The sequence below is a fragment of the Sphingobium sp. TCM1 genome (assembly GCF_001650725.1).
GTDB lineage: Bacteria > Pseudomonadota > Alphaproteobacteria > Sphingomonadales > Sphingomonadaceae > Sphingobium.
On record NZ_LXVX01000023.1, the window covers coordinates 55838 to 111976 of the forward strand.

The following is a 56139-nucleotide window of genomic DNA, read 5'->3' on the forward strand; positions in this document are numbered from 1 at the left end:
GGATTGCACTGCCGGCGACGGCCGAGACGGTGGCCGACTATCTCGACTCGCGGGCAGGCAAGGGGAGCCGCCCAGCCTCGCTATCCCGCTACAAGGCGTCGATCGCCAAGATCCATCAGTTGCTCGAACTCAAGGACCCAACCCCCGCGCCGCTGGTGAAGCTGCGGCTGCAAGCGGTGCGCCGTGAGAAGGGCGCAGCGCAGAAGCAGGCAAGGCCGCTGCGGTTCAAGGGGCCGGTGCGCGACGTGGAACGCGACAAGGCGCGTGGTCTCAACGTCCGGGCGCTGCTCGAGAGCTGCGGAAACGATCTGCCGGGGCTGCGCGATCGCGCGCTGCTGTCTGCCGCCTATGACACCGGCCTGCGTGCGTCCGAGTTGGTAGCCGTGGCCATCGAGCATATCGAAGAGGCGATCGATCCCGAGGCGCGGCTGCTGCAGATCCTGCGCAGCAAGGGCGATCAAGACGGGGAGGGGGCAACCGCCTATCTCAGCCCGCGTACCGTGTCGGCGATCGCGGCCTGGACCGAAGCGGCCGGGATCACGGCGGGGCCGCTGTTCCGGCGGGTGCAGGTGCGGCGCTACAAGGCGCGCGCCGCCGTGCGCGGTCGGCCGATCGACAGCATCTCGGGGCGGGAGACCTGGGATCTGCGCAAGACGCTGCCCAGGCCTGCGGTGAAGGCGCGGGTCGAATATGACATCGGCACCGTCGCGCTGCACCCGGGTTCGATCGGGCCGATCTTCCGCTCGATCATCCAGCGCGCGTTCGATCGTGGCGCTCTGCCCGACCTCACAGCCGAGGATCTGGCGCGGCTGCTCAAGGGCATCAGCGCGCACTCGACGCGGATCGGGCTGAACCAGGATCTGTTTGCGAGCGGAGAGGATCTGGCTGGGATCATGGATGCATTGCGGTGGAAGTCACCGCGAATGCCACTCGCCTATAATCGCAACCTTGCTGCAGAGCAGGGCGCAGCGGGCAGGCTGATGGCGAAGATCGGCTGATGGGGTCGCTGGTCGACTCGATTGCAGGAGGGCGTCGCTCCCCAAGCAACCTCATCGGACCGGCATGAGCTTATGGAGCTGGCCGGTGGCCCTTGCCAGCAGCGGCACAATGGTCCGTGTTTCAGGGAAGGGGGCTTGAGATCGCCTTGATGGCCTTCAATCCCGTTCCAAAACGAGCGATCGCGTCCCTGTTTCTCTCCAGCTCGCCATAGGGCAGATAGGCGAAGTCGAGATCGGCAATACGGCTGAAAGCCGGGCGACGGAGTTGCGCGCGAACGTCCTGCTCGCGCGCATTCGGTGCGACCAGGAATAGCCCGGCGGCAGCGTGCAGATCGCTCCCCGACAGCGCCAGATCGAGCATGCGCACGATCCCCGAGTAGATCGAGGTCGAATGTTCAACCTCGAACGCGGCGGCGACGCCGTCGCCACCCTTCGCCAGCCACAACACGTCGATGAGGCGGATCGAGTCCGCTCCGGGAGAGGTCGCAATGGCGTCTGGAAGGCGCTCGAGGCATCCCTGTCCAAGCGGGCAGCCAGCGTGAAGTCGACCGCGGTCATTGGCGGCGATCCACACATCGTAACCGAGGGCATGGCCGAGGTCGCGCAGCCAGGCCTGGATTTCGGCGTGCGTGCGATCGGTTTCGCCCTGCGCGGCGGCTGTCTTGTCGAGCCGGCTTGCCTCCGCTCTGGCATGTTCCAATCTGCCGAGCCAGTCGTCGGCCGCCGTTGCGTCATCCTCCAGCGGTGGCGCGGGATAGCGGCCCGAGCCAATGTCGAACAACAGTCCGCCGATCGCGCCGAGATCGTTGGAGAGCAACTCGCGGTAACGGTCGTTGAGGTCGAGGATGCCGGCGCGCATGGCGAGAAAATGATCCCATGACCCGAGCTTCACCTTGGCGCCGGTGACGGCATTGTAGCCCTTGACGATCGCGGTATTGAAGGGCGGCACCAGCGTCGGGTGAAGGAAATAGAGCAGGTTGGCCGCCGCCGGCCCCAGCCCCTTGATCTTGAGCGCGTCTATGCTGCGGATGTGGCTGATGATCTCCTCGGCGGTATCGCAGCACGAGCAATTGTCGAGCAGGCGACCGAACGCCCGCTGGTTGTCCGGGCTTTCGTAGATGTCTGGAATGCGCAGCTTGGGCTTCCACAGCCAGGCATGGTCGGCGCCCTTGAAGATCTGCCGCTGTTCGGCGATCGAGTGGACAACCGTTTCCAGTGACGAGCCGCGATAGGCGACGCCGAACCGCCCACTTTCGATTTCTGCGACCACCTGCTGCAGCCCGCGACGGATGGAGCGGAAGTTTTTCAGCCGTTCGTCCCACAGAAACCAGGAGCGATAGGTGGCGCCGGGATCGTCTCGCCAACGACGGACAAGCTCGCTCACGAGATCATGATGTGTCGCGGGTAACAAGGTCATACTGGCTGGGTCATCTAAACTGGGCTCCTTGCCGTTCAGGCTATCGCGAGCAAGGGCGGCTTGCACGTTCAATGTGCGATCCGCGAAGCGTGCTCAAATTGTCGGTGATCGCGCAGGGAAACGCCGCTGGCATTGGGCGTTGCCGGTCGCAACCGTCGACCGGGCGCACAGCCAGGCAGACGGCCGGCACGGGCGTCGCCGCCCGGGAGCGGCGACGCAACCAGCTTTTTCCGGTCGAACTTAGCGGATCACTGCTTTGCGATCGCGGTGACCTCGCCATCGCTGCCCTTGAGCGAGAGGTCGAAATCGACCTTGTCGCCGACCTTGACCGCATCGGTGATCGACGGCGCGGCCTTGAACGCCATCGTCATCGCGGGCCACTTGGCCTCCGGGATCGGACCATGATCGAGCGTGATCGTGCCTGCCGCCTTGTCGATCGCGGTGACGGTGCCATGGCCCTTGGCCTTGATCGCGGCGTTCGCGTCAGGCGCCATCGACATGTTGCCCATGTCGCCGCTCATGGTCGCGGCGGGCGCCGCCTCGTTGGTCTCAGTCGCAACGGGGGCCTCCGCCTTCTTGCCGCACGCGGCAGTCAGGGCGGCGAGGCCGAGGGCAATGGTCAGTCGTGCATGGTTCATCGTCTTCTCCTTCATGATGAAACGGGTTGAGGGATGGGATCGGTCTTGGGCCGGCGCAACAGCAGGTAGGCGGCGGGCAGGACGAACATTGAGAGCAAGGGCGCGGTCAGCATGCCGCCGATCATCGGCGCGGCAATCCGGCTCATGACCTCCGAACCCGCGCCTGATCCCAGCAGGATCGGCAGCAGGCCGGCCAGGATCACCGCCACCGTCATCGCCTTGGGACGGACGCGCAGCAGCGCGCCTTCGCGCACGGCGGCCTCGACCTCGGCAGCGTCCGGATGTGCGCCGCGCTCGGCCAGCGCGTTCTTGAGATAGATCAGCATCACCACCCCGAACTCGGCGGAGACGCCGGCGAGCGCGATGAACCCGACCCCGGTGGCGATCGACTGGTTGAACCCCAGCAGATAAAGCGTCCAGATGCCGCCGGTCAGCGCAAACGGCAGCGTCCCCATGATCAGCGCCGCCTCGTCGAAGCGGCCGAAGATGAGGTAGAGCAGCACGAAGATGATCAGCAGCGTCGCGGGCACGACCAGCTTCAAGCGGTCGACCGCGCGCTCGAGATATTCGAACTGGCCAGAGTAAGCGATGCTGACCCCAGGCGAGAGCCTGACCTGTTTCGCCACCGCACGCTGCAGATCGCCGACCACCGAGGCAAGATCGCGCCCGCGCACATCGACGTAGACCCAGGTCGAAGGCCGGGCATTCTCGGTCTTGAGCATCGGCGGTCCCTCGGCGATCGAGACGTTTGCCACGGTGCCCAAGGTGATCTGCTGGCCCGCGGGCGTCAGGATCGGTAGCGCCCGCAGCCTTTCGAGGCTGTCGCGCAATTCGCGCGGATAGCGCACGCTGATCGGATAGCGGGCGAGGCCCTCGACCGTCTCGCCGATCGTCTCGCCGCCGATCGCGCCGGAGACGAGGGCCTGGACGTCGGCGATGTTGAGCCCGAACCGCGCGGCGGCGGCGCGGTCTATGTCGACATCGACATAGCGTCCGCCGGTCAGCCGCTCGGCGAGCGCCGAGCTGACGCCGGGCACGCTCCTGGCCACGGTCTCGACATCATGCGCGATGCGGTCGAGCTCGGCGAGGTCACTGCCCGACACCTTGACCCCGATCGGGCTCTTGATGCCCGTCGCGAGCATGTCGATGCGGTTGCGGATCGGCGGCACCCAGATATTGGCGAGACCCGGAAGCTTCACCCGGCGATCGAGCTCGTCGACAAGGCGTTCGGGCGTCATGCCCGACCGCCACTGGTCGCGGGGCTTGAATTGGATCGTCGTCTCGAACATTTCGAGCGGCGCGGGATCGGTCGCGGTCTCGGCGCGGCCGGCCTTGCCGAACACGCTTTCGACTTCGGGCACGGTCTTGATCAGGCGGTCGGTCTGCTGGAGCAGCTCACTCGCCTTGGCGGCCGAGAGGCCCGGCAGCGCCGAGGGCATGTAGAGCAGGTCGCCCTCGTCGAGATTGGGCATGAACTCGCCGCCGAGCCGGCTGAGCGGCCAGGCCGTGGTGGCGAACACCAGAGCCGCGATCAGCAGCACTGCCTTGGGCCGCTTCATCGTCCAGTCGATCGCGGGCCGGTAGATATTGGTGAGCCAGCGATTGACCGGATTGGCCTGCTCGGCCGGAATGCGGCCCCGGATCAGCCAGCCCATCAGGATCGGCACCAGGGTCACCGACAGGATCGCGGCCGCGCCCATCGCATAGGTCTTGGTGAAGGCGAGCGGCGCGAACAGCCGGCCTTCCTGCGCCTCCAGGGTGAAGACCGGAATGAACGACAGCGTGATGATCAGCAGGCTGAAGAACAGCGCCGGCCCGACCTCGGCCGCCGCCTCGGTGACGACGATCCAGCGCATCTCGCCATCGAGATGTCTGTCCGGGTGATCCTGCTCCCAGCGTTCGATCCTCTTGTGGGCGTTCTCGATCATGACGACCGCCGCATCCACCATCGCGCCGATGGCGATGGCGATGCCGCCCAGCGACATGATGTTGGCGTTCACCCCCTGGAACCGCATTACGACGAACGCGGCCAGCACACCGAGCGGCAAGGTCAGGATCGCGACCAGCGCCGAGCGGACGTGCCAGAGGAACAGGGCGCAGACCAATGCGACGACGATGAACTCCTCGACCAGCTTGCGGGTGAGGTTCTCGACCGCGCGATCGATCAGCTGCGAGCGGTCATAGACCGTGACCACCTCGACGCCCGGCGGCAGGCTTTTCCTGAGATCGGCGAGCTTGTCCTTGACCGCCGCGATGGTCTCACGGGCGTTCTTGCCTGACCGAAGAATAACGACGCCGCCGGCGACCTCGCCTTCGCCGTTCAGTTCGGCGATGCCGCGCCGCATCTCGGGGCCGACCTGGATCGTGGCGACATCGCCGAGCCGGACGGGCACGCCGCCCGCCGCAGTCTTGAGCGGGATTGCCCGGAAATCGTCGAGCGTTTTCAGATAGCCCGAGGCGCGGACCATATATTCGGCCTCGGCCATTTCCAGCACCGAGCCGCCGGCTTCCTGATTGGCTTGGCTGATCGCCTGCACTGCCTGGGCGTGGGTTACGCCGTAGGCCGCGAGCTTCACCGGATCGAGCAGCACCTGGTACTGCTTGACCATGCCGCCGATGCTGGCGACTTCGGCCACGCCGGTCACGGTCTTCAGCTCGTAGCGCAGGAACCAGTCCTGCAACCCGCGAAGCTGCGAGAGATCGTGCCGGCCGGTGCGGTCGACCAGCGCATATTCATAGACCCAGCCGACCCCGGTCGCGTCCGGCCCGAGCGCGCTGCGGGCGCTGGCCGGCAACCGACCCTGGACCTGGTTGAGATATTCGAGCACGCGGCTGCGCGCCCAGTAGAGATCGGTGCCGTCCTCGAAGATCACATAGACGAAGCTGTCGCCGAAGAAGCTATAGCCGCGCACCGTCTTGGCGCCGGGCACCGACAGCATGGTGGTGGTGAGCGGATAGGTGATCTGGTTCTCGACGATCTGCGGCGCCTGACCCGGATAGGAAGTGCGGATCACGACCTGCACGTCGGAAAGATCGGGCAGCGCGTCGATCGGGGTCGAGCGCACCGCCCACAGGCCCGCGCCGACCAGCGCGAGCATGCCGAGCACGACGAAGAAGCGGTTCCTCACCGACCAGCGGATGAGATGGGCGATCACTGGCCCGCCACCTTCGCCATATGCCGCAGCGTCGGTCCCGCCGGGGGCCGGTCGAACCCGAACCGGACCCGGTCACCCGCCTTGAAGCCGCGCGCGATGCCCGGATTGGCGAGCGCGAAGGTCATCGTCATCGCCGGCCAGTCGAGCGCGGGAACGGGCTCGTGGCTGAGCGTCACCGAATTGGCCGTGATCCGCTCGATCTTGCCGGTCGTCTCGTACAGCGTGGCTTTCGACGCCGGCGCGGCGATGGTCGCCGATGCCGCACCGCCGCCGATCGGCCGCGCCTCGATTCCCGACAGGCTCGCCTCGGAATCGATCAGGAACTGCCCCGAGACGACGACGTTCTCGCCGGGCGACAGGCCGGCAAGGATCTCGGTCTCGCCGCCTGCCTCGCGGCCGATGCGGACCTCGGCGGGATGATAGCGCCCGTCGCCTGCGGCCAGCATGACGAGCGTGCGCCTGCCCGTGCGGATCACCGCTTCGCTCGGCACCAGCAGCGCCGGCTTGGCATCGCCGCCAAGCGCGACGCTGGCGAACATGCCCGGCCGCAACCGGCCGTCCCGGTTGGGCAGCTCGATCCGCACGGTGAGCGTGCGGCTGTCGGCCTGCGTGGTCGGCAGGATCGCGATCACCCGGCCGGCGAAGCGCTCGCCGGGGAAGCCCGCCAGCGTGGTGCTGGCATTCTGGCCGACCCGGACATCGCCCGCGCGCGCTTCGGGCACCGCGGCATTGAGCCAGACGGTGCCGAGCCCGCTTACCTGGGCGAGCGTCTGGCCCATGGCGAGCGTCACGCCGGCACGGGCGTCGAGCGTCTGGATCGTGCCCGAGATCGGCGTCGTGATCGTCACCACGCCGTTCGGGCGTCCGCTCCGCTCGACGCTGGCGATGAGGCCGTCGGACATGCCCATCAGCCGCAGTCGCTGGCGCGCGGCCGCGGTGAGGTCGGGCTTGCCGAGCCGCCTGACGCTCAGATATTCGGTCTGCGCGCCGCCCCATTCGGGCAGGAGCAGGTCCGCGATCGGCGCGCCGGCGCGGACCACGTCCCCGGGCGCTCGCGCATAGACGCGGCTCACGAACCCGCCCGAACGCGCCTGGATGACGGCGACGTCGCGCTGGTTGAAGTCGATCGTGCCGGTGACCTCGAGGGCCGAGGCAAGGCTGCCCATCTTCGCCGCGACGACCCGCAATCCCAGGCTCTGCCGCGCGGCGGGATCGACGGCGACCGTGGGGGCCGCGCCGGCGCTTCCTCCGTCCGCGTATCGCGGCACGAGCTGCATATCCATGAAGGGCGACTTGCCGGGCTTGTCGAACTTCTGGTTGGGGAACATCGGATCGTACCAGTAAAGGACTTTGCCTGCCCCGGCGGGCGTGGTCGCCTCCGATTGCGGTGCCTGGCGATGGCCAGCCCAATAGCCTGTGCCGCCGGCCAGCAGCGCGACAGCCAGGATCGATGCGCCCCAGCGCAGCGCGGATTTATCGAGCGTCATGGCCGCTCCTCCCCATAGGTGATAGTGATGCGGACCGCGTCGCGCGCGACGTCGGCTTCGCGGTTGAGCGCCTCGACCTCGGCCTCCGCGAGCCGGAGCGTCGTGAGCAGCGCGGCGCCAAGGTCGAGCTTGCCGGCGCCATAGCTGTCGCGGTCGAGCTCGGCGCGGTGCCTGGCGAGTGGCACCAGCGTCTCGCGGGCATTGCGCAACCGGGAGAGATGCATGGCATGGTCTGCGAGATCGGCGTCGAGCTGCGCCACCAGCTCGCGGCGGATCGCCTCGCGGTCGAACCGACCCCCTTGCGCAAGGCTCTCGCTTGCAGCGATCCTGGGGTTCTGGCGCTTGCCGGCGAACAGCGGCAGGTCGATCGACACGCCGACCGAGGCCATGTCGCCGTACATGGGATCGCGCCGGCCATAGGTGACGCCGACCTTCCAGTCGGGGCGCTTGTCGGCGCGCGCGAGACGCACGTCCGCTTCGGCGACTGCGATCCGCGCGTCCTGCGCGCGCAGGGCGGGAAGCGCATCGATCCCGGCCCGCAGCCGGATCGGATCGACATCGAGCATCGGCGGGTCGCCCGTCGCCTGCGGGTCGGGGTCGCCGGTATAGCGCGCGAGCCGGGCCCGCGCCTGCGCCACCACCGCAGCCATCTCGGCGCGGCGATCGGCGATGGCGGCGCGGAGCTGGTCGGGCTCGAGCGCCTGGCTCGGGCGCGCGCTGCCCGACGCCAGGCGTGCGGTCACGGTCTTCTGCAGGTCGTCGAGGCTGGCATCGAGCAGGTCGAGCTGCCGGAGCCGGCGTTCTCCATAATAGAGATCGACCCAGGCGAGGGCGGTCTCGAGCCGCACGTTGCGGCCTTCGACCAGCTCGCCCGCCTCGGCGATACCGATATCGGCCGCGGCGCGCGCGGCGCGTGCATGGCGCTTGGCGAGATTGGGGAAGGTCTGGCTGAACCCGATCGTCGCCATAGTGAAATCGTCGCGCGTGAAGCTGCCGGCATTGGGGCCGCTCACCGGGAAGTTCTGCAGGCCCAGGTCGAGCGTCGGATCGGGCAGGCGATCGGCCGCGACCGCCGAAGAGCGGGCGCCGGCTGTCGCCGCCGCGCGCGCCTTGAGGCTTGGCGCGTTGGCGGCAGCGAGCCTCACTGCCTGCTCGTAGGTGAGCGGGCCGGCCGACACCGGCACGGCCCAGGCGCTCGCAAGCGTCGCACCGATAGAGAGCAACAGGCGTCGCACAGCGCGCCTCGGCATCATGATCATGGATATCATCCCCTCATGACAGAGGCGGCGCGCCAAGATGTGACGCGCCGCTCCGGAGCGGGTTTAGCCCTTGTCCGACCTGACTGCGCCGCGCATGCAGTCGGCGGCGCTTGCCTGCATCATCGCGCAATCGCAGCTGGCCATGTCCCGGCTGTCGGGCACCCATATGCGGACACGCGCAGGGCCAGTCGCCCGCGGACCATATTGCGGCGCCGACCGCCATTCCCAATGGCCTTGCGGCGTGCGGCTCGCGTCGGTTGCAAGCGCAGGCGCGGCGAGACTGAGGGCCGCCACAAGGGCGGCCGGAAGCAGTTTGATCATCACGAAAACCTTTGACTGAAAAGAAGGAAACCGGGCGCGCACGCATCGATCGATGCGCGCAGCCCGTGCTCGTTCAATCAGGCAAGGCTGGTGGGAGGATCCGGCTCGGGCGCAACCGCCTTGCCGGTCAATATCGTGTCGGTCGTCCAGAAGCTGGGCGCGTCGTAGAGACGCGCAGGCGCAACGCCGCCTGCCAGGTCCGCTGCGACCAGCGGGATCACGCACCCCATCGCGGCGATGCAATCGAGCGTCAGGCCCTTGCAGGGCTTTTCGCTGGGCGCAGGCTGCTGCTTGGCCATCATCGCCATGCAGTCCGCATCCATGCCCTTGGCCAGCGGCGCGCCTGCCGCCTGCGGCACGCTGTGCGCGGCCGCCATCTGGGCTCCGAAGAGACCGGACAGCGCTCCGATGACGAGCAGGAGGGCGAGCAGGCGTTTCACGGGCCTCGATATCTAGCGGGTTTCGCGGGCGCAGCCAACCAAAGTCTCGCGCCGCGCGGATTTTGAAGTGCTGACGGCTGATTCCGTCAACTCCGCGTCAATAAAGATCCGGCCCGGGGAAGAAGATCGGCTGCGGCCTCTACGTATATCGAGGCTGGACCCGGGACCGTAGTCCCAAGCCTGAAGAGACGCTCTTCCCCTCGGCAAAGTCCGGGCGGTGGCTTACCATCCAAGGAGGTGAATATGGTCAGAAAAACTCTCATGGTCGCGCTTGCCGGCATTTCGATGCTTGCTGCCGTCCCCGCTATGGCCCAGGGCATCGGGCACAGCCTGTTCATGCGCGGCTCGATCGTCGACACGGGCAGCAACGGCACGGTCGTCTGCATCGGCAAGGCCGATGGCGCCGAGGTCGGCCAGAAGCTCGAGGTCTATCGCGTCGTGACCCATCCGGGTCCGTCCAAGGGCGTGGCGCCGACCTATCACCGCCAGCTCGTCGGCCATGTGACGATCGACCATATCTTTGACGATCACTTCGCGCACGTGTCCGTCGCCGACGGCACGCCTGCCAGGCACGACATCGTCGAGCTTCGCAAGAACTGACAAGCCGGTGGCCCGGCGGCACGGGCTGCCCTGCGACGCGTCGGGGCAGCCCGTGCCGCCGGCGACGAGGAGACCGTTCGGGGTCAAAGCGAAACCGCTTGACCCTGGACCATGGTCCAACCGGCATGATCGAGCGGATGACATGGGCAATTTCAAGATCGGCGAACTGGCCGCGGCCGCAGGCGTGGGGCGGGATACGATCCGCTATTATGAGCGGATGGGCCTGCTGCGCGAGCCCGCGCGCACGGCAGCGGGCTACAGGCTCTACGACGCGACCGACCTCGAGCGCGTCAATTTCATCCGCTCGGCGCAGGAGCTTGGTTTCACACTCGAACAGGCCCGGCAGCTGCTGGCGCTCAGGGCGTCGGACACCGCGCATGCCCAGGCCGTGCTCGATATCACGCTTGCCAAGATCGCGGACGCCGAAGCCCGGCTCGAGCGCCTGTCGGATATCCGCGACATGCTGCGGATGCTCGCCGACGAATGCCCGGGCGAAGTGCCGGTCTCCGATTGCCCGATCCTCGCCTTCCTGACGGCGCGGCGGAAAGACCAGCAGCATAACAAGAAACATCAGGCAGCGCAGGACGAACGATCACCACGAGCGAAAGGGGTTTTGTCATGAAGAAAATGCGTTTGATCGCCGTCCTCACGCCGGCGCTGCTTCTAGGCGCCTGTGTGACCACGCGGCCGACCTCGGCGCAGGTCGAGAGTTGCCGGGCGATGGAGGGCAATATGGGTCTCCAGACGCCGCATGATCATGGCGAGATGAAGGGGCAGGGGCGCAACCCGATGAACCTCTCGCACGACCGGTGTCTCCGGATTCTGCGCAGCGCGCAATGAGCCGGTCCGGACGCCAGGGATGGCGCCCGGACACAGTTTTCAAGCCAAGGAGCAAAGCCATGATCGACCATGCGAAGAAAGCCCTTCCACTTGTCGGCGGAAGCCTGTTGCTGGCGCTCGCGCTTTCGGGCTGCGACCGCCAGGCCGACCAGACGGTGCCGCCCGCGGCGAACAGCGTCGCCGCCACCCCGGTCCTGACCGACAGCGGCAACGCTGCAGACGCGGCGCCGATGGACGCGATGAGCAACCAGGCCGAGATGGAGCGGCATCACCGTCAGGCGATGGACCATGACGCGATGCGCGCCGGGGCCGGCAACCAGACCGCGCCGGCACCCGATCCCGCGCCGGGCAATGCGGCGATGCCGATGAAGGATATGTAGGCTCGCACACTAAGGGGATGAGGATGTCCAGGCGGATCAGCCTTCGACGCTTGAGCCTCGGCTGCGCAATCGCTCTCAGCCTGTCCGCGAGCGCGGGCGCGCAGGAGGGCGAGGATCATGCCGCGCATCATGGCGCAGGCATGCCGGCCGGCGGGGGCATGTCCGCACCGGCAGAGCCGGGGTCGTCGGACATGGCGAAGATGATGAACCCCATGATGGATCGCATGATCAATGGGGAAGGGGAGAATGAGCACGGCCACGAATCGCGCCGGACCGGCTTCATCTCGCAGCTGCTCGCCTTTCCCGCGCTTGACGAAGCGGCAAGGCAGCGGGTCGCTGCGCAGGCCGGCGAACGGGTAAGCACGGGTCTGGCGATGATCAACGCCGCCTCGGCCGACGGCGCGCGTGCGACCACGGTCTCGGCCCGGCTCGATGCGGCGCGGCGCCTGCGCGAGGGAACCGACCTGTTCCGCTCCGGCACCGCCGCGCAGGGCGCGATCGGGGGCTTGCAGCCGCCCCGGGAGGTCGGGCTTGCCTGGCTGCGCGATCAGCTCGACATCGACCAGGCCGCGCCCGGCCATGCCGATCACTGGTTCGGCATCTCGCCCTCGCACCTCCTTCTCATGCTGTTCCTGGGGCTGGTGAGCGCCACGCTTATCGCGCTGCAGATCTTCCGCCTGCGGCGGATCGGGGCGATCGCCGGCGGTGTCGCCACCGCCAAGGTTCCAGCAAAGCCGGAGCCGAAGGCTGCCCCTCCCGCTACCAGGGTTGCGCCCGCGCCTGCACCCGTTGCCGACAGCGCCGGGCTCGCGCCGAGCAATGCGGCCGCACCCGCTGGGGCGTCGCTGCGCAAGCCCAAAAGCTGGGCGGGGCAGCTGCGCGTGGTCCAGATCGTGCGAGAGACGCCGAGCGTGCTGACCTTCCGGCTCGCGGACCCGACCGCCGACCGGCTGCCGTTCGACTTCCTGCCGGGCCAGTTCCTGCAGGTCGAGGTAGAGCCCGAAGCGGGCAAGACCGCGCGCCGTTCCTACACGATCGCCTCTTCGCCGACCCAGCGGGCCTATGTCGAACTGACGGTCAAGCGCGAGGAGCAGGGCGTGGTCTCGCGATACCTGCACGACAAGGTCGTCGCCGACGATCTGCTGAAGGTCAGCGGACCGTTCGGCGCCTTCACCTTCACGGGAACGGATGCCCAGAGCATCGTGCTGATCGCGGGCGGGGTCGGCATCACCCCGATGATGTCGGTGCTGCGCTATCTCACCGACACCGCGTGGAAGGGTGATATCTTCTTCTTCTACGGCGCACGGTCGACCGAGGAATTCGTGTTCCGCGACGAGCTCGAGCGGCTCGAACGCCGTTTTCCCAACCTCCATGTCGTCGCCGCGATGCAGCGCGCGCCCGGCACCGTCTGGATGGGCCCCGAAGGGCCGATCACGCGCGAGATGATCCTGGCCGCGGTGCCGGAGATCGCGAGCCGGCGCATCCATATGTGCGGCCCGCCGGCGATGATGGGCGCGATGCGCGGCGTGCTGGCGGAACTCGGCGTCCCCGAAGCGCAGCTGCACACCGAGGCGTTCGGTCCGGCCTCGCTGCCGGCCGACCACGAGGATCTCGAGGTCAAGCCCGCGCCCCCGCCAGCGGATAAGCCGGCCCCGAGCGCCGAGGTGGCGCCGAGCACGGTGACCTTCTCCGTGTCGGGGGTGTCGGCGGCCTTGCCCGCGGACGAGACCGTGCTGGAGGCGGCCGAGGGCGCGGGCGTCGAGATCCCCTATGCATGCCGTGCGGGCACATGCGGCGCCTGCGTGGTCAAGCTGCTGCAGGGCGAAGTGACGATGGAGGTCGAATCCGGCCTTGCGCCCGCCGACAAGGCGCAAGGCTATGTGCTCGCGTGCCAGGCGAAGGGGACGGGCACGCCGCTCGTGGTCGAAGCCTGATGCGCGAACGCAGCGACATTGCCGTGGGCCTGCTGGTCGCGTTCCTGCTGCTGTTCCCGTTCGGCTATCTCGTGCATGTGTCGCCCCGCTTTCCGGGTAGCCTGGCCGGCGGGATCATCGGGATCGCAGCGCTCGTGCTGATGCTGCTGACGCTTCCTTATGTCGCGGCCAAGCACATCGCCTGGGTCGACAAGGCGCTCTCCCGGGTCGTCAGCAAGCCAACCCTGCTCGCCATCCACATCTATGCCGGCGTGCTGGCGCCGATCCTGGGTCTGGTCCACGCCGCGCACAAGCTCGAAAGCCCGGTCGGCCTGCTTCTGACCGTCCTCCTGCTGATGACGGTCATCACCGGCTTCATCGGCCGCTACCTGCTTGCCCAGCTTGGTCGGGCGCTGCGCGGACGCAGGTCAGAACTGGCCTCGCTTCGCGCCGCCTTCCTCGAGGAGCCGGCGGCGCCGACGCAGGCCGATACCGCAGCCCCGCCGCTGTCGGGCTGGAAGCGCTATCTGTTCGTCGCCGGGGATGCGTCCGCGGGCCAGCGCCCCCAGGACAAGGCGGGGATCGCCGCAGCGCTGGCCGATACCGAATTCGCGATCCGTGCCGAAGAGGCAACCAACACCCTGTTCGCGCGGTGGCGGTTCCTGCACATCCTGCTGGGCTGTCTCATCTTCGCGCTGCTCGCGCTCCACGTCGGCGCGGCGATCTATTACGGGCTGCGCTGGCTATGAGCTGGCAGCGTCTTTCCTACGCCGTCTTCATCGCAGCCCTGCTGGTGATGGTCGCCGCGGTCGCGATCCGGATGCGATCGGACGCGCCGAGGGATGCCGGCCTGGTGGCGCAGCTCGTCTCGCCCGGCCCGCTCTCGAGCGCGCACCAGTCCTTTGCCGGCCAATGCACGGCCTGCCACACGCCGGGCAAGGGCGTCGAAACCCGGACCTGTCTCACCTGCCATGCGGGCACCGATTTCGGGACGAAGCAGTCGACGCAGTTCCACGCGAAAGCGACGCAGTGCACCTCCTGCCACGTCGAACATGAGGGAGAGCGCGGCATCATCCGCATGGATCACGCCGCGTTGCTCGACATGGCGAAGTGGCGGCAGCCTTTGGCGGGCATGTCGACAAACACTCGAAGCCTGACCCCCGAGACCGCGCTCAATTGCGCGAGCTGCCATGCGTTCCGCGATCCGCACCAGGGCCTGTTCGGCACCGACTGCGCGAGCTGCCACAAGACCGACAGCTGGAAGATCGCCAATTACCGCCATCCATCGGTCAATTCGACGCAGTGCGCCGAGTGCCACAAGGCGCCGCCGAGTCACTTCATGGAGCATTTCAGCATGGTCTCGCAGCGCGCAGCCGGATCGAAGGCGCGCGTCGACCAATGCTATGCCTGTCACGCCACCGACAGCTTCAACAATATCCGCAAGCGAGGCTGGTATGATCACCATTGAGGCCGACTGGCTGAGCGCCTTCTTCCGGCTCGCGGTGATCGGCCTGGAACTGGCGGGCACGCTGACCATCCTGGTCGGCGCGGGGCTCGCAACCTTTCTGTTTGCGCGGCGGGCGAGGGCGGGCGACCGAACCGAGGCCTATAGCGCGTTCCGCTCGGCGCTCGGCCGCAGCATCCTGCTCGGCCTGGAATTTCTGGTCGCCGGCGACATCGTCAAGTCGCTGGTGATCAACCCAACGCTCGACGATCTCATCGTTCTGGCCGGGCTGGTGCTGGTGCGGACCTTCCTGAGCATCTCGCTCGGGGTCGAGATCAACGGCCACTGGCCCTGGGAGGAAACCCGGATGGCGCGGGAGAAGGCGCGTGCGGCGTCGGATGGGTCGCCTGCGACGGCTGAGGCCGCCGGATGCGGCACAGCGCTCAAGGGATAGCAGATGGGAGGTGCATGATGATCGAGAGACGCGAATTGCTGATGGCCGGCGCCGGCCTTGCCGCCGCCGGAACGCTGGCTGTGCCGGCGGCGGCGCAGCAGCATCGAATGGAAGGGATGGCGATGTCGATGACGGACTGCATCGACGATTGCGTGGCTTCGCACCGCATGTGCCTGGAAACCGCCGCTTGGCTGACGAAGCAAGGCGGCGCGTCAGCTACGGCGTCGCTGATCGCCATGCTGAACGACTGTGCGGAACTGTGCCAGGCGACCGCCAACTCGATGCTGCGGGAATCTGCCCTGCACCGCATCGTCTGCCGCGCCTGCGCCGACGCTTGCGAGCGCTGCGCCGAGGAATGCGGACGCCATAGCGCGGACCAGCGGATCGCGCGTTGCTCGGCCACCTGCAAGAAATGCGCGGCGAGCTGCCGAACGATGGCGGACATGTCGAGCTGAGCGGCGCGCTTCGCACGTGCCCCACATAGTCACGTTCAGGCCAGAGCCCCCGGTCACAGCTTGTGTGTCCGACAACTACGCCAGGACAGCGATCATGGCACGTGGCACAAAGTCCGAGTATCCGGCAACGGCGGAAATCATCGCACCCGCCATCGCCGGAGCCTTCCGTGCCGCCACCCGATAGTCGGGTAATGCCGAGCACCATCTTTACGATTGCGTGAACGCTCCACGGTCGATCTGTATTGGAGAAGTCAGTGTCAACCGCCGAATTTGTCAACCGGCTACCCGAATTGCTCCGCCCCAATCCAGCAAGGGTAGTGATCAGACCCTATATGCCGTCGACGGAAACCTATAAATATGCGGTACCGGATCAGCCACGTGCGCAGCGCATCGCCGACCGCGTCCTGGCGCTCGACCCAGCATCGCTCCACGATGAGTTGCAACGCATTCTTGATGATTTCTCGGGAAGGCATCGTGAGGTTCCGTCCCTGTTTTTGCGGCGGTTCCACGAGGTTGATGGCATCATCGTCTGTGATTGCGAGGTCACCCATGAACAGGCGCTCTTGATCGGTGCCCATTTTTGCAACGAATATTCCTATGAGGCAGCAGCGCTTTTCAATCCGAGCATCGTCCTGCATCCTGATTAGTCTGCTGTACCTGAAAACTCTCTCCGATTCATTCTTTCCCTGCGAGGCGTGGGCGAGGGGCATATCTCCTCCGTCACCTTTCGCACCGGGTTTTGCGCCGCGGACGGAACCATAGCAATCAATCCTCCGAGCCCCATGCCGCTCGTGCTGGAGACTGAAAACATCTCCGGCGAGGACGGGCCGGACGCGGGCATTCGGATCAAGTGCGATGGCAGCCACGATCTCTCGGAGATCGTGATCTTTCCGACAACCCCCAGCCAGCGTGGTGGCATCGAAGACCTTCGCTTGGTCCGCTTCCTGGACGACGATGGCCGAGCCACCTATTTCGGTACATATACGGCATTTAGCGGCCAGTCCGTCCGGCAGGAGTTGTTGTCCACGCCGGACTTCCGGACATTCGAACTCAGACCGCTGCGTGGGGATGCCACCGGTAGCAAGGGCATGGCGCTTTTCCCCCGACGCATTGCCGGGCACTTTGCCATGCTTGGGCGCGAGGATAACGAAAATATCTGGTTCCTGACGTCCGCGGACATTCACGACTGGAGTGGCGGAGCGAAAGCCATCGAACCTCGCTGGCCTTGGGAGTTTGTCCAGATCGGTAATTGCGGATCGCCGATCGAGATCGACGAAGGCTGGCTGGTCGTAACTCATGGAGTCGGCGCCGTTCGGAACTATTGCATCGGGGCGTGCCTGCTGGACCGTGACGATCCCTCGAAGCTGCTGGCGCGGACGAAGCTACCGCTTTTGCGGTCGGACATGGATGAGCGCGAAGGTTATGTGCCAAACGTAGCCTACAGCTGCGGCGCGATGGTACATAATCGGGTGCTGGTACTGCCTTATGCCATTGCTGACAGCTTCACCACTTTTGCCACTATTCCTCTCGAGCGTCTGCTGGCCGCCATGGATTAGTCACTGTTGCCGACCTGTCCTGCTCTCGAGTCCGAACCATAGTTACACATCGGCACAACAACGATGCCAGTGCGATAATTTATGGCCATCTCAGAGACGGACTTCGCACATTACGTATACAGCAAGGCGGAAGGTGACACCATTTCACGGGCAAGCTCCGGAAGGGGCGACAATCGACCGGGCATATGCTCGATCGAACGGGAAACCCAGACTTGAAGGAATGGATACTTGCGCAAGAAGACGGCAATGATCGCTTCGCTCGCAGCTCTCGGCTTCCTCGCCGTCAGTGCCGGACCGGTGCTGGCGGACGGGATGCCGCCGGGCATGCCCGATCTTGAGGAGACCCTCAAGGCCAGGCCGGCGCCTGCCCAGCCCGATCCTGCCCACATGCAGGGCATGGCTCACGGTAAGGAGCAGATGCACGGCCAGATGATGCAGGGCCATCGAATGGCGATGCGGGATTCGCAGGACCAGGACGGCGCCTCCGGCATGTCACACAGGTCGGACGGTGGTTGCTGACCCTGCCATCATTCCATCAGACGACAAGGTTGACGGACAAGATCATGGCCGCTTTCAACCGAAGCCTTGGTCCGCCGTTCCCACGGCGGGCCAATCGCTTTTCTGGCCGGTCTCAGGACGAGAAAACCAGGCCGGGTCACATTTTTGATCGATCCCGGATCATCATTTTACGCGCCTGCTCCAGCAGGCACACGGCCGATCGGATTTCGATTCGTAACTTACGTATACAGACAGCGTCTCGCTAGCAGCATTGAAGCTTCGGAATTGCCGGGATCGGAACGTCGATCGGGCAACAGGAAGAACACTCGGAGACCCTCAATGCGACAGACGACATTTCTCGCGGCGCCCGTCAGCCTCTTCGCGACGCTAACCTTCGCCGCCGGCACCGCTCTCGCCCAGTCGACGCCCGCGCCCGCGCAGGCTGCGCCGGCCCATGCCCACCAGCAGGGCATGGATCATGGCGGGCAGCAGATGCACGATCAGATGATGAAGGATCATCAGGCCGGCGCGCAGAAGCAGCAGGGGCAACCGGCCCAGCAGGATCAACAGGGCATGTCGGGGATGGCCGGCATGTCCGGCGGCTCGCCTGCATCGAACGGCTCGGGCATGGCCGGTAAGGCGAAGAGTGGCTGCTGCAAGATGCCGATGAAGAAGGCCAAGCCGGCGGCGAAGAAGAAGACCGCCAAGCCCATGGCCGACAAGCCGATGAGCGACATGTGAGGTTTCCAGCCCCGAGAACAGACCCCAGGGGCTGAGGGCCCGCCGTTCCCCCGCGGCGGGCCAGTTCTTTGACGATGCCCAGCGTCGCCCCGTGCTCCCAGCTTTCAAAACCGGGTCCGAGCGTCTGACTTGACAGAGGAAACAGCGATGCGAAAACATCTTGGCGTCGGTGCTGCTGTTGGCTTTCTGCTCTTTGGCAGCACGCCGCTCCTCGCACAGGGTATCGGCCATAGCTTGTTCATGCGCGGCAAGATCGTCCGTATGGATGCGGGCGGCACAGTGGCCTGCCTGGGTAAGGCCGATGGCGCGCACATCGGGCAGATACTCGAAGTCTATCACGCAACGCCGCGCCACCGCCGTCTTGTCGGTCATGTCGAAGTCGACCAGATTTTCGACGACCATTATGCTCATTTCCGCGTGAGGGACGGGACGCTTCAGAAAGGCGATTGGGTGAGCCTAAAGCGCGTCCGGGCGTAACGCCAGAATTGGAATGCCAAGCGCCGCCCTCGCCAAAAGAAGACTCGGCCGAGTAACGCCTGTCTCGGCATAATTCCGATCAGGCGTGCGCGAATACGTTCAGGAGTCGATGAATAGTCATCGGCTCTGTTGGCGTGTCTGACCCTCAAGCCCGCGACCCCGATACCAGACTACCTTCTGCGGAACTTACTTATAGGCCACCCGGGCAAAGAGATTACTCCGTCAGGCCATCGATAGAGATGGAGTCAGGTTATGTTCGAGAAGGCGATCGGGACCATTAACGCGGCGGCCTCCTTCCGACACCGCTATGATAATTTCATCGGAGGCCGCTGGAGCGCTCCTGCGGGCGGCGAGTATTTCGCCGACACGAGCCCGATCAATGGCGCCCAGATCGCAGAGTTCGCGCTGTCGACGCCGGAAGATGTCGAGCGCGCGCTCGATGCGGCGCACGCCGCCAAGGATCAATGGGCAAGGATCGCGCCCGCCGAACGCGCCAGGATTCTCAATCGCGTCGCCGACCGGCTCGAAGACAATCTGGAGTTGCTGGCACTTGCCGAGACGATCGACAATGGCAAGCCGATCCGCGAGACGCGCGCTGCCGACGTGCCGCTCGCGATCGACCATTTCCGCTACTTCGCCGGCTGCATCCGGGCGGAGGAAGGCGGCATCTCGACGATCGATGCGGACACCATCGCCTATCATTTCCGCGAGCCGCTCGGCGTCGTCGGCCAGATCATCCCGTGGAACTTCCCGCTGCTGATGGCGGCGTGGAAGATCGCCCCGGCGCTGGCGGCGGGCAACTGCACCGTCATCAAGCCCGCATCCCAGACGCCGCTCACCTTGCTGATGTTCGCCGAGCTCACCGCCGACATCCTGCCGCCCGGCGTGCTCAATGTCGTCACCGGCCCGGGACGGACCGTCGGCCAGGCGATCGCCGCCAATCCGCGCATCGCCAAGGTCTCGTTCACCGGCGAGACCGTCACCGGCAAGCAGATCATGCACGCCGCGGCGGACCATCTGATCCCCCAGACGATGGAGCTTGGCGGCAAGTCGCCCAACATCTTCATGGCGGACGTGCTCGACGAGGACGATGCCTTCTTCGACAAGGCGCTCGAAGGCTTTACTTTGTTCGCCTTCAACAAGGGCGAGGTCTGTACCTGCCCGTCGCGCGCCCTGATCCATGAGTCGATCTTCGACCGCTTCATCGAGCGCGCCGTGGCGCGCGTCGCCGCGATCCGCCAGGGCGATCCGCTCGACCCGTCGGTCCAGGTCGGCGCGCAGGCGTCGGAGGACCAGCTCCACAAGATCCTGGGCTATATCGATATCGGCAAGGCCGAGGGCGCGCAGTGTCTGGTCGGTGGCGCCAGGGCGCTGCCGGGCGGTGCGCTCGACCAGGGCTATTTCGTACAGCCGACCGTGTTCGTGGGTCAGAACCACATGCGCATCTTCCAGGAGGAGATCTTCGGTCCCGTCCTGGCGGTCACCACCTTCAAGACGGTCGAGGAGGCGATCGCACTTGCCAACGACACCGCCTACGGTCTTGGCGCGGGCGTCTGGACCCGGAGCGGCAACACCGCCTACCGTCTGGGCCGCGCGATCGAGGCCGGGCGGGTCTGGACCAACTGCTATCACCAGTACCCCGCCCATGCCGCCTTCGGCGGATACAAGGCGTCGGGCTTCGGGCGTGAAAATCACCGGATGATGCTCGACCATTATCAGCAGACCAAGAACCTGCTCGTCTCCTATGACGAGCACGCGCTCGGCCTGTTCTGACCCCTCGCTCAAAAGGAGAAACGGACATGGCGAAAACCATGAAGGCGGCGGTCGTCCGCGAATTCGGCAAGCCCCTGGTCATCGAGGACGCGCCGATCCCGACGGTCGGCCCCGGGCAGATCCTGGTCAAGATTGCGGCAACCGGCGTGTGCCATACCGACCTGCACGCGGCAGAAGGGGACTGGCCGGTCAAACCCAACCCGCCCTTCATTCCTGGCCATGAAGGCGTCGGGCATGTCGCCGCCGTCGGTGCGGGCGTCACCCATGTGAAGGAAGGCGACCGGGTCGGTGTGCCCTGGCTCTACACCGCCTGCGGGCATTGCGTGCATTGCCTGGGTGGCTGGGAGACGCTTTGCCACGAACAGCAGAACACCGGCTATTCGGTCAATGGCAGCTTTGCCGAATATGTCCTCGCCGATCCCAACTATGTTGGTCACCTTCCCGACAATGTCGACTTCCTCGACATTGCGCCGATCCTCTGCGCGGGCGTCACCGTCTACAAGGGATTGAAGGCCACCGAGGCCCGACCCGGCGAGTGGGTGGTCGTCTCAGGGATCGGCGGGCTCGGCCACATGGCGGTGCAATATGCCCGTGCCATGGGTCTCAATGTGGCCGCGGTCGACATCGACGATAGCAAGCTCGACCTCGCTACACGCCTTGGCGCCACACTGACGGTCAACGCGCACAGCGAGGACCCTTCGGCAGCGCTCAAGAAGGCGATAGGCGGCGCGCACGGAGCGCTCGTCACCGCCGTTTCGCCCAAGGCGTTCCAGCAGGCGCTCGGCATGGTCCGGCGCGGCGGCACGGTCGCGCTCAATGGTCTGCCGCCGGGCGACTTCCCGCTGTCGATCTTCGACACCGTGCTGAACGGCATTACCGTGCGAGGCTCGATCGTCGGCACGCGGCTCGATCTGCTCGAGGCACTGGCGTTCGCCGGCGACGGCAAGGTCAAGGCCACGGTCCATGCAGACAAGCTGGAGAACATCAACGACGTCTTCTCCCGCATGCACCATGGCGACATCGAGGGCCGGATCGTCCTCGACCTCGCCTGAACCCGACTTCGCGAAAGTACAGTTCATGTCTCCCTTACATATCCGGCCGATCGCACGGCGCCGTTTCGTCCAGGGGCTGGCGATCGGCGGCGCGGTTGCCGGCTTCGCCCCGGCGCTTCTCGCGCGATCCGCCCCAGTCTCGCCCGCCGAGCTTAGCGGGACCGAGTTCGACCTCGAGATCGCCGAGCTGCCAGTCAACTTCACCGGCAAACGCCGTATCGCGACCGCCGTGAACGGCAGCGTGCCCGCGCCGGTCCTGCGCCTGCGCGAAGGCGACACGGTCACGCTCCGTGTGCGCAACGGCCTCAAGGAGATGTCGAGCATCCATTGGCACGGCATCATCGTGCCGGCGGAGATGGACGGCGTGCCCGGCATCAGCTTTGCCGGCATCGCGCCGGGCGAGACCTTCACCTATCGCTTCGAGGTCCGCCAGAGCGGAACCTACTGGTATCACGCTCACACGCTCGCCGAGCAGACGGGACTCTATGGAGCGATCATCGTGGAGCCGAAACAGGCGCCGGCGGCGCGGGCGCCCGATCGCGACTATTGCATCGTGCTCAGCGACTGGTCGGACGAGCCGCCGCTGCAGATCTTCCTCAATCTCAAGAAGCAGAGCAGCTACTATAATTTTGCGCAGCCGACCGCCGGCGATTTCCTCAAGGATGTCGGCACCATGGGCTTGGGCAAGGCGCTCGAGCGGCGGCGGATGTGGAACAGCTCGCGGATGAACCCGACCGACTACAGCGATGTCTCTGCCGCGACCTACACCTATCTGATGAACGGCGCGCCGCCCGCCGGCAACTGGACCGGTATCGCCGCGCCCGGCGAGCGCGTGCGCCTGCGCTTCGTCGGCGCGGGGACGGCGACGTTCTTCGACGTGCGGATCCCCGGGGTCGAGCTGACGGTCGTATCGACCGACGGGCAGCCGGTCGAGCCGGTCACGGTCGAGGAATTCCGGATCGGCCCGGGCGAGACCTACGACGTCGAGTTCACCATGCCCGAGGGCGGCGCCCGCACCATCTTCGCGCAGGCGATCGATCGGAGCGGCTATGCGCGTGGCACGATCGCACCGGCCCCGGGCATGGCGGCAGCCGTGCCGCCGCTCGATGCCCGGACCTGGCTCGAGCCGGTCGACATGATGGGCGCGATGGCGACGATGGGCGCAATGGGAGGCGACGCGCATGCCGGGCACGGCATGACCGAGATGCCGGCCAGGGCACGGCACGCCCGCACCGAATATGGCGCCAATACCGACATGCGCGTCGACTATCCGCGCACCAATCTCGACGATCCCGGCGCCGGGCTGCGCGGGCGCGGCTGGCGCGTGCTGACGCTGGCCGATCTGCGCACGCCGGGCGGCGATCCCGACCCGCGCGAGCCCGAGCGCGACATCGAGCTGCATCTGACGGGCAATATGGAACGGTTCATCTGGTCGCTCGACGGCATCAAGCTCAACGATTCCAGGCCGCTTCATTTCAAGCCAAACGAGCGGCTGCGCGTCACCTTCGTCAACGACACGATGATGACGCATCCGATGCATCTGCACGGCATGTGGAGCGATGTCGAAGGCCCGGACGGCGCCTTCCAGGTCCGCAAGCATACGGTCGTGGTCCAGCCCGCCCAGCGGGTGAGCTTCCGCGTCACCGCCGACGCCATGGGCCGATGGGCCTTCCACTGCCATCTGCTCTATCACATGGCGGCCGGCATGTTCCGGGAGGTGGTGGTCGCATGATCCGGATTTTCCCCTCGCGCGGCATCGCTCTTGGCGCTGCCCTCTTCCTGGCGCCGGCGATCACGGCTCCCGCCCTCGCGCAGGAGGCCTCGCCCCCGTCGCCCGCCGCCACCCCTGCCCAAACGGCCACTCCCGCTCAGCACACCCCTTCCGCGCAAGGCTCTCAGGACCATGCGGGCATGGACATGCCGGGCATGGATATGACCGACACGAAGGCGTCCGGTAACGGCGCCACGATGGACATGGGCTCGATGCAGGGCGGCCAGGCCCCGCCGGACGCGCGCAACTCGGACGATTATGCCGACGGCTACCGCAACTCGACGCTGCCGGGCTATGAGATGGCCGACAAGCTCTCAATCCCCAAGATACTTGTCGATGAGCTTGAGTTCACCAGCGGCAACGAGGGTCAGGGCGGGGGCTGGACCGTGCTCGTCACCAAGGGTCAGGACAATGACAAGCTCTGGCTGCGCAGCCAGGGGCTCAAGAACTCCCGCGACCAACGTCTCGATCCGGAGAGCAGCGTCGAGGCGCTGTGGTGGCACAGCAAGAACCCGTTCTGGGGCACGCTGCTCGGGGTCAGGCAGGATCTCGGCAAGGGAGCGACCACCTGGCTGGCCGCCGGCGTCGAGGGACTGGCGCCCTATTGGTTCGACGTCCAGCTCACCGGCTATGTAGGAACCGATGGGCGTCTCGCGGCGCGCGCCAAGGCGTCCTATGAGGTCTTGTTCACCAATCGGTTGATCCTTACGCCGCAGGTGGAGACCAATATCTATTCGAAGCGGTCGAGCGATCGGCAGCTCGGCAGCGGCTTCAGCAATGTCGAGCTGAGCGGACGGTTGCGCTACGAGGTGTCGCGCAAGTTCGCGCCCTATATCGGCTTCGTCTGGGAGCGCGCATTTGACGGCACGGCCGATTTCCGTCGCCTGCGCGGGGAAGGGCCTTCCGAACACAGGCTGGTGATCGGCTTGCGCGCCTGGTGGTGATCCGCGGATGGCCACTCGAGGGGTCGACCGCGAACGCGCCGCGTGACAAGGCTGGATCGCAAGCCAACGGTCGCTGGCCGGCCTCCTTTTTCGTCTTGTTGCTCGCGGCGGCTGCGGCGTCGGCGGGACAGACGGCCATTCTCGCCTTCCTTCCGGCACTGGTCGACCCGGCTCGTGGCGCGCTATCGTCAAGCGCTCATGATTTTCATGTCGCGAGCCTGACCGCGGTCCATCCCCTGGCAGCCTTGCTGGCGGCGCCGCTCTGGGGCTGGATCGCGGACCGGGTCGACTATCGGGCGATGTTGCGCGCAGCGCTGGTCATCCTCGCCCTGGTGACCGCGCCGATCGGCCTCGTCGGGCTGCCTGAGCTTTATGCATTGCGCCTGGTGGCGGGGATGGCGTCGGCCGCCATCATACCGTTGGGCTTGCTCTGCGCGAGCTTTGCCGCAAACGAGCGCGCGGACCAGGCGCGGCGCTTCACCTGGCTGACCGCCTTCTTGTTTCTGGGCGATCTCGCCGGTCCGCTGGTGGCGGAGGTCTCGGCCGCGATCCTGCCCCGCGCTCCCCTCATGATCCTCGCTTTCGGCATCGGTGCCGTCGGGGCGGCGCTTTGCGCCGTGCGTCTGCCGCGCTGGTGTGCACCTTGCATCGATGGCGGAGACCTGCCCGCGCCGAGGCTCGGCGCGACGCTGATCCTGCTTTTCGTCACGATCGTCGCGGGCGGCGGGCTGGCGGCGATGCATGTCAATCTCCTGGTGACGCGGAGCGTCATTTCGCTGAGCCGCGAAGAGATCGCCTGGATGCTCAGTCTCTGCGGATTGGGCATGCTGGCAGCACAGATCTTCCATGCGAGGCTCGATTGGCTGGTGACCATGCCGAGGCGGCTTGCGGGGCTGACGCTCGGCCTGCTGGCTGCGGCGCTCTTCCTGTTCCCTGTCGCCGCGAGCATGGCCGAACTCAGTGGGATCATCGTTGCTGCCGGCTGGAGCTCGGCAACCCTTCGATTGGTCACCAGCTTCTGGATCAGCGGTGCGGCAGCCCCTTCGGGTCTGAAGCTCGGTCTCCAGCATTCCGCCGCCAGCATCGGGCAGGCGCTCGCGCCGCTGGCGATCGCCGTCGTCGCTCCCGGGGCGCAGCACTTAGTCTTGTGGGGGATTGGTGGTCTGTCGCTGGCGCTGCTTGTGTCCTTGCCGCTCGCCTGGAGGCCGCGCGCCATCGTGAAATCTTCAGCGTGATGAGGGGTAGGGGGCATCAATGCGTATAGATCATTAGGAACCCTATCGCATGCTTCCGGGAGCCGTTCATGAAGACCCGTCTTTCTGCCGCCTTGCTGTTCCTCGCCCTGCCCGGCGCAGCGCTTGCGGCGAATGATGTCGTCGTCCACCGGGACCCGGGTTGTGGATGCTGTGAGAAGTGGGCCCAGGCGCTTCGCGCGAAGCTGGGCCGCACGGTCGTCATGCGCGACGATGCGTCGCGCGGGGCGCTTCAGCGGAGGGCCGGCATGCCGGGCACGCTGGCATCCTGCCACAGCGCGATGGTTGATGGCTATCTGATCGAGGGCCATGTCCCGGTCGCCGATATCAAGCGCCTGCTGGCAACCCGTCCCGTAGGCGTCAGAGGCATTGCGGTGGCGGGGATGCCGATCGGCTCGGAGGGCATGGAAGTGGCAGGCGCCGCCCGCCAACCCTATGCGGTGGTGTCGTTCGGCAGTTCGGGCCAGAAGGTCTTCGCGCGGCATTGATCACGCACGCCTCGGCTCTCGCTGGTGATTTCCTGTTTGAATGACTGGGACTTGCTCGCCCCCACCTGTATAGTCATTTGATGCATGCTCCCGCTCGCCCCCATAGCCGCGCATCCGCTCCCCGGACGAAAGCTGCTTCTGTGGGCGAACCCGCGGTCGACGCTGCCGGTGCGGAGAAGCAACCTCGCTATGTGGCGATCAAAGACAGCATTTTCGAGGACATCCGGGAAGGTCGCCTGAAGCCCGGCGACCAGACGCCGTCAGAGGCCGAGCTCGTCGAGACGTTCAAAGTCTCGCGCATGACCGCAAACCGGGCGTTGCGGGAACTGCAATCGGCCGGTGTCGTGGTACGGCGGGCGGGGCGGGGCAGCTTTGTCGCCGAGCCCCGGCCGATCGGGCAGCTGATCGAGATCCGCAACATCGCGGAGGAGGTGCGCGGCAGGGGCCACGCCTATCGCGCGCGCGTCATTTATAATATCGAGATACGGGCTGATGCGGAAAGGGCAGCTCTGCTGGAAGTCGGCTTGGGCACGCGCCTCTTCCATTCGCTTATCGTCCATCACGAGACCGAATTCCCAATTCAGGTCGAGGAGCGCTTTGTGCTGGCATCTGCTGCGCCACGCTACGGAGAGAGGGATTTCAGCGCCTCGACGCCGAATGAATATCTGACACGTGTTGCCCCGCTCGAGCGAGTAGAGCACCGGGTGTGCGCGGCGATGCCGGATACAGCCATGCGAACAATGCTGGGCCTCGCTGAAGGAGAACCAGTGCTAATGATGACGCGCAGAACCTGGAGTCGCGGACGTCTCGTATCGCACGCTTGGCTCACGCACCCGGGCAATCGGTTCGAGCTATCGGCGGCTTTTTCTGTTGGGACCTAGCGATCAGCCCGCGCCCAACTTGACGGCCGATTTGCGCCTGCGCCGCAACCATCGCACGTCGGCGCGACTGAAGCTCTTAAACAGCAGGTAGAAGCCCGTCCCCGACAGCCACAAAGTACCGAACGCAACGAAGACGATCAGCGGGTGATTGAAGCTGGTGCGGTTCACATAGTCCATATTGTGGAGCATCCAGAAGAAATCCCAGGTGCGCCATGTGTCGCCGCGCATGACCAGGAATCGGCCGGTGTCGGCGGAGATGTAGGCGCTGCTGTTCTCTGCGTCCGCGAAATCCAGTCGCCACATGGTGCCTTCGTGCTCGCGCGCTTCCACATTCGGTTCGGCGAGCAACGTTGCCTTGCGGATCGGTGCTTCATTCACCATCGTCGCGACGTCGCGCGCGACCTGCTCGTCGACCCGAACCGGGGCGCCGCTCGTCGCGTCGATTAGCCGCGTGCCCGTGGTGGATCGAAGCTCGTAGACGGGGCGTGTGGCAAGGGACCGCAAGGCGATGCCGAGCACGGGACCATCAAGAGCGAGCTTTGCCGGCGCAATATAGTCACCGGCAGGTAGGGCGTGCTGATGGCTGGCCTGCGCACTGTGTCCGCCGACCTTCTCCTGATCGAGCAAGGCCATCATCGAGCCGCTCAGAGCCCAAAGGAGAAACTGCACGCCCAGGATCAGGCCGACCCATTTGTGGATGCGCCGAAAAAAGAGCGGGGTGAACCGGATTTTCTTCATGCCTTCTTCTTCCTGCGCCGCGGGAACGACCAAAGCAGCAGCCAAGCCCCGGCCAGCGCCATGGCAAGGGCACTCCAGGTCGCCACGCGCAGCAGCGGATTGTTGACGTCGGAGCGATCGTCATAGTCCATGATGTGCAGCATCCACGCGAAATCGAACACGCGCCACAGCGCATGGCGGCGCGAGATCAGCTCGCCGGTCTGCGGAGAGAGATACAGGGTTGGCCGGTTCCAGGCATCGAATTCGACCTGCCAATAGGGAGGCTTGCGCGCCTGCATTTCCAGTGGCGCCGTCGTCAGCAGCCGGGCTGCGACGATGTCCCCGGTGCCGCTGTAGATGCGCCGAGCGGCGGCGCGGATTTGTGCCTCGCTCAAATCGGGGATGGGCTGTCCCGAACCTGCATCGAAGAGTCTTGGACCACCCGGGGTTTGCGCGCGCCAGACGGGCTGATCCATGAACCGTTGCAGGCGGATCTCGGACGCGTCGGGAGCCGATTGAACAATCCGCGCCGGCGGGACGAAGCTCGCAAGGTCGATGGGGGCGACGACCGGTGGGCGGACCAGATCGTCGCCATGGATGATGTCGATATGGACGGCCACCATATAGAAGCCGGTCAGCGTCCAGAGCAGAACCTGGACGCCGACGATCAGGGCCAGCCACTTGTGCGTCCGGCGGATGACCAAAGGCCAGCGAATTGCCATGTGCTGCCCTTCAGAACGCGGTTCGGAAGCCGGCGTAGAAGCGCCGTCCGAGTAGATCATAGGTCATCGTGTCGGTGTTGGCATCGGTGAAGCTCTGGATATAGGGCGCCTTGCGGTCGAACAGATTATCGGCCCCGATCTGGAAACGTGTCTTCTCGTCGATCGCGAAGGCAAGCTGAAGATTGTGGTAGAAGACGTTCGGCGTGCGGTAGCCGATGTCGCCGGCCGATGCGTTGAAGTCGGTCGCCTTGCCGATCCATTGTGTCGACCAGGTCGCGCTGATGCCGTCCTTTTCCGCCGTCAGCACGCCATAACCACGCCATTTCGGATAGCCGCCATTGCCGCCCCCGATAAACCCGTCGAAATAGATCGGCGCGCCGCCGGGGAAGGGGTTTACGACATATTTGTTGAGATAGGTCATGTTGAGATCCAAGGAGATCTTCACCTCGCCCACCGCACCACTGTACACCAGACCCAGATCGAGACCATTCATCTCCTCGCGGCCGGTGTTGATGGGCTGGGCGGAGAGGTAAGTGACCTCGCCGGTCAGCGCGCTGCGCGTAAAGTCGCTGCAGAACGGGTGCGACAGGTTCTGGCTCGCATAGCAGACTGCGAGCTTGGTCGAGCCGGGAATGGCCCGGATCGCGTCCTTGATCTTGATGTCGAACCAGTCTGCCGTCAGCGACAACCCTGGGATGATGCCGCGCGGCGATATCACCGTACCAACGGTCCAGGTCGTGGAGCTTTCGGGCCGAAGGCTCTGGTTACCGCCCACTGTGGTGAGGATCGTGGTGCCGAGCTGCGTATAGTTGGCCGGCACACCGGACGCCTGACAATTGGCGATCAAGGTCACGTTGCCGCTGGAGGTGTAGCGCGAGCAGGGATCGGTCGTGGTCAGATTGCCTTCCGAGACGCCGCCGAAAAGCTCCGGCACGTTGGGAATGCGAAAGCCCGTCCCATAAGTGCCGCGCAGACGGATGCTGTCATTGACTACCCAGTCGGCACTGAGCTTGTAATTCCAGTCGCTCCCGAAGAGATTATAGTTTGAGTAGCGGACTGCGCCATCGAGCGTGAGCGCCTTGGCGAAAGCTGTGTTGGCAAGCACCGGCACCGATAGCTCGAGATAGGCTTCCTTGGCGGTGCTCGAGCCCGAAATAGGATCCTGCTGATTGACGTTCGCCACGCCGAGCACCGTCAACGGGTCGGGATCGCGCCAGCCTTTTTCGCGCCGATAGACCACGCCGGTGGCGAAGGACACCGCGCCGGCTGGAAGGGAGAAGAGATCGCCGTTGAGGTCAGCCGTGACCGTGCCGAGTTCGTTGCCTCCGCGATCGCGCGAGGTGAACAGAATATAATCCAGAACCTGAGGTGTCAGGTCTCCGAACCCAAGATAGTCACCGCAGGGGATGGCCGCGCCCGCCGTGCTGGAGCATTTGCTCCTGTCGAGCGTGTTCGCGACGCGCTCGAGATTGGCGATGTTGGTCGAGCCGTCGACGGCCGTGTTACGCCCGAAGCTGCCCGCGACTTCCCAGGCCCAGTCGTTCGCCAGCTTGCCGCGCAGCCCGAAGGTGCCTTGCCAGGTATCGGTCTCCTGGAAGAAGTGGCGCGCGCCGGGTTCGGCGAGGCGGCGCTGGGCCAGGACCAGGTTCTGGCCGGTCGGATTGGTCGGATTGCTGGCTGGTATCGAGAGATTGCGCAGCGTGCCGGGTGTCGCGATCTGATTCGACTTGCGGAACGTATAGAGGAACTCGCCGAACGCCTGGATACCGTCGGTCAGCGCATAGTCCGCGAAGAAGGCCGTGCTGACGCGCTCGACTGGGCTGACCGCATTGAGAAACGGGTTCGAGTTGAAGTTGTGCTTGGCGGGACTGTAAGGCTCGTAGAAGTTCCCGTTCCCTCCGGGTACCTGGTTGAAGTTGATCTGTTGGCCGTTGGGCAGCACCGCGCGTCCGCCGATCGTCGAGGCGCTGTTGACGCAGCTCAGCGAGCCCGGCGTCGTTTCAGCGAGCGAGCAGGGCGCACGCGAGGCCATGTTGACGGCGCTGGTCTTCTGGTAGGTGACTGCTGCCATGAACCCGCCACGATCGTTGCGAATGCCCCAAAGTAGGTCCGCGGTGAGATCGGAGCCGTCGCCGCGCTCGGTAATGCCTTGTCGGACGCTGAGACCCAGGCCTTCATAATCGGTGCGCGTGACAAGGTTGACCACGCCGGCCATGGCATCGGCCCCGTAGATAGCGGACGCGCCATCCTTGAGGACATCGGTGCGTGCCAGCGCCACGACCGGGATCATGTTGAGATCGGGTGAGGAATTGGCGCCGGTGCCGCCCGCGACGAGGCGTCGGCCGTTGAGGAGCACGAGTGTGCGCTTGATGCCGAGGCCGCGCAGATTGACCTGAGCAGTGCCATAACCGTTGTTGGTCCAGTAGGCCGATGTCTGGTTGCCCGCGAAGCCGGCATTGGCCGGCAAACGCTGCAAGGCGGTTTCGATATTGACGATGCCGGTATTTTGGATCTGCTCGGCGGTGACCACGGTGGCCGGTCCAACCCCGGCCAGATCCTGCCGACGGATTCGTGAGCCGGTAACGACGATGTCGCTGTCATCCCCCAGGACTTGTGCTTTTGGCTGCGGTGTCGGATCGGCCTGAGCGAGAGCCGGCGCGGCGTAGCCCGCGACGATGGCGGCGCTGCCGAGCAGGGCCATCCTGATGGTCATGTGCAATCCCCCTGACGTTTTAGAACAGCCACAGACAACATCAGTTGTATATACAGGTCAACAGTATTTTTCCTGTTTTTCCAATACCTTATTCTCGTGAAATTTAGATATAGATATAGCTATAATACGCACGCCAGACGTCGAACCCTCATGACTGAAGAGATATTTTTGCGAGCGCTCATTTGCAAAGCTGCTGAGATAGGAGATAGAATATCATATCGTAATACAGCCTCGCACGCTTCGATTTGATGATCGGGACATTTGGCCGGCAAGAATGCGAAGCGGCATGATCACATGTTATTGGTGTCGGCGTGATATACCTAGGTATAGCGCTAGAGATGCTCCGGGAACATTAGTCCTTTGCTGAGCTTGCACGCGCCAGGGAAAGTAATACCGATGCGGACCGCATTTGATCCTCGTTTCCTGGATGTGTCGCGCCTTCTTCCGGATTGAGCCGCAGGTTCGCCTTTTGAGGCAGATGAAACGACTCCTGACGAAACGTCGTGCGACGAGTCCGGCGACCTGAGATCGTCGCGCAGCCACTGGGTCACTTGGCGATGATCCAATCCGGTTCGGCAGTGGCGGCGCAGTCCTCGAACGTCGATCGCATCCGCGGAGCCGACGGGCCGGCTTGTGCATGAGCCGCCCTGATTTTGCCGCTGGGCAGTACGGCAGGTTGCGAAAAATGCTTGCTGTGTCCCGGTCGGCGCGCGGGCGTGCAGCTCGCGCCTCGCACGATCACACGCGCAGCAGTCGCCCCACCGCCCGCATGATCGTCGCCCGGCGCGCCGCGTGCTCGGCAGCGTCGCGTGCAGCTCCGGTCATGCACCAGAGCTGGGTGAGGGCGGCGACAAGCCGGACGACATCCAGGGGCGTGAAGTCGGCGACGATCCGCCCCTCGGCCTGCGCCGCTGCGATCCCGTCCAGCTTCTCCCCGAGAAGGACCTCGCCGGCCGGGAGCATCAGAACATCCTGGCCACGCTCCAAATGATGCCAGGTCAGCAGCCTCCACAGGCGCGGGCGTTCGACCAGCAAGTCATAGGTGCGCCCCGCATAACCCTCAAGATCATTGGGATCGAAGCGATCGGCCTGCGCCGCGTCCATCACTTCCTGCGTCAGCGCGGCATCGAAGAGCGCCTCCTTGTCCCCGAAATAGGTGTAGAGCATCGGCTTGCTGATACCCGCCGCCTGCGCAATCCGGTCGATCCGCGCGCCCGCCAGCCCATGGGACGCGAACTCCTCGGTCGCTGCAGCCAGGAGCGTCTCGCGGCTCTGTGCGGCATTCCGCCGGGTTCGTTGCTTCATCACACCTCCAAGCATTGACGCATTCCAGGTTTCAAGTTACCTACCAGTTGGTAATATATGGAGTAACATATGTCCAATCACTGGTTTCTCACGGGCGCGTCCAGCGGTATCGGCCGCCATCTGGCCGAACTGATCCTGGCCGCTGGCGACGACCTTACCGCGACGGCCCGCAAGCCCGAAAGCCTCGATGATCTCGCGGCGAAATATCCGAGCCAGCTGCGCGTCGAAGCGCTCGACGTCACGGTCAAGGACGATATTGCTGCGGTCGTGGCCCGGGCGCAGGCGCGTCGACCCGTCGATATTCTGGTCAACAACGCCGGCGGCGGCGTGATCGGCGCCACCGAAGAGATGTCGGACGCCGAGGTCGAAGGCCAGATCGCGCTCAATCTCATGGCGCCCATCCACATCACCCGCGCCTTTGTCCCCGCCATGCGGCTGCGCGGGAGCGGCCGGATCATCCAGATCTCCAGCGCTAGTGGTCAGGGCTCGCTTCCGACGAGCAGTCTCTATCATGTGGCCAAATGGGGCCTGGAGGGCTTCAGCGAATGCCTCCGCCAGGAGCTTGAACCCTTCAACCTGTTCGTGACACTGATCGAGCCGGGCGGGGCGCGCACCAGCTTCAGCCACAATCTGCAATTCGCCAGCGAGATCGCCGCGTATCGCGATACGCCCGCCGGCCATATCCGCAAGATGTTCGAGACCGCCGGAAACGAGCTCTACACGCTCGACCCGCAAAAGATCGCGCAAGCGATCGTTGATGTCGCAACCAGCGACCATCCGCCGCTGCGCGTGACTCTGGGGGGTGACGCTTTCGGCGTTGTCCAGGCGGCGCTGCAATCGCGGCTCGCCTTTCTGCAGTCCCAGGAAGCGCTCGCGCGCTCGGTCGCTTTCGACAGTTGAGCTTTTCCGTCTTCCAGCTTTCGTCTCCGCGCGGTGCGACGCGCCTCACCGGGGCCCGGCAACCCTGTCGTCAGCGCCGTTATCCGATACTTAGGTATAGTCATCCGACACGATTGCAGAGGCGCCACACGGGCAATCGCTTGGTACCATCGCAAGAGAGGAAAACCCTCGCGGTCGCCAATCAAGGGTGCGCAGACCTTCGCAGTCGCGTGCCCTTGATGTGGCAGCGCGCCGCCCAGCCACGCGCGTCATGAACGGGAGCGGCCTTCTGCGAAACCCAACGCTCCGCCGCATTTTCTATAAGCTCTCGCTCGAATTGCTGCGCGCCGCCTTCTTCTTCCTGCGATTGGGCTTGAAGAATGACGAGTGTTTGTGCGCGCGTCTCAATAGGCGAGGCACACGGCTTCCGGTCGCCGCCGCCGTTCTTTGTCACAATGGCAAACGGCTACGGCCGGCGACCCTGATCGATCCGGCGTGCGAGCACGTCGGCAAGGATGACTTCGTGTGGATCAAAATGTCCCAGCCCAGCGAAACAGAACTTGCCGACATCGCCGGGAATTACGGCCTTCATCCGCTTGCCATGGAAGGTGCCGACAACGGCCACCAGATTTCGAAGCTCGACGATCACATGCTCAGGGTTGAGAGCGCCATCACCGGCATCCGCGACATCCTGATCTCGGTGTTCGAGGCGAGTCACCTGCTCGAACAGCAGCGCCAAGGTGCGATCACCCGTTAGCTTGCCGCCCGGGATGCGATCCTCGCGGTGCCTACCGCGATTGCCGGAATCTACGGCATGAATTTCGAGAATATGCCCGAACTGAAGACGCAATGGGGATATTTCGTCATCCTCGGCGTCATCGCTGCGGTCTGCATTGGGCTCTACATCCGGTTCAAACGTAGCCACTGGCTTTGACGGCGCAGATTGGCTTTCCACATCGCGCCGGGCTGAGGCTGCCGGGGGCCGGCCGCCATAACTCAATGCTTTCGCAGAACCTCGGCGCGGTGCCGGTCCAACGCATCGAGCAAAGCCCTGCCGATCAAAGGCTTTGCGAGAACGTGATCGAAGCCCGCCTCGGCGGCCCGCCAGGCCAGCAGCGTGTCGTGAAAGCCTGAGATCATGATGGCGCGTCCCGACCATCCGATCTCGCGAAGGTGACGCAGCATCGCGAATCCGTCGATGTCGGGCATGCGATAGTCGAGGATGACGCAGTCTGCCTCCTTCGCGCGGGGGTCGGCCAACAGCGCGTGGCCGGTCGTATATCCCCACACGGCATAGCCGCGCGATCTCAGCAGCAGCTGGAGGCCACGCCGCACGCCGGGATCGTCGTCGGAGACGAGGATGGTGTATCTGCCATCATGCTGAGTGGAACGGACCGATGGCATTGCGAGAAGCGGACACCCGTGTGACGATTGCACCATCGATCGCATATCGCGCCTCGTCCCGTCGCTACGTAGAGGTCGCAGTCACTTCGGCTTGCGGCCCATGCCCGCGGCAAAGGCGATCCGCAGGGCTTCGGACAAATTGCGGACCTCGAGCTTGGCCATCAGGCTCGCGCGATGGACCTCGACCGTTCGCGATGAACAGCCCAGGTCATAGGCGATCGTCTTATTGGGCAGGCCGTTCGCCAGCCCTTCCAGCACTTCACGCTCCCGGGGCGTCAGTGCAGCGACCCGCACGCCGGCTTCAGAGGTTTCCAGAGTGCGAAAGTCGACATCGTCGAGACGCGCGAACGCGCGGCTGACGGCGCCGAGCAGGGCGGCTTTCTCGAAGGGCTTCTCGAGAAAGTCGACCGCGCCGCCTTTCATGGCCTGCACCGCAACCGACACGTCGCCATGGCCGGTCAGGACGATGACCGGCATATTGACCCCGCGTGCTGCCATGGCGGCCTGAACCTCGAGACCGTCCATCTCGGGCATGCGCACGTCGAGGATGACGCAGCCGACGGCCGCCGACTTCGCCTCCTTGAGAAACTCCACGCCCGAGGCATAGGTCACGACGTCGTAGCCCGCGGTCTTGAGCGCAAAGCTCGCCGCCTTGCGGATGCTCTCCTCGTCGTCGACCAGATGGATGACGCGTCTATCCCCCATGTTCCTCCTCCGCCCGCGCATGGATCAAGGTAAAATGAAAGCGCGCGCCGCCGCGGACGGGGCGCTCCATCCAGATACGGCCCCCATGCGCTTCGATGATGGTCCGGCAGATCGAAAGGCCGAGGCCCATGCCGTCGGCCTTTGTCGACTTGAACGCCGTGAAGAGCTGCTCCCGGACCTCGTCGGCGATGCCGGGGCCGGTATCCGCCACGGTCACCTCGATCAGCCCGTCAGGGCGCAACCTGGTCGCCACCTTGAGGTCGCGAACCGGACACGCCGCCATCGCCTCGATGGCATTGCGCATCAGGTTGACCAGCACCTGCTGGATCTGCACCCTGTCGACGAGGACCGGCGTCGCGGCGGGATCGACTGCAAAGAAGCTGCGGATGCCGCGCTCGCGGGCGTCGACCAGCGCGAGCTGGCTCGCCTCGGCGATGACCCGCGGCAGCTCGTGGAGGCTCTTGTCGACCTCGCCGCGGGCGACGAAATCGCGCAGGCGCCGGACGATATGGCCGGCCCGCAGCGTTTCCTGTGCCGCATCATCCATCACCGACCGTAGCGACACGAAGGGTTCGTCGTCCCGCTCGTCGAGCATGTCGCGGATCGTCTCGAGATAGAGCGCGACCGCGGCAAGCGGCTGGTTGAGCTCATGCGCGAGGGTCGAGGCCATCGTGCCCATCGCGCTCAGCCGGGAGACATGGACCAGCTCTGCCTGCAGTTCCTTGAGCCTGAGCTCATCCTGCTCCTTGGCGGTGAGATCCCGGATGAAGCCGGTGAACAACCGCTGCCCGTCTTCACCGGCCTCGCCAACCGACAGCTGCATCGGGAAGGTCGAGCCGTCGCGGCGCTGGCCGACCACGACGCGGCCGAGGCCGATGATCCGGCGCTCGCCGGTCTGGAGATAATGCGCGATATATTCGTCGTGCCGGTCGCGATCGGGCTGGGGCATCAGGCAGGAGACGTTGCGGCCGACGAGCTCGGTTTCCGAATAGCCGAACAGGCGTTGGGCGGCCGCGCTGAACGACGTGATGGCGCCGGTCTCGTCGATGATGATCATCGCATCGGGGACGGTCGCCAGGATCGACTGGAGATGCTGCTCGCGGGTCTCGATTGACGCCCGGACCGCCGCCTCGTCGGTGACATCGCGACTGATGCAGGCAAAGCCTCGATGTGCGTCGCCTTCGAACAGGGCGCTGATCGTCAGGCGCGCGAGATATTCCGCGCCGTTCTCGCAGACCCGCCACGCTTCGCGCTCCAGCGTGCCTTCGTGAAGGGCGGCCGCCAGGTCTGCGCACGGGCGGCCGGCCGCAATCTCGTCGGGCGGGTAGAACAGGTCATGGGGCTGTCCCAGGACGCGATCGAGGGGCCAGCATTCGGCACGCTCGCCTTCTTCATTATAGCTCAGCACGATCCCGGCAGGATCGAGCAGCGTCAGGACGTGGCCGCCAGCCTGTCGCAGGAACAGCGGCGCAAGCCGCGCTACGTCGCTGGCAATCTCGTCCGGCCCGCGCCTCGTGTCGACCATCGTCCCGGCTCACGGGCCTGGCCGGGCGCACGGATCCGGGCGTAGCCCGACCGTGCCACTCAGCGCCGCGCGAGTATGGCCTTCATCTCGTCGATTTCCTGCCGCTGCGAGCGCTTGATCGCTTCGCAAAGCCGGATGACTTCCGGATCGCTGAGCTTTGCTTCCTGGCACATCAGGATCGCCCCGGAATGATGCGGGATCATCGAGCGCAGAAAGGCCGTGTCGCCGATCGTGGTCTGGGTGCGGATGAGCGCAAAGCTGCCGAAGAAGGCGACCAGCGACGCGGCGATCAGCGCGATGTTGGCGGCTTTCGACGCGAACATGTGCCGCATGGCGACGATCATCAGCACCACCATCGGCGCGACCATCATCAGCGTCATGTAGAGCATGTTGAGGTTGTTGTAGAAGCTGTCGAGCCCGTCGATCATGACGAACATCACCAGATACATGATGACGCCGCTGATGACGGTCTGAACGGCAAGGCTCCAATAGGCGCCCATCTTCCGGGTGTTCATGTGGGACGAATGGTCCATGGCGTATCTCCTTCGCTCGGCGCCGGCCGACCTTGGTATGAGTGTAACGCCCCGCTCTCCTGTTCGCCCCCGCCATCAGCCGTCCTGATGCTAAAACCAGAAGCGAACGCCGGCGACGAAGCTGGTCGCATGGACGTCCTCGCCGGCAAGCCTCGACAGCCGCGCCGTGTCGCCGGCTTTGCGCAGATAAGAGACGCCGATATAGGGTGCGAACTGGCGGCTGAACTCATAGCGCAGGCGCGCGCCGAGCTCTATGTTGACCAGCCCCGAACCGATGTCGTTCTCCGGAATATCCTGCGCGGCGAAATTGACCTCGGCGCGCGGCTGCAAGATCAGGCGCTGGGTAATGCGCTGGTCGTAATAGCCCTCGACCCGGCCCAGAACATCGCCCTTGGTCGAGAGGAACAGCGCGCCTTCGACTTCGAACATGCCGGGAGCCAGGCCCTCGACGCCGACCGTCGCGTAAGTGCGGTCGGGCCCGCGGCCGAAGTCCTGGCGGATACCGCCCTGAAGATTGAAATAGGGGTCGATGGCCCGGCTATAGAGCACCTGCACCTCCGCGCTGTCGATGCCGCGGCCGAACTCGCCTTCGCCCTCGCTCTTGAGCCAGAGCCGGTTGATATCGCCGCCGTAAAAGCCTTCGCCATCCCAGCGATAGCCATCGCGACCGCTATGCGCTTGATACTCGAACAGGTTGAGCAGCACCTGCCCGAAATTGTTGCCGCCGCTGTCCTTCATCATGATGTCGCGTGAGCGCGCCATCTCGGCGCCGGGAAAATCACGATCGGCGAAGTGGTCGCTGGGGGGAGGCGGCGGGGGCGCATTGCCGGCCGGAAGCGCCGTGCCGGTCATTTGCATGCCGGGCATGGCGGTCTGGCCATGCTGCGAATGGTCCATCCCGGGCATGTCCGGCATCGCGCCGTCCTGATGCTGGGAGTGGTCCATGCCCGGCATGTCCGGCATCGCGGGAGACGCGGGTTGCGGCTGACCGGCCGCATCTCCCTGCGGCGCAGGACTGGCCTGGTGCTGCGAATGGTCCATCGCCGAGGTGGCGTCTGGCGCTGGTGTCTGAGCGCGCGGCCTGGCGGCGGCCTTGTCCTTCTTCTTCTCCTGCGCCGGCGGCACCTCGCCCGGCGGCGCCATGCCGGGCATGCCGTGCATTGAATGATCCTGGGCAAAGGCGGGCGCGGCAGCGAAAAGGGCGATCGCGCTCACCAGCGGCGTGAGGATGCGGGTCATTACGCGTCTCCCTTCGGACGGACGCTCACGACCCGCATCATCCCGGCATGCATGTGGTAGAGGAGATGACAGTGGAAGGCCCAGTCGCCGACCGCGTCGGCGGTGAAGTCCCAGGTCACCTTGCCGCCGGGCTGGACGATTACCGTATGCTTGCGTGGCGCATGATCGCCATGCCCCGTCACCAGCTCGAAAAAATGCCCGTGAATATGGATCGGATGCCCCATCATCGTGTCGTTGATGAGATTGACGCGCACCCGCTCGCCTTCGATGAAGGGGATCGGCTCGTGATGGTCCGACATTTTTTCGCCGTCGAACGACCACATGAACCGCTCCATGTTGCCGGTGAGGTGAATGTCGATGCTGCGGCTCGGCGCGCGCACGTCCGGATTGCGATCGAGCGCCATCAGGTCCCTGTAGACAAGCACCTTGTGGCCGACGTCGGCGAGGCCCTGGCCGGGCTCGCCGGTGCGGTCGACGGGCATCGGCGAGATGGTCTGGACGCTCGGGTCGCGCTTCACCTGCGGCGCGTTCGAGAAGTCTCGCATCTTCATCGACCCCATCGCGTGCCCGCCATGGTCCATGCCCGCCATCTGGCCATCGGCGCCCATCGCGCCGTGGTCCATCCCGCTCATCGCGGAATGATCCATCCCCGAATGATCCATGCCTGCCATGGCGCTATTGTCCATGGTCGCCATCGCTGCCGCCGCGCCGGTCGCGAGGCGCGCGGACGCGTTCTTCTCGGCCGTCGGATCGACGCCCCGCATAGCGCCGCCCGACATGTCCATGCCTTCCATGCCCGGCATCGAGGACATGTCCATGCCCATGTCCTTCATGTCGGCGAGCGGCCGTTTGCGTAAGGGGGGAACCTCGCCGGCCATGCCGGCGCGCGGCGCGAGCGTGGCACGCGCCATGCCCGAGCGGTCGATCGCCTCGCCGACAAGGGTGTAGGCCTTGTCATCGCCTGGGCTGACAACGACGTCGTAGGTCTCGGCAACACCAACCTGGAACTCGTCGACGGTGACCGGCACCACATTCTGCCCGTCGGCCTGGACGATGGTCAGCGGCAGGCCGGGGATGCGGACGTTGAAGGTGGTCATCGCCGACGCATTGATGACCCGCAGCCGCACCCGTTCGCCCGGGGTGAAGAGCGCGGTCCAGTTGTCCATCGGACCATGGCCGTTGACGAGATAGGTGTAGGTGGATCCGGTCACATCGGAGATGTCGGCCGGGTCCATCCGCATCTGGCCCCAGTCGAGCCGGTCCTTGAGCGGCTGATCCTTGCCCGACAGGAGCCCGGCCAGGGTCTGGCGCTGGAAATTGAAATGGCCGGGGTTGACCTTGAGGCGCCGGAAGATCGCCTGCGGCGAGAGCGCGCTGTGATCGGCGAGCACGATGACATGCTCGCGGTCATAGGCGACCGGATCGGCACCGGCGGGATCGATGATGATCGGGCCGTAATGGCCTTCCTGTTCCTGCAGGCCTGAATGGCTGTGGTACCAGTAGGTGCCGCTTTGCACGACGGAGAACTGGTAGAGGTAGTTCGAGCCCGGCTTGATGCCCGGAAAAGACACGCCCGGCACACCGTCCATATTGGCCGGCAGGATCAGCCCGTGCCAGTGGATCGAGCTGTCCTCCTCCAGCTGATTGATGACGTTGAGCCGCACGCGCTGGCCCTCGCGCAGCCGGATCAGCGGGGCGGGGACCGTGCCGTTGAGGCCGATTGCCCGGAACTTGCGCCCGTCGATGGTCATCGACTGCCGGGCGATGGTGAGCGTAATGTCTTCGCCCGACACGGTCGGCAGCGTCGGTCGCATCCCCGGCGAGATCGTCTGCGCCCAGGCCGGCAGCCAGGCTGACAATGCTGCGCCGCCGCCGGCGAGGGCCGCGCCGCGGAGGAACTGGCGGCGGTCGAGAGCAGAAATCATTCGGTTGTCTCAGCTTTAAGAAAGAGGGCGTACCTATTGGGAATACGCAGCATGGCCTCATCCCCCTCAAACTTTCTTTAATATTTCCGAAAGGCGTGCCCTAGCTCGATAGAGGCGCGTTTCGACCGCCTTCTGGCTGATCCCGAGAATTTCGGCGGTTTCAGCTTCCGATTTCTCGTCGATCGTACGCAAAATAAGCGTGTCCTTGAGGGAAGACGGCAGGGCAGCAATCGCTTTCATTGCTTGCGCGAGCTGCTGTTCGGCCCCGATCGCCTGATCGGGCAGCGGTGCGTCGTCGGCGACGCCGTCCGCCTCGCCGAGCGGTAGGGCTAGGGCAAAGAAATTTCGAACCGCTCGCCGACGCCGCCAGTCATGGCATTTGTTGATGACAATCCGGGACATCCAGACCTGGAAGGGTCGGGTTACGTCATAGCGGTTGAGTGCGGCAAAGGCCGCGACGAAGCTCGCCTGGGTGACATCCAATGCCTCATCCATAGATCCGACATGGCTGCGCACGAGCCGGTGAACCCAACCTTGATGCCGGCGGACCAGCTCGCCATAGGCCGCTTGCCGGCCTCCAAGCGCCAGAGCCGCGAGCTCCCCGTCCGAGCAGTCGGGGAGGCACGCGGTCATTCGGATTTGGCCGTCAGCGCTTTCACCACGGCGTCGTCGAATTTGTCCGTCTGATCCGGGCGCAGCACGGCCCGCATCGCGAAGATATGCTCAAGTGTTTCTTTCTGCAGCGCGCCCATGGCCTGGTGCGAGCGATCCACCGCAGTTGCGACTTGCGGGCCATAGCCATGCTCCGCTTCGATCGCTTCCGCGAGACGCGCATTGTCGGCGCGCAATTCGGCCTCCAGCGCTTGACGCCGGATCGCGTAGTTCTTCTCGATTGTCTCGAGTCGGCTGTGTTGCGCTGAATTCAGCTTCAGATCGCGATGGAGCAGCTCGTGCAGCTCATTTTCGACCGGGCGCACTGGAACCACATAGACGCGGCCAATGACAACGCCAGCGATCGCCGCGGCGAAGGTCACCAGGACGAGGAGCAGGAGCCGGCGGCGGTCGCGCATCACTGCGAGCTCAGCAGCGTCGAGGGCGCAAGCGCGAGCCGAGCATCGAAGGGCGATAGCGGTTTGGCATCAGCAGACCGTGTCGGAACTGCCGAGCCGGCAATTCCGATGAACAGCGCGGTTGCGGCCGCGATGCCGAACGTCATAGCGCCAAGGCTTGGTATGGCCCGGATGCGCGCTATTTCCGCCATGACCCGGCTTTCCAGGCCGCCGAGCCTGGGATCGAGAGGCGCATCGCGCAACCGCGAGAGCAGGTGGTCAAGTTCATCCATGGTGCTTCTCCGTCTTCATCCTTCAATACGCACGATGGTCCAGGAACCCTTGCTGTAGATTGAAAAGAATAATTGCGAGGGGTGGGGGCTCGGGCTGCGTATTGTCTCATGGGATCTACAGGAGAATGTTCCAATGCGTTTCTTTTCGCCTCTCGCAGTTATCGCCGCCGTCGGCCTGAGTGTTTCTGCTCCGGCCTACGCGCATCCCAAGCTTGTGTCCTCGACGCCCGCCGCGAACGCCAGCGTCTCGGCGCCTTCGCGTATCACGCTCACCTTCAGTGAAGGTCTGATGCCGAAGCTGTCGGGCGCCGAGATCGTGATGACCGGCATGCCCGGCATGCCCAACCACCGCATGGCGGTAACCGGCTTCAAGACGTCCGTCGAAGGCGACAAGACGCTCGTGCTGACGCTCGCCAAGCCGCTCATGGCGGGCAGCTATCAGGTCGCCTGGCACGTCGTCTCGACCGACACGCACCGCATCCAGGGCAATCTCGCCTTTACCGTCAAGTGACGCCATGAACGACGTGGCACTCGTCGCCGTCCGCTGGGCGCTCTACGTCGATCTCGGCCTGTTGTTCGGCCTGCCGCTGTTCGCGCTCTATGCGCCCGGCGGCGGCCGGATGGTACAGCGGCATCTGCCGATGGTAGCAATGGTGGCCGGTCTCGCCTGTCTCGCCCTCCTGCTGTCGGCGCTGGGGTTCGCGTTGCAGGCAGCGGCCATGACCGGGCTGCCGCTCACCCAGCCTGATCTTTCCATGGTCGCAGAGCTGTTCAACGGCACGTCCATGGGAACGGCGCTGAAGGCGCGCCTCGTCGCGCTCCTCGTTCTTCTGCTCTCCATCCCCTTCTATCGCCGGCAATCCCGTCCTGCCTTCATCGCCTCCACTCTGGCAGGCGCGGTCGCACTCGCGACCCTCGCCTGGAGCGGGCATGGCGCGGCCGGCGAAGGCGAGGCGGGCTGGCTGCAACTGGGGGCCGATCTCATCCATCTGCTCGCCGCGGGCGCCTGGGTCGGCGCGCTTGCCGCATTCCTTGCGCTGGTTCTTACCAGGCTCGCAACCGATGATCTCGCCACTGAAGACATGGACCGGGTCATGCTCGCCGAGGAAGCGCTGCGGGGCTTCTCCCTCGTCGGCACGATCATCGTCGCCCTGCTGATCCTGACCGGGACGGTGAACGGCTGGTTCCTGGTCGGCCCGGGCAACATCGCGTCTCTCGGGCAGTCGACCTACGGCCTGCTGCTCATCGCCAAGCTGCTGCTCTTCGCCGGCATGCTGGGCCTGGCCGCGCTCAACCGTTATCGCCTGACCCCGGCACTTGCGCAGGCGATCGAGGAAGAGGACGCGCCACGGGCGCAGGCGCTGCTGCGCGCGAGCCTCGTCGTCGAAGGCGGTCTTGCGATCGTCATTCTCGGGCTGGTCGCCTGGCTGGGGACACTGTCGCCACCCATGTCGATGTAGTTTATCGTTTCGAACGCCTCGCGTTGGGAGAAGCCAATGCAATCGTACACCCCGCCGCGCGGGACTGGATCGACGAAAGACTATGATCGCGCGATCCGCCTGTGGGCGCGGGAGAAGCGGTGGCGTGCCGCCATGCTTGCCATGCTGCGCCCGGATTGGCGCCTGGTAATCGCCGATTATGGCCGCCAGCACGGGTCTCATGCGGCTCGCCTTCCGCCTGACCGTGCAGCGGGCTCGATGGCATCGACGATACCCAGCCCAATGCCGACGGCGTGCTCCCCGGCCTGATGGCGGCCAAGCGAACGGGCCCGCCGATTTGGCCACTTAGGCGATTACGTATTGACCCTGACACGGTGTCAGACCCTAGATCGTCAGGCGTCGAAAGGAGCGAGGCGATGAACGAGACACATGGAGCGGCGCATGGCGGCGGTTGCTGCGGCGGCCACGGCACCGCTAAAGCGGCGACCGGCGTCAAGGACCCGGTCTGCGGCATGACCGTCGACCCGGCGACCACGGCGCATCACGCCGAGCATAGCGGTGAAAGCTATCATTTCTGCAGCGCGGGCTGCCGGACCAAATTCATCGCCGATCCCGAGCGCTATCTCGGCCCGCCGACGCCGCCGGTCGCGGCGCCCGAAGGCACGATCTGGACCTGCCCGATGCATCCCGAGATCCGCCAGGACCATCCCGGGTCCTGTCCGATCTGCGGCATGGCGCTCGAACCCGCGACCGTGACCGCCGACAGCGGCCCCAGCCACGAGCTAGTCGATTTCACGCGGCGCTTCTGGGTCGGCCTCGTGCTGGCTCTCCCGGTGCTGTTCCTCGAGATGGGCGCGCATGTCTTTCCCGCGATCCATCGCCTCGTGCCGATGTCTATCTCGGTATGGATCCAGTTCGTGCTGGCGACACCCGTCGTGCTGTGGGCGGGCTGGCCGTTCTTCGAGCGTGGCTGGGCCTCGCTCAAGACCCGCAACTTCAACATGTTCACCCTGATCGCGATGGGGACCGGGGTCGCCTGGATCTACAGCGTCATCGCGACGCTCGCGCCTCAGCTGTTCCCGCCGGCCTTCCGCGGCGAGGACGGCATGGTTGCCGTCTATTTCGAGGCGGCCGCGGTGATCACCGTCCTCGTGCTGCTCGGCCAGATGCTCGAACTGCGCGCGCGGGAACGCACCTCGGGCGCGATCAAGGCGCTGCTCAACCTTGCACCAAAGACCGCGCGCCGGATCGGTTCTGATGGGAACGAAGAGGAAATCAGCCTTGATCTGGTTGCGGTGGGCGACCGCCTGCGGGTGCGGCCGGGCGAGAAGGTGCCGGTCGACGGCGTAGTCGAGGACGGCCGCTCCTCGCTCGACGAGTCGATGGTCACCGGCGAATCCATGCCCGTCACCAAGGCAAAGGCCGACACAGTGATCGGCGGCACGCTCAACCAGACCGGTGCGCTGGTGATCGTCGCCGACAAGGTCGGCCGCGATACCATGCTCGCACGCATCGTCCAGATGGTCGCTGAGGCGCAGCGCTCGCGCGCGCCGATCCAGCGCATGGCCGATCAGGTGTCGGGCTGGTTTGTGCCCGTGGTCATCGCGGTCGCGGCCGTCGCGTTCATCGCCTGGGGCATCTGGGGTCCCGAGCCGCGCTTCGCCTATGGGCTGGTGGCGGCGGTCGCCGTGCTGATCATCGCCTGTCCCTGCGCACTGGGGCTGGCAACGCCGATGTCGATCATGGTCGGGGTCGGCCGCGGCGCCGGGCTCGGTGTCCTCATCAAAAATGCCGAAGCACTCGAGCATATGGAGAAGGTCGACACTCTCGTCGTCGACAAGACAGGCACGCTGACCGAAGGCCGGCCTGCCGTCACCCAGGTCGTGCCGGCGCCCGGCTTCGACGAAGCCGAGCTGCTGCGTCTTGCCGCCTCGGTCGAGCGGGCGTCCGAGCATCCGCTCGCGTTGGCAATCGTCGAGGCCGCGAAGGATCGCGGCATCGTCACGAGCGACGTCATCGACTTCGACTCGCCGACCGGGCGCGGCGCGCTCGGCACGGTCGAAGGGCGGCGCATCGTCCTCGGCAATGCGCAGTTCCTTGCCGACAAAGGGGTTGCGACCGATGCGCTCGCCAGCCAGGCCGACGCGCTGCGCCGGGATGGCGCCACCGCGATCTTCATCGGGGTCGACGGCACAGTCGGCGGCGCCTTCGCGATCGCCGATCCGGTGAAGGCCACGACACCAGAAGCGCTCGCCGCGCTCAAGGCGGAGGGCATTCGCGTGGTCATGCTGACCGGCGACAACCGCACGACCGCGGAAGCGGTCGCCCGACGCCTGGGCATCGACGAGGTCGAAGCCGAGGTGCTGCCCGATCAGAAGAGCGCCGTGGTCGCCAGGTTCAAGCGCGAGGGGCGGGTCGTCGCCATGGCCGGCGACGGTGTCAACGACGCCCCCGCGTTGGCCGCCGCCGACGTCGGCATCGCCATGGGTTCCGGCACCGACGTCGCGATCGAGAGCGCTGGCGTCACGCTGCTCAAGGGCGACCTGACTGGCATCGTCCGGGCGCGGCGGCTCAGCCAAGCGACCATGTCGAACATCCGCCAGAATCTCGTCTTCGCCTTCATCTACAATGTCGCGGGCGTGCCCGTAGCGGCGGGTGCGCTCTATCCGCTGTTCGGTATTCTGCTCTCGCCCATTATCGCGGCGGCGGCGATGGCGCTCTCTTCGGTGAGCGTGGTCACCAACGCGCTGCGCCTCAACCGGAAAGCACTGTGAACATCGGCGAGACGTCACGGCAGAGCGGCGTCTCTGAGCGGATGATCCGCCATTATGAAAAGATCGGCCTCATCCCGGCGCCGGCGCGTCGGGGTGCTGGCTATCGTGACTATGGCGAGCGCGACCTCCATCGCCTCCGGTTTATCGCCAATGCCCGCGATCTCGGCTTCCCGATCGAGGAGATCCGCACGTTGCTCAGCCTTTGGGCCAATACCGGCCGTGCCAGCGCGGAGGTGAAGCGGCTTGCCCTTGCCCGCGCCGATGAGTTTCAGCGCAAAGCCGAGGCGTTGACGGCGCTGCGCGACACGCTAATCGACCTGGCCGAGCGCTGCCAAGGCGACGAGCGGCCGGATTGTCCGATCATCGCCGAACTGGCCGCGGCCCGATCCGCATAGCATCCGGCATCGCACGGCCGAGAATTTTAGGGGTGCCCGTTTTCGGTCGATTCGTGCAGGTCGACGGCGAAAGCGATCCGCAACAGGTCGGGCAGGCTTTGCGCGTTGAGTTTGATCATCAGACTGGCCCGATGCAGCTCGACCGTGTGCGACGTGACGCCGAGTTCATCTGCGATAAGGCTATTTGGATAGCCTCGCGAAATTCCTCTCAGAACGGCCCGTTCGCGCTGCGTCAGTCTCGCGGCTTTCGAAAGAGCGTCGGCCTGTTCGGAGGCACGACGGGCTATACTCTCAAGCCAGCTGAAGCCGCGGTCGATCGCGCCGAGCAATGCGGCCTTCTCGACCGGTTTGGCGAGAAAGTCGGCAGCGCCCGCCTTCATCGCCTGTACGGCGAGCGTAGGATCGCCATTGCCCGTCAGCACCACGACGGGCATGTCGATACCGCGTCGCGTCAGCTCCGCCTGAACCTGCAGGCCGTCCATGTCGGGCATGTGCATGTCGAGAACCACGCAGCCTTTCTCGGCGTCCTCTGCGCTCAACAGAAACTCCGGCCCCGAAGCGTAGGCTTCTACGGCAAACCCTGCGGTCCGCAACGTGAAACTTAGTGCTTTTCGTATTGTCTCTTCGTCATCGACGATATGCACGACGCGCTTGTTCCCCATAGCCCCCGAGATCGATCAATACGCAGTGCCGCGAGGGCAGCGCTTCAAGGGATACTTCTCTGCACGTTGGACTATGGTCCCAGGTCAAGAGTAAAAATTTGGCGAGGCAAAACGGCGAAGGACAGCGAAACTGTGAGGGTTCGGCTACTCCGCTCACACCAATGCCGCGGTCGCTGCGGCTCATTGCCGGGTCTCTGCTCCGGACGATGCATGCGAGTTGCCCGCGCCGCCCTCGGCGCGATCGAGCCATCGCTACGCTTCCATCACATCGTCGACCGGCAGCGGGTTACTGGCGCCCGGCGGGCGAGGGGGGCGGGTTGGCCCTTGACGGCTGCGCGATCGGACGCCCAGGATAGCAGGGTGGCGCGCTTTACTTCGGGCTCAAGCTTCAGGTGCCCAGCAACGTCGAGGGGATCGATGAACGAGCGTGTGTGCGACACGACATATCCTCCTTCCCTGCCGCGATTTTCTCCGAAAGGGAGATCTCAGGAGATTGGTTCGGACTCGTTTAGGGTCAATGGATGAGGACGCGCACAGCGTTTGCCGGGCGTTCATTTCCGTCTTAGAACTGACGCGCAGCACGCCATTCAATCCGGTGGCGAACGGCCTCCGCGATCGCTGGCATGACGTCTATATCATTCGACGCATGTGCAACCGCGTTCGTGCTGACGATCCTTTCGACAAGCCCACCCAGAACCTGCGCTGCATCGCCGGCAAAAAGCGGATGCACGACCACGCAATCCGGTCGCGCGAACCCCATGCCGACCAGTTGGCGCGCCGCCTCGGTGAGGGTCCGACCGGATGAGGCGATATCGTCGACCAGCACCGGCTGGCGATCGAGAAACGCTGGGGCATTCGGAATCGAGATGGTGACGTGACGGTCGCCGGATCGGATTTTCTCGCACACGAGAAACGGAGCATCGGCATCGGCCGCCACCTGCGAGACCCACTGTTCGCTTTCCAGGTCCGGACCGATGATCAGCGGGCGAGCGACATTGCGCTTGATCCACGAGGCCAAAAACGGCGCGGCATGAACAACCTGGGTTGGGATGCGGTAGATTTCCGACAATTCATGGTAGCGATGGAGATGCGGATCGACCGTCACCAGCCAGTCGAGATGGCGAGACAGGATCGCAGCAAAGGTTCGCGACGTCACCGCCTCGCCGGCATGGAAGCGTATGTCCTGGCGCATGTAAGCGAGGTAAGGGGCGACGAGCCCGATCCTGCGAGCGCCAAGATCGCGCGCGGTGTCGGCTGCGAACAGCAGCGGCAACAGCTTGGCGTCCGGATGATCGAGACTGGACAGCAGGATGACCTCGCGGTCGCTGACGTCGTTTCCGACCCTGAGATAGGTTTCCCCGTCAGGAAACTGACGATGCTCGATCGTGCCGACCTCTGCATCGAGCGCGGCGGATAGCGGCTGTGCCAGGGCCTCGCTGCCAGGCAGCGCGAACAGGACGGGACGGTTCATAGCGCTTCAATCCCGAAGATCGGCCCGTCGCTCACGGCATAGGCCGCCGCATAGTCGAGCTCGCCCGGGCTCTCGGCATGAATGCTACACAAGGGAGCCCCGGCATCCACCATCTGGTTCAGCCGACACTGCAGTGCGACGCCAGCGGCCTTGGCCACCGGCGCGCCGGCGAGCTTCGCGACCGTCGCGAGCTTGCGATTGTCGATACTCACCAGGCGGCCGCTATAGGGAGCGATCATATCCTGCTGAAACCGGGCGACCGGTGGAGCCCGCATGCCGCCCTGCGCTTCGCAGATACGTTGGAACTTGGCCCAGGCCCCGCCGCTTTCGAGACACGCCCGCGCACGCGCATAGCCTTCGCCGGCCGGGGCCGCGTCAGCGAGCTCAAGCAGTCCTCCCGCCAGCTCGCAGGCCCGGTGGGCGAGATCCTCGGCGCCCGGCTGCCCCTGGAGGACGGCAAGGATATCCTGCGCCTCGAGCGCCGGGCCGATGCCCCGTCCGATCGGCTCCGCGCCGGGGCCGCGCATCACGCGCGTGCGAAGCCCGAAGGCTTGGGCGACCGAGCTCAGCGCGCGCTCGAGCGTATCGGCGGCATCGGTTCCGCGTACCTTGGCGGTCGGCCCGACCGGGATATCGATGACCAGATGGGTCGCACCGGCCGCGATTTTCTTGGACAGCACCGAGGCGACCATCTGCCCTACGGCATCGATATCGAGCACTCGTTCAACGCCGATGATCACATCGTCGGCCGGGCTGAGATTGACGGCGCCGCCCCAGGCGATGCAGCCGCCTTCGCGCTCGACCACCTTGCGGATGGCGGAAACGTCGAGGTCGACAGGTGCAAGCACCTCCATCGTGTCCGCCGTGCCGGCCGGCGAGGTGATCGCCCGCGACGATGTCTTGGGCATGATCAGGCCCTCCGCGGCCATGATCGAGACGATGATCGGCGTGGTGCGATTGCCCGGCAATCCACCGACGCTATGCTTGTCGACGATGACCGCTCCGGACCACTGCAATCGCTCGCCGACATCGACCATCGCCCTGGTCAGGCTGATCGTTTCGTCCGTATCGAGCGGGACCGCTGAGCATGCCGTGATGAACGCCGAGAGATGGACATCGCTATAGCGTCGCTCGGCGATGTCGGTCATGATCCCTGAAAAAGCCCCTTCACTGAGACGATTGCCATAGATGCGCCGACGCACTTCGGCGAGCGAGGCGAGAGGCTGGGCGTGCGCGATCTCGACCGGATCGCCCTCGCTGACGCCGAGCCGCCGCCATGCGGATTCGGACAGGCCGATCTCGCCGGGCGCTGGAGCCTCCGCGGAACTGTGCAGCAGCGAGACGACGATTTCCCGCCCGCCGGCGTGCAGCGCGACCTGCGCGCGCGACGCGAGACCTTCCGAGCGGCAGACGGGACAGTCTTGGCGCATGACCGCGATCAGATCACCTCCGGCAGCCGACAGGCCGAGGCGGTGTGCCCGCAGCGTCGTCGCGACAGGCTCTACTTCGGCGTCCTCGATGATCCCGGGCTTCACGCGAGCATGCCCCAGCTACCCAGCGCCGGTACGCTGCATGCCCAGCCCAGATCCTCCGAGACACGCTTCGCCAGGACCTGGGCGCCGGTCGGCTCGCCATGCGTGACATAGACATGGCGCGGGGGCTCTTGCAGCGACCCGAGCCAGCGCATGAGCTCGTCGCTGTCGGCATGCGCCGAAAGCATCGTCAGGTTGGCGACATCGGCTTCGACCGGGATATACTCGCCGTGGATCTTGATCGTCCGGGCGCCCCCGATCATGGCGGCGCCCCGGGTGCCCGCCGCCTGGAAGCCTGAGAAGAGGATGAGGTTCTTCCCATCCGGCGCGAAGCGCTTGAGATGGTGGAGCACGCGGCCGCCCGTTGCCATTCCACTGGCCGAGATGATGACCTTGGGAGCGGGGTTGGCGGTGAGTTCCTTGGATTCCTCCACTTCGCGCACATAGTGCGCGACGCTGCACGCCGCTTCGCACTCGGCGCGGGCCAGGCGATGCTCGTCCATGAAATCGCACATCAGCCCGCTCGCGTTGATCGCCATCGGGCTGTCGAGGAAGATCGGGATGTCGCGGAGGCGTCCCTGCGCGCGCAGACGCGAGAAATGATAGAGAAGCGACTGAACCCGTCCCACGGCGAAGGCCGGAATCACCACCGTCCCGCCTCTCTCGACGCATCGTTCGACATGATCTCCAAGCGTATTTGTCGGATCGACCTGCTCGTGGCGCCGATCGCCATAGGTCGATTCCACTAGGACATAGTCGGCGCGCGCGGGCGGCTCGGGATCCTTCATCACCGCATCGCCGTAACGGCCGATGTCGCCTGAGAAGAGGATTGTCCGCCCCTTCCAGTCGATCTCGATCGACGCCGCGCCGAGGATGTGGCCGGCGCGATGGTAGCGCACCCTGATGCCGTCCGTGACTGCATGCCACGCTCCGAACTCGATCGGGCGGAAGAGCTGCAATGCCAGACGCGCGTCGGCCTGGGTGTAGAGGGGCAGCGCCGGCTGGTGCCTGGAGAAGCCGTGCTGGTTGGCGAACTCCGCATCCTTTTCCTGCAGATGGCCGCTGTCGGGAAGAAGGAGCTCGCACAGGGCCGCGGTCGCCCGCGTGGCAAGGACGGTCCCGTCCCAGCCCAGGCGCGCCATGCGCGGTAGTGCGCCCGAGTGATCGAGATGGGCGTGGGTCAGCAGCACCTGGCCGACATCCGCGACTTCGGGTGGGATCGATGCCCAATTAAGGCGGCGCAGATCCCTGGGTCCCTGAAACAGGCCGGAATCGACCACGATCTGAGTTTCACCATCGTCCACCAGATAACGCGACCCTGTGACCGTTCCCGATGCGCCGAGAAAGGCAACGCCGAGACCATCGGCCGGGCGCTTGGCCAGATCGATCCTTGCTTCACGCTCGAAGATGGTCACGCGGGAATGGTGCCGTTTCTTTCTCTTTTGCATGGACGCGGGCCTGCCTCTCACGATTATGTTCGTGAGCGCAGCATTGGTTCGCGGACGCCGCACGCCTATACGCAAAATCCGCAGCACGACTGCTGCTCCCCGACAGCTGCGTCGCCCGAACGCCGATGGCCGATCCCATCGATCGCCTTACCCATGCCTGCGCGATGCCCGGGGGACTTCGGTCTCTACTTATACCTTGCTCCTTGGACTCGAGCCTATGCTGCCCGGACGTTGACCAGAAGAGGACGGCATATGGGCGAACATGACCATCGCATGCGCAAGCGCGGCAAGATCGTTCTGATCGGCTTCCTGCTCGTCGCTAGCTTCTTCCTCCTCAACGAGTATACCGCGCACTTCCTGGGTGTGCTGCCCTATCTCATCCTGCTCGCCTGCCCGCTCATGCACCTGTTCATGCACCGCGGCCATGGTGGGCATCAGCATGGCCATGAGCCCGGTCAGGCACCCGCCGGCTTACCGGCCAATCCCAACGGCCGCATCGAAGGAGAGTCGCGATGACGCACGCCGACTATGGCTATGGTCTGTGGGGGCTCGCGCTGGTTAACGCCGCCGTTTTCATCCTCTTTGCGTTCAGCTTCTTCAAGCCGGCAACTAAACGAGACTGGCGCAGTTTGGGGGCGTTCAGCGCTTTCATCATAGCGGCCATGTTGCGCATCGCTTACGATACAGCCGCGCGGCGCTCGGAACTGGTCGCGATCGATGTCGGGCATATCGAGGGGCCCGACAGCGACGGAGCCGGTTTGTTGCACATCCCTTCAAGCAAGACCGACCGAAAGCAAGCCGGAGCCGAGGCTTATCTTTCTCCCGCGACGATGGCGGCCATTGCCCGCTGGCGTGAAGCGGGCAGGGTGGACAAGGGTCCGCTGCTGCGCCGCGTGACGACGCACTTCGACGGCTCGATCGACAGCATCGGCACCGAGCGCCTGCACCCGAACAGCATCACACTCATTTACAGGCGGCTCATCCGTCGCGCCTGGGAGAAGGGCCTGCTCGGTGAAATGAGCGAAGCCGAACGCGACCGCTGGCTCAGCACGGTCTCGTCACATTCGATCCGGGTCGGGGTGGCCCAGGACAATTTTGCGGCAGGAGAAGGACTGCCAGCTATCATGCAGGCCTACCGGTGGCGCGATGCGCGTACCGTCTTGCGGTATGGCTCAAAGCTTGCCGCTAAAAGTGGGGCAAGCGCCAGATTGGCCAAGCGGTTCGCCGATCAGTAACCGGATCTGCCTGCCGCTGCTGCGCCCTTTGAATGCAGTCTATTGTGGCGCTCAATAACAGCGCATTGCACGCCATTGCGCTCTATTTTGGCGTCCGACATCTGCCTCGTCCACTTGCGGCGTGATGTTCGATTCGCCGTCGACGCGGTGACGGGTCTTTTGCCCAACGGCCCGCGATCATGCCAAGATTGCCATCGCTTCATGGCTGGCGCGCGATTCATTCGACCGGCTGCGCACCGTGGACGTCCTCGACTCGCGTGAACCACGTATCGATGGCCCGATCCGAACTTCCCGTGGCGACGATGCTGGTGCTGAGTCCAATTCCCGGCCTCGTGCTGGGAACACCGGCCCGCGAACGCCCCCGATTAGGATTCTCGATCTCTCCTCGCCCGCCCCGAGGGCGGTTTCCCATAGCGATCACGAAAACTGCGGCTAAAATGGCTGGCACTCTGAAACCCGCAAGCTAATGCAACTTGTGTGACGGACAGCGCCGTCGTGCGCAAGAGTTGCTCCGACTTCTCGAGCCGGATGCGCATATAGCTCTCCCGCATGGTCGCACTGAGATGGTTGCGGAACAGGCGTTCCAATTGCCTGACCGAGACCTCTGCGATTTTAGCTAGGGTTTCGCGCGGGGATGGTTCCTCCACCGTTTCCTCCATATGAGCGAGTACCTTCAGTACCGTGTCATTGGACACCTGATGCCTTTCGCGCAGGCTCAACCGCTGAGGGCGGTCGGCCCTACGGGTATCGGTACGGATGAACCAGTCCGAAATAATCGAGGAAAGGCCGTAACCTTGCTCACGCTCGATCATTTCGATCGCCAGGTCCAAACCCGCCATCCCGCCCGCGCAGGTCACGCGGCGGCGGTCGATGACAAACAGTACGGTTTCTGGCGAAACATTCGGAAAAGTTTCAACGAAGACGGGCCGATGCTCCCAATGGATCGTCGCGCGATAACCATCGAGAAGCCCGGCCCGCGCCAGCAGGAAAGGGCCAGCAGATACCCCTGTGATGACTGCGCCCTGTGCCGCCATGCGCCGTAACCAAGCAAATGTGCGTGCATCCGAAAACCCCGTGGGGTCACCGCCTGCGAAAACGAACAGCGTTTCGCAGTCAAACGGCTGGCCCACCGCGAAGTCGGCTAGGATCGTTGCGCCATTCGACGCATGGATCGGCCTTCCATCAACTGAAATGTGGGACCAGCGATAGAGCGTGCGCCCCGCCAGCGCGTTCGCTGCGCGGAAGACCTCAATTACTGAGGCATAGGACATCAGCGAGAATCCGTCGATCAGCAACAGCCCTAGCGTCCGAATTTCTTCAGCGCTGCGAAGCTTGTCGGTTTTGGTCATATAAGGGTCGCTCATGGACAAGCGATATGGTGCCGAACGGCTACTTACAAGACATCACATCACACGAATTTCGAGGCGCCGCACGCATGACGCGCTTTTCCATTTTCAATCTTGCCACGCACGCTCTCAAGGGGCATCGCGATTGGCGCCCGACCTGGCGCGATTCCGCGCCTGCTGAGGGTTACGATATCGTCATCGTCGGTGGCGGCGGCCACGGCCTGGCCACTGCCTACTACCTCGCCAAGGTCCACGGTATCCGCCGCGTCGCAGTGGTCGAGCGTGGGTGGATCGGCGGCGGCAACGCCGGACGCAACACCACGATCATCCGCTCCAACTACGGATTGCCCGGCAACGAGCCCTTCTACGAATTTTCGATGAAGCTTTGGGAAGGGCTGGAGCAGGACCTGAACTACAATGTGATGGTCAGCCAGCGCGGCATCCTGAACCTGTACCACAGCGATGCCCAGCGTGATGCTTTCGCCCGGCGCGGCAACGCGATGCTGCTCCATGGCGCGGGAGCGGAATTGCTGGACCGGGACGCGGTGCGCAAGATGGCACCGTTCCTGAATTTCGATTCGGCCCGCTTCCCGATCATGGGTGGCCTGCTGCATCGTCGCGGAGGTACTGCCCGGCACGACGCGGTCGTCTGGGGTTATGCCCGCGGCGCTTCCGACTTTGGGGTCGACATCATTCAGAACTGCGAGGTCAAGGGCTTCCTTCGTGACGCCAGCGGCGCCGTCACCGGCGTGGAGACAACGCGCGGTGCAATCCGCGCGAACAAAGTCGGCCTGTCGGTGGCCGGACATTCCTCTGCCGTCGCAGCGATGGCCGGGCTGCGCCTGCCGATCGAGAGCCATGTGCTCCAGGCCTTCGTGACCGAGGGGCTGAAGCCGGTCATTCCCGGCGTCATCACTTTCGGGGCCGGACACTTCTACATCAGCCAGTCGGACAAGGGGGGGCTCGTCTTCGGCGGCGACATCGACGGATACAACACTTACGCCCAGCGGGGGAACATGCCGGTAGTGGAGGACGTGTGCGAGGGTGGCATGGCGATCATGCCGATGATCGGTCGCGCCCGCCTGCTGCGTTCCTGGGGCGGTGTCGTGGACATGTCGATGGACGGCTCCCCGATCATTGACCGCACCCCGGTCGAGGGCCTCTATCTTAACGGGGGCTGGTGCTACGGCGGTTTCAAGGCAACGCCGGCCGCCGGGCGCTGCTTTGCCCATCTGCTCGCGACGGGCGCCCCGCACGATACGGCTGCCGCCTACCGCTTCGACCGCTTCGAGCGCGGTCATCTGATCGACGAAAAGGGCGCCGGCGCCCAACCCAATCTTCACTGAGGGAACGAGGCCATGCGCATACCCTGTCCCTATTGCGGCGAACGTGACTCCCAGGAATTCGTCTATCGCGGCGATGCTTCGCCCCGCCGCCCTGAAGGCGAGGACGGCTTCTACGACTATGTGTACCTGCGCGACAACGTGATCGGCGAGATGGCCGAGCACTGGTACCATGCGCAAGGGTGCCGCAACTGGATCACCGTGCTGCGCCACACCCGCACACACCGCATCGCCGCCGCCACGCTGTCCC

General features: G+C 65.1%; 56 protein-coding genes and 1 pseudogene (2 of these 57 only partly in view). 32 read left to right on the forward strand and 25 right to left on the reverse strand.

Annotated features, from left to right (window positions below; genetic code table 11):
- Nucleotides 1-998: the 3' portion of a hypothetical protein gene (locus tag A7Q26_RS15880; RefSeq protein WP_004212862.1), read on the forward strand. Its footprint begins 241 nt before the window's first position; only the last 998 of its 1239 coding nucleotides appear in the window; its start codon lies off the left edge, out of view; the stop codon is at nucleotides 996-998.
- 121 nt (nucleotides 999-1119) lie between these two features.
- Here the strand turns inward: A7Q26_RS15880 and A7Q26_RS15885 are convergent, their stop codons facing one another.
- From A7Q26_RS15885 to A7Q26_RS15915, 7 genes are all read right to left on the reverse strand, one after another.
- On the reverse strand, nucleotides 1120-2415 hold the full coding sequence (locus A7Q26_RS15885; protein ID WP_013039108.1) for a hypothetical protein: 1296 nt from the start codon (nucleotides 2413-2415) through the stop codon (nucleotides 1120-1122).
- A gap of 248 nt (nucleotides 2416-2663) precedes the next feature.
- The gene (locus A7Q26_RS15890; RefSeq protein ID WP_007406376.1) at nucleotides 2664-3068 is read right to left on the reverse strand and encodes a copper-binding protein; all 405 of its coding nucleotides are present in this window, start codon (nucleotides 3066-3068) and stop codon (nucleotides 2664-2666) included.
- Nucleotides 3065-6208: an efflux RND transporter permease subunit gene (locus A7Q26_RS15895; RefSeq protein ID WP_066861558.1), complete on the reverse strand. Its 3144-nt coding sequence runs from the start codon at nucleotides 6206-6208 to the stop codon at nucleotides 3065-3067. The genes A7Q26_RS15890 and A7Q26_RS15895 overlap by 4 nt, the downstream gene beginning before the upstream one ends.
- Nucleotides 6205-7695 (reverse strand): efflux RND transporter periplasmic adaptor subunit, encoded by a 1491-nt coding sequence (locus tag A7Q26_RS15900; protein ID WP_007406384.1) that lies wholly within the window; start codon nucleotides 7693-7695, stop codon nucleotides 6205-6207. Before A7Q26_RS15900 ends, A7Q26_RS15895 begins: the two co-directional genes overlap by 4 nt.
- The gene (locus A7Q26_RS15905) at nucleotides 7692-8954 is read right to left on the reverse strand and encodes a TolC family protein (protein ID WP_066861561.1); all 1263 of its coding nucleotides are present in this window, start codon (nucleotides 8952-8954) and stop codon (nucleotides 7692-7694) included. Before A7Q26_RS15905 ends, A7Q26_RS15900 begins: the two co-directional genes overlap by 4 nt.
- A 63-nt stretch (nucleotides 8955-9017) precedes the next feature.
- Nucleotides 9018-9275 (reverse strand): hypothetical protein, encoded by a 258-nt coding sequence (locus A7Q26_RS15910; protein WP_007683334.1) that lies wholly within the window; start codon nucleotides 9273-9275, stop codon nucleotides 9018-9020.
- Nucleotides 9276-9352: 77 nt separating this feature from the next.
- Entirely contained in the window at nucleotides 9353-9715 is a 363-nt protein-coding gene (locus A7Q26_RS15915; RefSeq protein ID WP_007406428.1) for a hypothetical protein, read from the reverse strand.
- Between the two features lie 261 nt (nucleotides 9716-9976).
- On the opposite strand from A7Q26_RS15915, the gene A7Q26_RS15920 reads away from it, so the two are divergent.
- From A7Q26_RS15920 to hutC, 21 genes are all read left to right on the forward strand, one after another.
- On the forward strand, nucleotides 9977-10315 hold the full coding sequence (locus tag A7Q26_RS15920) for a hypothetical protein (protein ID WP_007406371.1): 339 nt from the start codon (nucleotides 9977-9979) through the stop codon (nucleotides 10313-10315).
- Nucleotides 10316-10457: 142 nt separating this feature from the next.
- Entirely contained in the window at nucleotides 10458-10937 is a 480-nt protein-coding gene (locus A7Q26_RS15925) for a heavy metal-responsive transcriptional regulator (RefSeq protein WP_007406417.1), read from the forward strand.
- The gene (locus A7Q26_RS15930) at nucleotides 10934-11155 is read left to right on the forward strand and encodes a hypothetical protein (RefSeq protein WP_007406426.1); all 222 of its coding nucleotides are present in this window, start codon (nucleotides 10934-10936) and stop codon (nucleotides 11153-11155) included. The genes A7Q26_RS15925 and A7Q26_RS15930 overlap by 4 nt, the downstream gene beginning before the upstream one ends.
- 59 nt (nucleotides 11156-11214) lie before the next feature.
- Nucleotides 11215-11535, forward strand: a complete 321-nt coding sequence (locus A7Q26_RS15935) for a hypothetical protein (RefSeq protein WP_007406382.1) — start codon at nucleotides 11215-11217, stop codon at nucleotides 11533-11535.
- Nucleotides 11536-11558: 23 nt separating this feature from the next.
- Nucleotides 11559-13469, forward strand: a complete 1911-nt coding sequence (locus tag A7Q26_RS15940) for a 2Fe-2S iron-sulfur cluster-binding protein (RefSeq protein WP_030089529.1) — start codon at nucleotides 11559-11561, stop codon at nucleotides 13467-13469.
- A complete protein-coding gene (locus A7Q26_RS15945) occupies nucleotides 13469-14197 on the forward strand; it encodes a hypothetical protein (protein WP_007406424.1) in 729 nt (242 codons plus the stop codon). Before A7Q26_RS15940 ends, A7Q26_RS15945 begins: the two co-directional genes overlap by 1 nt.
- Nucleotides 14194-14916: a hypothetical protein gene (locus A7Q26_RS15950; RefSeq protein WP_007406380.1), complete on the forward strand. Its 723-nt coding sequence runs from the start codon at nucleotides 14194-14196 to the stop codon at nucleotides 14914-14916. The genes A7Q26_RS15945 and A7Q26_RS15950 overlap by 4 nt, the downstream gene beginning before the upstream one ends.
- A complete protein-coding gene (locus A7Q26_RS15955) occupies nucleotides 14903-15346 on the forward strand; it encodes a DUF1622 domain-containing protein (protein ID WP_007406411.1) in 444 nt (147 codons plus the stop codon). The genes A7Q26_RS15950 and A7Q26_RS15955 overlap by 14 nt, the downstream gene beginning before the upstream one ends.
- Before the next feature lie 14 nt (nucleotides 15347-15360).
- Nucleotides 15361-15801: a four-helix bundle copper-binding protein gene (locus A7Q26_RS15960; RefSeq protein WP_015449267.1), complete on the forward strand. Its 441-nt coding sequence runs from the start codon at nucleotides 15361-15363 to the stop codon at nucleotides 15799-15801.
- A 254-nt stretch (nucleotides 15802-16055) separates the two neighbouring features.
- Complete coding sequence (locus A7Q26_RS26335; RefSeq protein ID WP_232318550.1) at nucleotides 16056-16448, forward strand: hypothetical protein; 393 nt, start codon at nucleotides 16056-16058, stop codon at nucleotides 16446-16448.
- A 135-nt stretch (nucleotides 16449-16583) separates the two neighbouring features.
- Complete coding sequence (locus A7Q26_RS26340) at nucleotides 16584-17357, forward strand: hypothetical protein (protein WP_020818755.1); 774 nt, start codon at nucleotides 16584-16586, stop codon at nucleotides 17355-17357.
- A 228-nt stretch (nucleotides 17358-17585) separates the two neighbouring features.
- Nucleotides 17586-17876 carry a hypothetical protein gene (locus tag A7Q26_RS15970; RefSeq protein ID WP_007406388.1) on the forward strand — a complete coding sequence of 97 codons (291 nt, stop codon included), beginning with the start codon at nucleotides 17586-17588 and terminating at the stop codon, nucleotides 17874-17876.
- Between the two features lie 318 nt (nucleotides 17877-18194).
- Nucleotides 18195-18596 carry a hypothetical protein gene (locus A7Q26_RS25655; RefSeq protein WP_015449265.1) on the forward strand — a complete coding sequence of 134 codons (402 nt, stop codon included), beginning with the start codon at nucleotides 18195-18197 and terminating at the stop codon, nucleotides 18594-18596.
- A 147-nt stretch (nucleotides 18597-18743) separates the two neighbouring features.
- Complete coding sequence (locus tag A7Q26_RS15980; RefSeq protein ID WP_004212674.1) at nucleotides 18744-19073, forward strand: hypothetical protein; 330 nt, start codon at nucleotides 18744-18746, stop codon at nucleotides 19071-19073.
- Nucleotides 19074-19325: 252 nt separating this feature from the next.
- A complete protein-coding gene (locus A7Q26_RS15985; RefSeq protein WP_066861563.1) occupies nucleotides 19326-20846 on the forward strand; it encodes an aldehyde dehydrogenase family protein in 1521 nt (506 codons plus the stop codon).
- A 26-nt stretch (nucleotides 20847-20872) separates the two neighbouring features.
- Entirely contained in the window at nucleotides 20873-21898 is a 1026-nt protein-coding gene (gene adhP, locus A7Q26_RS15990; protein WP_007683342.1) for an alcohol dehydrogenase AdhP, read from the forward strand.
- Between the two features lie 25 nt (nucleotides 21899-21923).
- On the forward strand, nucleotides 21924-23630 hold the full coding sequence (locus A7Q26_RS15995; RefSeq protein ID WP_066861566.1) for a copper resistance system multicopper oxidase: 1707 nt from the start codon (nucleotides 21924-21926) through the stop codon (nucleotides 23628-23630).
- Complete coding sequence (locus tag A7Q26_RS16000; protein WP_198162960.1) at nucleotides 23627-24613, forward strand: copper resistance protein B; 987 nt, start codon at nucleotides 23627-23629, stop codon at nucleotides 24611-24613. The genes A7Q26_RS15995 and A7Q26_RS16000 overlap by 4 nt, the downstream gene beginning before the upstream one ends.
- Entirely contained in the window at nucleotides 24607-25848 is a 1242-nt protein-coding gene (locus A7Q26_RS16005; protein ID WP_066861569.1) for an MFS transporter, read from the forward strand. The genes A7Q26_RS16000 and A7Q26_RS16005 overlap by 7 nt, the downstream gene beginning before the upstream one ends.
- A gap of 68 nt (nucleotides 25849-25916) precedes the next feature.
- Nucleotides 25917-26354, forward strand: a complete 438-nt coding sequence (locus A7Q26_RS16010; protein ID WP_004213035.1) for a DUF411 domain-containing protein — start codon at nucleotides 25917-25919, stop codon at nucleotides 26352-26354.
- A gap of 140 nt (nucleotides 26355-26494) precedes the next feature.
- On the forward strand, nucleotides 26495-27235 hold the full coding sequence (gene hutC, locus A7Q26_RS16015) for a histidine utilization repressor (protein ID WP_004213136.1): 741 nt from the start codon (nucleotides 26495-26497) through the stop codon (nucleotides 27233-27235).
- Between the two features lie 3 nt (nucleotides 27236-27238).
- Here hutC and A7Q26_RS16020 read toward each other — a convergent pair whose 3' ends face one another.
- From A7Q26_RS16020 to A7Q26_RS16035, 4 genes are all read right to left on the reverse strand, one after another.
- Nucleotides 27239-27973, reverse strand: a complete 735-nt coding sequence (locus A7Q26_RS16020; RefSeq protein WP_004213137.1) for a PepSY domain-containing protein — start codon at nucleotides 27971-27973, stop codon at nucleotides 27239-27241.
- Nucleotides 27970-28674: a PepSY domain-containing protein gene (locus A7Q26_RS16025; protein WP_004213138.1), complete on the reverse strand. Its 705-nt coding sequence runs from the start codon at nucleotides 28672-28674 to the stop codon at nucleotides 27970-27972. Before A7Q26_RS16025 ends, A7Q26_RS16020 begins: the two co-directional genes overlap by 4 nt.
- 10 nt (nucleotides 28675-28684) lie before the next feature.
- Nucleotides 28685-31387, reverse strand: coding sequence for a TonB-dependent receptor domain-containing protein (locus tag A7Q26_RS16030; protein WP_004213139.1), 2703 nt, complete (start codon nucleotides 31385-31387; stop codon nucleotides 28685-28687).
- A gap of 738 nt (nucleotides 31388-32125) precedes the next feature.
- A complete protein-coding gene (locus A7Q26_RS16035; RefSeq protein ID WP_015449258.1) occupies nucleotides 32126-32692 on the reverse strand; it encodes a TetR family transcriptional regulator in 567 nt (188 codons plus the stop codon).
- 69 nt (nucleotides 32693-32761) lie between these two features.
- On the opposite strand from A7Q26_RS16035, the gene A7Q26_RS16040 reads away from it, so the two are divergent.
- Complete coding sequence (locus tag A7Q26_RS16040) at nucleotides 32762-33592, forward strand: SDR family oxidoreductase (RefSeq protein ID WP_037479754.1); 831 nt, start codon at nucleotides 32762-32764, stop codon at nucleotides 33590-33592.
- Nucleotides 33593-34202: 610 nt separating this feature from the next.
- Nucleotides 34203-34505 (forward strand): annotated as a pseudogene (locus A7Q26_RS26345) (CorA family divalent cation transporter); the annotation flags it as partial.
- A 62-nt stretch (nucleotides 34506-34567) separates the two neighbouring features.
- Here the strand turns inward: A7Q26_RS26345 and A7Q26_RS16050 are convergent.
- The 9 genes from A7Q26_RS16050 to A7Q26_RS16090 all read right to left on the reverse strand — a co-directional run bounded on the left by A7Q26_RS16050 (nucleotide 34568) and on the right by A7Q26_RS16090 (nucleotide 42244).
- Complete coding sequence (locus A7Q26_RS16050; protein WP_007683354.1) at nucleotides 34568-34975, reverse strand: response regulator; 408 nt, start codon at nucleotides 34973-34975, stop codon at nucleotides 34568-34570.
- Nucleotides 34976-35056: 81 nt separating this feature from the next.
- The gene (locus tag A7Q26_RS16055) at nucleotides 35057-35680 is read right to left on the reverse strand and encodes a response regulator transcription factor (RefSeq protein WP_007683357.1); all 624 of its coding nucleotides are present in this window, start codon (nucleotides 35678-35680) and stop codon (nucleotides 35057-35059) included.
- Complete coding sequence (locus A7Q26_RS16060) at nucleotides 35670-37205, reverse strand: PAS domain-containing sensor histidine kinase (RefSeq protein ID WP_066861571.1); 1536 nt, start codon at nucleotides 37203-37205, stop codon at nucleotides 35670-35672. The genes A7Q26_RS16055 and A7Q26_RS16060 overlap by 11 nt, the downstream gene beginning before the upstream one ends.
- 59 nt (nucleotides 37206-37264) lie before the next feature.
- Complete coding sequence (locus A7Q26_RS16065; protein WP_004212732.1) at nucleotides 37265-37738, reverse strand: DUF305 domain-containing protein; 474 nt, start codon at nucleotides 37736-37738, stop codon at nucleotides 37265-37267.
- Between the two features lie 90 nt (nucleotides 37739-37828).
- Nucleotides 37829-38977, reverse strand: a complete 1149-nt coding sequence (locus A7Q26_RS16070; RefSeq protein ID WP_020820521.1) for a copper resistance protein B — start codon at nucleotides 38975-38977, stop codon at nucleotides 37829-37831.
- Nucleotides 38977-40902: a copper resistance system multicopper oxidase gene (locus A7Q26_RS16075; protein WP_007683365.1), complete on the reverse strand. Its 1926-nt coding sequence runs from the start codon at nucleotides 40900-40902 to the stop codon at nucleotides 38977-38979. The genes A7Q26_RS16070 and A7Q26_RS16075 overlap by 1 nt, the downstream gene beginning before the upstream one ends.
- A 66-nt stretch (nucleotides 40903-40968) precedes the next feature.
- The gene (locus A7Q26_RS16080; RefSeq protein ID WP_007683367.1) at nucleotides 40969-41535 is read right to left on the reverse strand and encodes an RNA polymerase sigma factor; all 567 of its coding nucleotides are present in this window, start codon (nucleotides 41533-41535) and stop codon (nucleotides 40969-40971) included.
- Nucleotides 41532-41972 carry a periplasmic heavy metal sensor gene (locus A7Q26_RS16085; RefSeq protein ID WP_007683368.1) on the reverse strand — a complete coding sequence of 147 codons (441 nt, stop codon included), beginning with the start codon at nucleotides 41970-41972 and terminating at the stop codon, nucleotides 41532-41534. Before A7Q26_RS16085 ends, A7Q26_RS16080 begins: the two co-directional genes overlap by 4 nt.
- Nucleotides 41972-42244: a hypothetical protein gene (locus A7Q26_RS16090; protein WP_004212738.1), complete on the reverse strand. Its 273-nt coding sequence runs from the start codon at nucleotides 42242-42244 to the stop codon at nucleotides 41972-41974. The genes A7Q26_RS16085 and A7Q26_RS16090 overlap by 1 nt, the downstream gene beginning before the upstream one ends.
- A 133-nt stretch (nucleotides 42245-42377) precedes the next feature.
- Between A7Q26_RS16090 and copC the strand changes: the two genes are divergently transcribed.
- The 4 genes from copC to cueR all read left to right on the forward strand — a co-directional run bounded on the left by copC (nucleotide 42378) and on the right by cueR (nucleotide 46852).
- Complete coding sequence (gene copC, locus A7Q26_RS16095) at nucleotides 42378-42755, forward strand: copper homeostasis periplasmic binding protein CopC (RefSeq protein ID WP_007683372.1); 378 nt, start codon at nucleotides 42378-42380, stop codon at nucleotides 42753-42755.
- A gap of 4 nt (nucleotides 42756-42759) precedes the next feature.
- On the forward strand, nucleotides 42760-43704 hold the full coding sequence (copD, locus tag A7Q26_RS16100) for a copper homeostasis membrane protein CopD (RefSeq protein ID WP_020820523.1): 945 nt from the start codon (nucleotides 42760-42762) through the stop codon (nucleotides 43702-43704).
- A 395-nt stretch (nucleotides 43705-44099) separates the two neighbouring features.
- Nucleotides 44100-46457 carry a heavy metal translocating P-type ATPase gene (locus tag A7Q26_RS16105; protein WP_066861573.1) on the forward strand — a complete coding sequence of 786 codons (2358 nt, stop codon included), beginning with the start codon at nucleotides 44100-44102 and terminating at the stop codon, nucleotides 46455-46457.
- Nucleotides 46454-46852: a Cu(I)-responsive transcriptional regulator gene (gene cueR / locus A7Q26_RS16110; protein WP_004212744.1), complete on the forward strand. Its 399-nt coding sequence runs from the start codon at nucleotides 46454-46456 to the stop codon at nucleotides 46850-46852. Before A7Q26_RS16105 ends, cueR begins: the two co-directional genes overlap by 4 nt.
- Before the next feature lie 26 nt (nucleotides 46853-46878).
- Here the strand turns inward: cueR and A7Q26_RS16115 are convergent, their stop codons facing one another.
- The 4 genes from A7Q26_RS16115 to A7Q26_RS16130 form a co-directional block, all read right to left on the reverse strand.
- Nucleotides 46879-47514 carry a response regulator transcription factor gene (locus A7Q26_RS16115; protein WP_004212746.1) on the reverse strand — a complete coding sequence of 212 codons (636 nt, stop codon included), beginning with the start codon at nucleotides 47512-47514 and terminating at the stop codon, nucleotides 46879-46881.
- Nucleotides 47515-48076: 562 nt separating this feature from the next.
- Entirely contained in the window at nucleotides 48077-48985 is a 909-nt protein-coding gene (locus A7Q26_RS16120; protein ID WP_004212748.1) for a ribose-phosphate pyrophosphokinase, read from the reverse strand.
- Nucleotides 48982-50520 carry a thymidine phosphorylase family protein gene (locus A7Q26_RS16125; protein WP_066861575.1) on the reverse strand — a complete coding sequence of 513 codons (1539 nt, stop codon included), beginning with the start codon at nucleotides 50518-50520 and terminating at the stop codon, nucleotides 48982-48984. Before A7Q26_RS16125 ends, A7Q26_RS16120 begins: the two co-directional genes overlap by 4 nt.
- A complete protein-coding gene (locus A7Q26_RS16130) occupies nucleotides 50517-51965 on the reverse strand; it encodes an MBL fold metallo-hydrolase RNA specificity domain-containing protein (RefSeq protein ID WP_198162961.1) in 1449 nt (482 codons plus the stop codon). The genes A7Q26_RS16125 and A7Q26_RS16130 overlap by 4 nt, the downstream gene beginning before the upstream one ends.
- A 252-nt stretch (nucleotides 51966-52217) precedes the next feature.
- On the opposite strand from A7Q26_RS16130, the gene A7Q26_RS16135 reads away from it, so the two are divergent.
- Entirely contained in the window at nucleotides 52218-52481 is a 264-nt protein-coding gene (locus A7Q26_RS16135; RefSeq protein WP_066861581.1) for a DUF2933 domain-containing protein, read from the forward strand.
- Nucleotides 52478-53200: a tyrosine-type recombinase/integrase gene (locus A7Q26_RS16140; protein WP_084439164.1), complete on the forward strand. Its 723-nt coding sequence runs from the start codon at nucleotides 52478-52480 to the stop codon at nucleotides 53198-53200. The genes A7Q26_RS16135 and A7Q26_RS16140 overlap by 4 nt, the downstream gene beginning before the upstream one ends.
- Nucleotides 53201-53565: 365 nt before the next feature.
- On the opposite strand, the gene A7Q26_RS16145 is transcribed toward A7Q26_RS16140, so the two are convergent.
- Nucleotides 53566-54549, reverse strand: coding sequence for a GlxA family transcriptional regulator (locus A7Q26_RS16145; RefSeq protein WP_017181642.1), 984 nt, complete (start codon nucleotides 54547-54549; stop codon nucleotides 53566-53568).
- An 86-nt stretch (nucleotides 54550-54635) separates the two neighbouring features.
- Between A7Q26_RS16145 and A7Q26_RS16150 the strand changes: the two genes are divergently transcribed.
- Both A7Q26_RS16150 and A7Q26_RS16155 read left to right on the forward strand, forming a co-directional pair.
- The gene (locus A7Q26_RS16150; protein ID WP_017181643.1) at nucleotides 54636-55892 is read left to right on the forward strand and encodes a sarcosine oxidase subunit beta family protein; all 1257 of its coding nucleotides are present in this window, start codon (nucleotides 54636-54638) and stop codon (nucleotides 55890-55892) included.
- Nucleotides 55893-55904: 12 nt separating this feature from the next.
- On the forward strand, nucleotides 55905-56139 hold the 5' portion of the coding sequence (locus A7Q26_RS16155) for a sarcosine oxidase subunit delta (protein WP_017181644.1). Its footprint extends 17 nt past the window's final position; 235 of the gene's 252 nt are visible here — the first part of the coding sequence; it begins with the start codon at nucleotides 55905-55907; the stop codon falls past the right edge of the window.

Bases quoted from the DNA above. Each gene is read 5' to 3' on its own strand.
- A7Q26_RS15885 (WP_013039108.1), bottom strand. From the start codon at position 2,415: ATGACCTTGTTACCCGCGACACATCATGATCTCGTGAGCGAGCTTGTC.
- A7Q26_RS15890 (WP_007406376.1), bottom strand. From the start codon at position 3,068: ATGAAGGAGAAGACGATGAACCATGCACGACTGACCATTGCCCTCGGC.
- A7Q26_RS15900 (WP_007406384.1), bottom strand. From the start codon at position 7,695: ATGACGCTCGATAAATCCGCGCTGCGCTGGGGCGCATCGATCCTGGCT.
- A7Q26_RS15905 (WP_066861561.1), bottom strand. From the start codon at position 8,954: ATGATCATGATGCCGAGGCGCGCTGTGCGACGCCTGTTGCTCTCTATC.
- A7Q26_RS15910 (WP_007683334.1), bottom strand. From the start codon at position 9,275: ATGATCAAACTGCTTCCGGCCGCCCTTGTGGCGGCCCTCAGTCTCGCC.
- A7Q26_RS15920 (WP_007406371.1), top strand. From the start codon at position 9,977: ATGGTCGCGCTTGCCGGCATTTCGATGCTTGCTGCCGTCCCCGCTATG.
- A7Q26_RS15925 (WP_007406417.1), top strand. From the start codon at position 10,458: ATGGGCAATTTCAAGATCGGCGAACTGGCCGCGGCCGCAGGCGTGGGG.
- A7Q26_RS15930 (WP_007406426.1), top strand. From the start codon at position 10,934: ATGAAGAAAATGCGTTTGATCGCCGTCCTCACGCCGGCGCTGCTTCTA.
- A7Q26_RS15935 (WP_007406382.1), top strand. From the start codon at position 11,215: ATGATCGACCATGCGAAGAAAGCCCTTCCACTTGTCGGCGGAAGCCTG.
- A7Q26_RS15940 (WP_030089529.1), top strand. From the start codon at position 11,559: ATGTCCAGGCGGATCAGCCTTCGACGCTTGAGCCTCGGCTGCGCAATC.
- A7Q26_RS15945 (WP_007406424.1), top strand. From the start codon at position 13,469: ATGCGCGAACGCAGCGACATTGCCGTGGGCCTGCTGGTCGCGTTCCTG.
- A7Q26_RS15950 (WP_007406380.1), top strand. From the start codon at position 14,194: ATGAGCTGGCAGCGTCTTTCCTACGCCGTCTTCATCGCAGCCCTGCTG.
- A7Q26_RS15955 (WP_007406411.1), top strand. From the start codon at position 14,903: ATGATCACCATTGAGGCCGACTGGCTGAGCGCCTTCTTCCGGCTCGCG.
- A7Q26_RS15960 (WP_015449267.1), top strand. From the start codon at position 15,361: ATGATGATCGAGAGACGCGAATTGCTGATGGCCGGCGCCGGCCTTGCC.
- A7Q26_RS26340 (WP_020818755.1), top strand. From the start codon at position 16,584: ATGCCGCTCGTGCTGGAGACTGAAAACATCTCCGGCGAGGACGGGCCG.
- A7Q26_RS25655 (WP_015449265.1), top strand. From the start codon at position 18,195: ATGCGACAGACGACATTTCTCGCGGCGCCCGTCAGCCTCTTCGCGACG.
- A7Q26_RS15980 (WP_004212674.1), top strand. From the start codon at position 18,744: ATGCGAAAACATCTTGGCGTCGGTGCTGCTGTTGGCTTTCTGCTCTTT.
- A7Q26_RS15985 (WP_066861563.1), top strand. From the start codon at position 19,326: ATGTTCGAGAAGGCGATCGGGACCATTAACGCGGCGGCCTCCTTCCGA.
- adhP (WP_007683342.1), top strand. From the start codon at position 20,873: ATGGCGAAAACCATGAAGGCGGCGGTCGTCCGCGAATTCGGCAAGCCC.
- A7Q26_RS15995 (WP_066861566.1), top strand. From the start codon at position 21,924: ATGTCTCCCTTACATATCCGGCCGATCGCACGGCGCCGTTTCGTCCAG.
- A7Q26_RS16000 (WP_198162960.1), top strand. From the start codon at position 23,627: ATGATCCGGATTTTCCCCTCGCGCGGCATCGCTCTTGGCGCTGCCCTC.
- A7Q26_RS16010 (WP_004213035.1), top strand. From the start codon at position 25,917: ATGAAGACCCGTCTTTCTGCCGCCTTGCTGTTCCTCGCCCTGCCCGGC.
- A7Q26_RS16020 (WP_004213137.1), bottom strand. From the start codon at position 27,973: ATGAAGAAAATCCGGTTCACCCCGCTCTTTTTTCGGCGCATCCACAAA.
- A7Q26_RS16025 (WP_004213138.1), bottom strand. From the start codon at position 28,674: ATGGCAATTCGCTGGCCTTTGGTCATCCGCCGGACGCACAAGTGGCTG.
- A7Q26_RS16030 (WP_004213139.1), bottom strand. From the start codon at position 31,387: ATGACCATCAGGATGGCCCTGCTCGGCAGCGCCGCCATCGTCGCGGGC.
- A7Q26_RS16035 (WP_015449258.1), bottom strand. From the start codon at position 32,692: ATGAAGCAACGAACCCGGCGGAATGCCGCACAGAGCCGCGAGACGCTC.
- A7Q26_RS16040 (WP_037479754.1), top strand. From the start codon at position 32,762: ATGTCCAATCACTGGTTTCTCACGGGCGCGTCCAGCGGTATCGGCCGC.
- A7Q26_RS16050 (WP_007683354.1), bottom strand. From the start codon at position 34,975: ATGCCATCGGTCCGTTCCACTCAGCATGATGGCAGATACACCATCCTC.
- A7Q26_RS16055 (WP_007683357.1), bottom strand. From the start codon at position 35,680: ATGGGGGATAGACGCGTCATCCATCTGGTCGACGACGAGGAGAGCATC.
- A7Q26_RS16060 (WP_066861571.1), bottom strand. From the start codon at position 37,205: ATGGTCGACACGAGGCGCGGGCCGGACGAGATTGCCAGCGACGTAGCG.
- A7Q26_RS16065 (WP_004212732.1), bottom strand. From the start codon at position 37,738: ATGGACCATTCGTCCCACATGAACACCCGGAAGATGGGCGCCTATTGG.
- A7Q26_RS16070 (WP_020820521.1), bottom strand. From the start codon at position 38,977: ATGACCCGCATCCTCACGCCGCTGGTGAGCGCGATCGCCCTTTTCGCT.
- A7Q26_RS16075 (WP_007683365.1), bottom strand. From the start codon at position 40,902: ATGATTTCTGCTCTCGACCGCCGCCAGTTCCTCCGCGGCGCGGCCCTC.
- A7Q26_RS16080 (WP_007683367.1), bottom strand. From the start codon at position 41,535: ATGACCGCGTGCCTCCCCGACTGCTCGGACGGGGAGCTCGCGGCTCTG.
- A7Q26_RS16085 (WP_007683368.1), bottom strand. From the start codon at position 41,972: ATGCGCGACCGCCGCCGGCTCCTGCTCCTCGTCCTGGTGACCTTCGCC.
- A7Q26_RS16090 (WP_004212738.1), bottom strand. From the start codon at position 42,244: ATGGATGAACTTGACCACCTGCTCTCGCGGTTGCGCGATGCGCCTCTC.
- copC (WP_007683372.1), top strand. From the start codon at position 42,378: ATGCGTTTCTTTTCGCCTCTCGCAGTTATCGCCGCCGTCGGCCTGAGT.
- copD (WP_020820523.1), top strand. From the start codon at position 42,760: ATGAACGACGTGGCACTCGTCGCCGTCCGCTGGGCGCTCTACGTCGAT.
- A7Q26_RS16105 (WP_066861573.1), top strand. From the start codon at position 44,100: ATGAACGAGACACATGGAGCGGCGCATGGCGGCGGTTGCTGCGGCGGC.
- A7Q26_RS16115 (WP_004212746.1), bottom strand. From the start codon at position 47,514: ATGGGGAACAAGCGCGTCGTGCATATCGTCGATGACGAAGAGACAATA.
- A7Q26_RS16120 (WP_004212748.1), bottom strand. From the start codon at position 48,985: ATGAACCGTCCCGTCCTGTTCGCGCTGCCTGGCAGCGAGGCCCTGGCA.
- A7Q26_RS16130 (WP_198162961.1), bottom strand. From the start codon at position 51,965: ATGCAAAAGAGAAAGAAACGGCACCATTCCCGCGTGACCATCTTCGAG.
- A7Q26_RS16135 (WP_066861581.1), top strand. From the start codon at position 52,218: ATGGGCGAACATGACCATCGCATGCGCAAGCGCGGCAAGATCGTTCTG.
- A7Q26_RS16140 (WP_084439164.1), top strand. From the start codon at position 52,478: ATGACGCACGCCGACTATGGCTATGGTCTGTGGGGGCTCGCGCTGGTT.
- A7Q26_RS16145 (WP_017181642.1), bottom strand. From the start codon at position 54,549: ATGACCAAAACCGACAAGCTTCGCAGCGCTGAAGAAATTCGGACGCTA.
- A7Q26_RS16150 (WP_017181643.1), top strand. From the start codon at position 54,636: ATGACGCGCTTTTCCATTTTCAATCTTGCCACGCACGCTCTCAAGGGG.